Consider the following 57,671-nt stretch of genomic DNA (forward strand, 5'->3'; position numbering starts at 1 on the left):
GGTCAGAACAACACCTCTCGGTTTTCGTAAAAACAAAGTTGTTCCAAGACTTTCTTCAAGCTTTTTTATTGTCATACTTACAGCGGGCTGAGAAATATAAAGTTGCTCGGCAGATTGAGAGATACTGCCGCACTCGGCAACACAAAGAAATACCTTGTATTTGGAAAGATTATCGTAGTTATACATTTGACACCTCGTATAAGTTATTTTTATGTATAATATAAATTATATATATTTGAATTATATCACTTGTTGTGCTATAATTCAATAGTAATAAAAGTAAAATAAACATTTCGGAAAGGAAGGTTTTTGTTATGGGAATGACTATGACGCAAAAAATTCTTGCGAATGCCGCAGGAAAGGAAAGTGTTAAAGCCGGAGAACTTATTATGGCGAATTTAAACTTAGTTCTTGGCAACGACATAACAACTCCTGTTGCAATAGGAGAATTTGATAAGATAGGACTTGACGGAGTATTTGATAAAGCAAAAGTTGCTCTTGTTCCTGACCACTTTACACCGAATAAGGATATTAAGTCTGCTCAGCAGGCATTAAAGGTCAGAACTTTTGCAAAGGAGCAGGATATTGTAAACTATTTTGAAGTCGGCGAAGTCGGTATCGAGCACGCACTTCTTCCTGAAAAAGGCTTGGTAGTTGCAGGTGACGTTGTTATCGGAGCAGACTCACATACTTGTACATACGGTGCATTGGGTGCTTTTTCAACAGGTGTCGGCTCAACAGATATGGCAGCCGGTATGGCAACAGGTAAGGCTTGGTTCAAAGTTCCCGAGGCTATTAAAATTAACCTGACAGGTAAGCTTAACAAATACACAAGCGGTAAGGACCTTATTTTACATATAATCGGTATGATTGGTGTTGACGGTGCACTTTACAAGTCAATGGAATTTACAGGTGAGGGTATGCACACTCTTACTATGGACGACCGTTTCTCAATCGCAAATATGGCTATTGAAGCAGGTGCTAAAAACGGTATATTTGAAGTTGACGATTTGACTGTTGAATATATGAAAGACCATTCTGATAAAGAATATACAGTATTTAAAGCTGATGATGACGCTGAATATGTACAGACAATAGACATCGACCTTGCAACAGTTCCTCATACGGTTGCATTCCCTCACTTGCCTGAAAATGCAAGAACACCGGAAAACTGGGGCAATGTTGAAATTGACCAGGTTGTAATAGGTTCATGTACAAACGGACGTATTTCGGATTTACGTCATGCGGCTGAAATTCTAAAGGGTAAGCACGTTAAAAAGGGTATAAGAGTTATCGTATTCCCTGCAACACAGGCAATTTACCTTGAAGCATTAAAAGACGGTACATTATCGACACTTGTTGAGGCAGGCTGTGTAATTTCGGCACCTACATGCGGACCGTGTCTTGGCGGTCATATGGGTATTTTGGCAGAAGGCGAAAGATGTGTTTCTACAACAAACAGAAACTTTATCGGACGTATGGGACACGTTGACAGTGAAGTTTATCTTGCGAGTCCTGAAGTTGCGGCCGCAAGTGCTGTAACGGGTAAGATAACAGCACCTGAAGAAGTAATGTAAAAAATAAACTTCACAACTTAAAATTGATTTTGAGTTGAGTTTGGAACGGAGGATTAATATGAAAGCAAACGGAAAAGTTATTAAATACGGAGATAACATTGATACAGACGTAATAATTCCGGCAAGATACCTTAACACAACAGACCATAAGGAACTTGCGTCACACTGTATGGAAGATATAGATAAAGAATTTGTAAATAAAGTTAAAGACGGCGACATTATGGTCGGCGGTGCAAACTTCGGCTGCGGTTCATCAAGAGAACACGCACCTATCGCTATAAAAGCAAGCGGTATTTCATGCGTAATCGCAAAGGATTTTGCAAGAATTTTCTATCGTAACGCTATTAATATCGGACTTCCTATTCTTGAATGTGCCGAGGCGTCAGAGGATATAGACGAGGGCAATGAAGTAGAAGTTGATTTCGATACAGGTGTTATCACAAACAAGACAAAGAATAAGACTTATCAAGCAGTTGCATTTCCTGAATTTATGCAGGGCATTATCAATGCAGGCGGTTTGGTTGAGTACATAAAGAAAGGAATGTAATAAAATGGCTGAATTTAATATTGCACTTATACCGGGTGACGGAATTGGTCCTGAAATCGTATCGGGTGCTGTTACAGTTCTTGACGCGGTAAGCAAAAAGTACGGACACAAATTTAATTATCAGGAAGTATATATGGGCGGTTGTGCCATAGATAAGTACGGCGTACCGCTTCCGCAGGAAACAGTTGATATTTGTAAAAAATCAGACAGTGTGCTTTTAGGTGCAGTCGGCGGTCCGAAGTGGGATTCACAACCGTCTGAAAACAGACCTGAAAAAGGACTTTTGGGTATAAGAAAGGCTCTTGAATTATATTCAAATCTTCGTCCGTCAATCCTAAAGCCGCAGCTGAAGGACGCGTCACCGCTTAAAGACGAAAAGCTTGAAAAAGGACTTAACGTAATGGTTGTCCGCGAACTTACAGGCGGTATTTACTTCGGTGAAAGAAAGAAAGCAGAGGACGGCTCATGGGCGTCGGATACAGAAAAGTATTCAGTTGAAGAAATCAAGAGAATAGGTAAAATTGCATTTGAAACAGCTATGCTTAGAGATAAGAGAGTTGTATCTGTTGATAAGGCCAACGTACTTGAATCTTCAAGACTTTGGAGAAAGACTATGATTGAGCTTTCGGCAGACTATCCCGAAGTTGAGCTTACTCATATGTATGTTGATAATGCAGCTATGCAGCTTGCAATTAATCCGGCACAATTTGACGTAATCGTTACATCAAATATATTCGGAGATATTCTTTCAGACCTTTCAAGTGCTATTGCAGGTTCAATCGGTATGTTGCCGTCAGCGTCACTTGGCGCAACAAAATGCGGTATGTACGAACCGATTCACGGCAGTGCTCCTGATATTGCAGGTATGGATATTGCAAACCCTATTGCAACCATTGTTTCAGCCGCTATGATGCTTGAAATGTCATTCGGTCTTGTAGAAGAAGCAAAGGCAATAAATGACGCAGTAGATAAGGTACTTGACCAAAATTACAGAACAACCGATATTATGTCAGACGGTATGAAAAAGGTTGGCTGTAAGGAAATGGCTAAACTTATTGCGGAAAATATATAATATGCTAACAAAAACACTCATAAAGAGTGTTTTTGTTGCTTTATGGCAAAGTTCTTTAATGATGTTGACTTGATATGAAGTTTGTGGTAGAATATAGTATCAGATAGGACTACACAAAATTAATTACATCATTGGAGGCATCATTATGAACATTTCAACAAATCTAAAAGCTATTGATATGATAAAAGGTGAGATTTTATCGGAGATAGCACATCTTTACAGAACTCTTGCGGACTATGACGAAATAGGCGATTATGAGAGTGTTACAAATGAAATAGCAACGGTTATTGCTATGGATTACATACTTGCAAGACGGTTGGGAATCGGTTATGCAAGCATAGATAAAAAAATTTCCGAACTTCTCGGCATAGGTGAAGAAAACGGACACGAACTTGAGATAGAGTTTTCGGATATGTCGGAACTAAAGAAATATTTAAAGAGCCGCTAAGGCTTACAGTGCATCAATGCACTTTGGAGGGACTTATGAGAAAACATTACGGACAAGTTGTTAAAACTTGCATTAAGATAGCATTTGCATCAGCACTGCTTTTGATCATAAGCGGTGTACTCAGTTATGCGATTAAAGGCAAGGTTATAGCAATATTAGAGATAATTGCGGGGATAATAGCATTTTGTGCGGTTATTTTTATAAGAAATAAAAGAAATGAGAGTGTTAATAATTTTCTTGAAATTATGGCAAAAAGCTCAAATTCGATTTCGGCAAATATTATGGACTCTTTTCCTATACCTATCGTTGTTGTGCATATAGACGGTTCCATATGCTGGTACAACGGCAAATTTTCGGAATTGTTTTTTAATAAGGACCTTTTTGACACAAAACTCGAAAATTCAATATCCGATATAAAGTGGGGAGAAATTTTAAAATCAGCCTCACACTATGAAAAACGTATACGAATTGACGATAAGCGATATTTGCTTATTGCAAATACAATCAGAAACAGAAATATAAGTATTTCCGAAGATGAGGACAAGGTATCCGTATATATTTATCTTATTGACAGAACTGTTGAATATGAATTAAAAAGAAAATACGTTAACGAAAAAACAGATGTTGCGATTATCAATATTGATAATTATGACGATGTATTGCAACGTGTCAATGACAACGAGCAACAACAGATTTTGGCACAAATAAGAAAATGTATCAATGAATGGGTAGACGAATCGAATGCACTTTTAAAAGTAACCGACCGCGACAGATTTTATATGTTCTTTGAACATCGCTATCTTGCACAGTATGTCAGTAAAAAGTTTGATATATTGTATAAGGTGAGAAAAGTCGGTGAAGATATGAAACTTCCGGTAAGTATCAGTATCGGTATCGGCGTAGGCGGAAGTCTGTCGGAAAATGATATGTACGCAAGAAATGCACTTGATATGGCACTAGGACGCGGAGGCGACCAAGTCAGCATAAAGGACGATACACAGTATAAATTTTACGGCAGTAAGGCTCGTGATTACGAAAAGAGTACAAGAGTTAAAACAAGAGCTATTGCTGTTGCATTAAAAGACTTTATAAAAAATTCCGACAAAGTAATATTTATGGGACATTCCGGTGCGGACTATGACTGCTTCGGTGCGGCGGTAGGCTTGCAGAGAGCAGTCAGAACGCTCGGCAAAAAGCCGTATATTGTCTATGACAACAATTCACCGGCCATAAAAAAAATGTATGACGACCTTCGTGCAATGAGTGAGTACAGAGGTATGTTTATAAGCAATGACGACGCAGTCGAAAACGTTACATCAGATACATTGATAGTTGTGCTTGATACGCACAGACCGTCAATGTTGCCATGCCCGAAACTTATCGAAAAGGCAAGTAAGGTTGTGCTTATCGACCACCACAGACGTTCGACTGATTTTATTAATCCTTGTTCGCTTATTTATCACGAACCGTATGCGTCGTCAACTTGTGAAATGGCTACTGAATTATTGGAATATATGAATTTGGGAAGTTCACTTACAACCGTTGAGGCGGAGTGTTTGTATACGGGTATCTTGATGGATACAAAGAACTTTATAGTAAAAACAGGTGTCAGAACATTTGAGGCGGCTTCATATTTAAGACGTTTGGGACTGAATACGGCAGACGTTAAAAAGCTGTTTAACGTGAATAAAGAGGACTATGACCACAGAGCCGATATTGTAAAGACATCGAAAATTATAGTATCGCAGATTGCAGTCGCAAAGTGTTACACAAAGTATCCCAATATAAGAGTGATAGCGTCACAGGCGGCTGATGAAATGCTTAATATAGGTGATATTCGTGCGTCGATAGTTGTATATGCACAGGACGGCGGCGTGGGTATAAGCGCCCGTTCGCTCGGTGATATTAATGTACAGCTTATTATGGAGTATCTCGGCGGCGGCGGACACAGTACCGTTGCCGGTGCACAAGTAAAAGACAAAAATGTAGATATGGTAATTGAGGACGTTGAAAAGGCTGTCTTTGATTACGTTGCAAATAATGAAAGTTAATTGGAGGAAGGACAATGCAAGTTATATTGACAAGAGATGTAAAAGGACAAGGTAAAAAAGGTCAGATGGTAAATGTATCTGACGGTTATGCAAGAAACTATCTTTTGCCGAGAGGTCTTGCCGAACCGGCTACAAAGTCGAATATAAACGTAATGAAGGGTAAGCAGGAATCTCTTGAATACAAGAAAAAAGTTGAGCTTGAAGAGGCAAATGCAATCGCAGAGAAAATGAAAGAAATCAAGGTTGTGCTAAAGGCTAAAGCAGGCGAAAACGGTAAACTTTTTGGATCTGTAACATCAAAAGATGTAGCAGAGGCGCTTACTTCACAACACCACATCAAACTTGACAAAAAGAAATTTGTTATGCCTGACGGCATAAAGACATTGGGAACAACGACTGTTGACGTAAAAATTTATACAGGCGTTGTCGGTAAGTTAAACGTAGTTGTAGAACAGATATAACTTTGGGGAGGTAATGGATTTATGGCAGAAATGTCGAATCCTGTTGACGTAATGGGCAGAGAACTGCCATATAGTCAAGAGGCGGAATTGGCTGTAATAGGCAGTGCTCTTACTAATTCGCACAGTGTTGCGGAGTCGGTTGAAATACTTAGACCGTCAGATTTTTACTTCCCACAGAATAAGGAAATATTCAGTGTAATTCTTGATTTATTTAACGAAAATGCGGCTATAGATTTTATTACCGTTTCAAATAAGTTGAGCCAAAGCGACAAACTTGAGGCTGTCGGAGGTATCGCTTATTTGAGAAATGCGGCAACAAATGTGCCGACAACAAGGCACATGACGTATTATTCGCAAATAATTAAGGAAAAGGCAGTTTTGAGAACACTTATTAAAAGTGCCAACGATATTTCCGATATGGCTTACGGTCAGAACGATAAAGTCGAAAGAATAGTCGACCAAGCCGAACAGCTTATTTTTGACGTTACATCATCAAACAACAAGAGCGATATACTTCCTATAAGTGAGATATTCATGGGCAGTTATCAGGAACTTGTTGAAAACTCTTTAAATCAAAGCGGTATAACGGGTTTGCCTACAGGTTTTGATGAACTTAACAGACGTACGGGCGGTTTTCATGGCGGCGAACTTATTCTTATCGCCGGACGTCCGGGTATGGGTAAGTCAAGTTTTGCGGTAAATATAGCGGAACACGTCAGTATTACCGATAAAAAAACCGTTGCGATATTCAACCTCGAAATGCCGAAAGAACAGATTGTAAACCGTATTATATGCAGCCAGGCACTTGTTAATTCAAATAAAATCAGAACAGGTGATATAACAGGCGAAGATTGGGAAAAAATCGGTGCAATAGTAAACAGAGTTGCAACTGCACCGATGTATATAGACGATACTGCGTCAATAACGGTATCGGAAATCCGTGCAAAATGCAGACGATTAAAGCAGACAAAAAATCTTGAACTTATCGTAATCGACTATTTGCAGTTAATGCAGTCGAGCGGAAGAACAGAGAGCAGACAAAATGAAATTGCCGAAATTTCGCGTTCGTTAAAAATTCTTGCAAAGGAACTTAATATTCCTGTCATTGCACTTTCACAGCTTTCGCGTGCGGCTGAATCGAGAAGCGATAAGCGTCCCATGCTTTCGGACTTGCGTGAATCGGGTGCTATCGAGCAGGACGCCGATATGGTTATGTTTTTGTATCGTGACGAATATTATAATCCCGATACCGAGGATAAAAATTTGGCTGAATGTATTGTCGCAAAAAACAGAAGCGGTGAAACCGGTATGTTTAAACTTGGTTGGAAAGGTGAATATACTAAGTTTTCTAATGTTGAATTTGCATTGAAGGAAGAATAATGGTTTTAGATATTATTAAAAAGACCTTGCGTGAATATAATTTATTGAATAACGGCGACAGCGTGCTGGTCGGTCTTTCGGGCGGTGCGGATTCGGTGTGTCTTACTCACGCACTTTGGTCGCTGAAAGATGAATTTGACATAAAATTATATACGGCTCATATTAATCACGGCATAAGAGGCGAGGAGGCAAAGAGAGATGAACTTTTTGCCGAAAACTTTTCAAAAAAATTGGGTATTGAATGTTTTGTGTTAAATGCAGATATACCCCAAATTGCAAAAGATACAAATGTGTCAGAAGAAACAGCCGGCAGAAATGTGAGATATAATTTCTTTAATAAATTGTGCGAAAAATACGATATAAACAAAGTTGCAACGGCGCATAACAGAAATGACAATGCCGAAACTTTGATTATGAATTTTATGCGTGGCAGTACGACAAACGGACTTTGCGGAATACCGTATGTCCGCGGAAATATAATTCGTCCGATATTGAATGTTTCACGAGATGAAATCGAAAAATATTGCAGTGATAACGGACTTGAATATATGACAGACAGTACAAATTTGACAGAAGATTACACACGCAATAAAATACGTCACACATTACTTCCGTATATTCAAAAGGAATTTAACACGAGTTTTATTAAAACCGTTACGGAAAATGCTTGCTTGATAAAAGATGACAGTGATTATCTTGACGGTATTGCGGAAGATTTTTATAAAAAGCACATCAGAAATTGTGCTGTTAATATTGAAGATTTGAATAAGACGGATATTGCGATAAAAAGACGTGTTTTAAGATTGATGTTAAGAGATATTTATAACAGTCTTAACGATATTTCGTCAACATATGTTGCGGATATATTGTCGCTTGCCGATAAATCAAGCGGCAGACAAATAAATTTGCCGTACGGTATTGTTGCAAAAAACGAGTACGGCAAAATAATACTTGAACACAAAAAAGAAGAAACACAGCCGTTTGAAGTCAGTATTAATATCGGTGAAACAGTTTTTATTTCGGAACTTGACAAAAAAATTTCGGTATCTGAAACGGATATGCGAAATAAAGACGGTGCAATATATCTTTCGTGTGACAAGACTGATAAAATCATTGTACGCAACAGGCGAAACGGTGATAAATTTCAGCCTATGGGTATGAACGGTACGAAGAAATTAAAGGAATATTTTATAGATAAAAAAATTCCTAAAGATAAACGAAACAGTGTGCCGATAATTGAGATAAACGGCGAAATTGCTGCAGTCGGCAACAGAATAGACAAACGTTTTGCTTTCAAGGATAAAGGTATAAAAATAGAATTTTACGATAATTAAGGAGGTAGTCAGTTGCAGAAAAGATTTAAAGGACTCGGAGTATGGGTGGCAATGCTTGTAGTTGCGTATCTGATTTATATGTTCGCAGTCGGATTCGGTGCATCGCAGACCAAAATGGTTTACTCTGATTTGGTCAACAGTATAAAGTCCGAACAGGTAAGTTCGATGCTTGTGTCGGGAAATACCGTAACGGTGACACTTACAAACGGTGACAAAGCAAAGGTGAAAATTCCGTCACTTGACACGTTGCAGGCAGATGTCGGAAAAGAAATGAACGACCAAATGGATAAAGGCACTTTAAAGCAAGAGGCTTATGAAACCAAGATTTCATGGACGGCGGTTACAAATATAATTTTGATAATTGTATTTATATGTGTGTTCTTTTTCGGATTTTTGCGAAAAGGCGGTTCGGGTGCAACCAATTTTACAAAGAGCAGAGCAAGACTTAATGAGAACACCAAGAACGTGACATTTAAAGATGTTGCGGGAGCTGATGAGGAAAAAGCCGAACTTGCGGAAATAGTCGAGTTTTTGAAAAATCCTCAAAAGTTTGTAAGCCTTGGTGCGAGAATACCTAAGGGTGTACTTCTTGTCGGCTCGCCGGGTACGGGTAAAACACTTCTTGCAAAGGCGGTTGCCGGCGAGGCGAAAGTTCCGTTTTTCTCTATAAGCGGTTCGGATTTCGTTGAACTTTATGTCGGCGTAGGTGCATCGCGAGTGAGAGATTTGTTTGAACAGGCAAAGAAAAACAGACCGTGTATTGTGTTTATAGATGAAATAGACGCAGTCGGCAGAAAAAGAGGTGCCGGTATGGGCGGCGGTCACGATGAAAGAGAACAGACTTTAAATCAGTTGCTTGTTGAAATGGACGGATTTGGCGAAAATGAAGGCGTTATAATGATGGCGGCTACAAACCGTCCGGATATACTTGATCCCGCACTTTTAAGACCGGGACGTTTTGACCGACAGATTGTTGTTGATGTTCCTGACGTAAAGGGCAGAGAGGCTATTCTAAAAGTTCATTCTGCTAAAAAGCCTTTGGCAAATGACGTTGACTTGGAAGAGATCGCAAAAGCAACAGCAGGTTATTCGGGTGCAGACCTTGAAAACTTAATGAATGAGTCCGCTATTTTTGCGGCAAGACGAAACCATCTTGAAATAACAAGAAAAGATATTGAGGACGCAAACTTAAAAGTAATGATGGGAACGGAAAAACGTTCGAGAATTATTACCGAAAAAGAAAAGAAACTTACGGCATTTCACGAGGCAGGCCATGCAGTTTTGGCAAAACTTGTCGATAAAACATCGCATATTCATAAGGTGTCAATAATACCGCGTGGCAGAGCAGGCGGATATACGATGTATGTGCCTGATGAAGATAAAATGTACACATCAAAAAATGAAATGTTGGACAGAATAATTGTAATGCTTGGCGGCAGAGTAGCCGAAGAACTTACAATGGACGACATCAGCACAGGCGCGTCAAGTGACATTCAACGTGCAACTGACATAGCACGTCAAATGGTTACAAAATACGGTATGTCAGAGGCAATCGGCCCTGTATCGTATGATGACGGCGGCGAAGTGTTTATCGGACGTGATTTTGCACACTCAAAAGCATATTCCGAAAAAACAGCCGCAGATATTGACGCGGAAGTAAAGCATATAATGACTTTACAATACCGGAAAACTGAACAAATTCTTACTGAAAATATGGCTGTACTTACACGAGTGGCTGAAAAACTTCTTGAAAAGGAAACTATTGACGGTCAAGAATTTGAAGAATGTTTTAATATATAAAAAGGAGGAAACAATAATGGCACAAGTAACAAAAAAGACTCTAATCGGTGAGGCTTTAAGCATAGATGAAGAAATCGCTCCAATACTAATGGGTATCGGAATGCACTGCCTTGGCTGCCCGGCATCACAGGGTGAATCACTTGAGGAAGCTTGCATGGTTCACGGCGTTGATGCTGACGAACTTGTAAAGAAGATTAATGACTTCTTGGCTTCAAAGTAATAATTTAAAGCAGATAACCGTAGCTTATGCTACGGTTATTTTTTTATAAAAGTGAACATATATATGATTTAGATTGAATTATACGACAAAATGTGAGAAAATTATTATATGCGAACTATTATCAATGTGTATCAAAAAAAATGTACCGTCAATGATAAAACATTTATCATTGTATGAAATGTTTAAATAAAGTGTCGGTTTTTGTGCAGAGTATACTATAACATAATACGTTCAATTGCTATAATAAATTCAACAAATAAACAAAGAGAAAGCGATGGCAAAGGCGTTATATTCCCTCTAACATTGATGATTTTATCATTGTGTATTAAAAAAGTCAATATATCTAAAAAATAAATTCTATTGTTCAATATATTGAATGATTTATATAAAAAAATATTGTAAGATATACATATAAAATATATTTCGGATGTAAATAAAATGTCAAAGAAATTTTTAAGTATTATTGTGGCGGCAGAAATGTTATTTGAAGTATATGAAATATTGCAGAACGGTACAAATTGAATGGATCGCAGATCAAGATTAAGCTTCAGCGTCGGCAGACGAAAAAACATTGACTTCTTTATAAAAAGCAATAATTTCATATTTTACAGCAATAATGCTTAATGATTTTTTGGATTTGGCGGTGTATAATCTAATCATAAATAAAACGATATGCGAAGGAGCAATTATTATGGATAAGGTTATATTAAAGCAAGAAAAAGTTACAATACCTACATATGAAATTTCTGATTACGACAAAAATCCTATGTTTCTTGAAAAACGTGTATATCAAGGTTCAAGCGGACGAGTTTATCCGCACCCTGTATGCGAGGGTGTTTCGGACGTTAAGACTGATAAAGAATACAACGCAATTTTCTTGGAAAACGATTATATTCTTGTAATGATTTTACCTGAAATCGGCGGTAAAATTCAAAGATTATACGATAAAACAAACGGATATGATGCTGTTTATTATAATGAAGTTGTAAAACCAGCGCTTGTAGGCTTGGCAGGTCCATGGATTTCGGGAGGTATTGAGTTTAACTGGCCGCAACATCACAGACCGTCCACATTTGATCCTGTTGACTATAAAATCGAAGAAAACAATGACGGTTCGATTACGGTATGGGTAGGCGAAACAGAAAAGATGTTCCATACGAAAGGTATGGCGGGATTTACTGTATACCCAGACAAGGCATATCTTGAAATAAAAGGTCAGGTATACAATCCGACAGACAGACCTCAAACATTTTTATGGTGGGCAAATCCTGCCGTTGCGGTAAATGACTATACACAATCAATATTCCCGCCGGATGTTCACGCGGTAATGGATCACGGCAAACGTGATGTATCAAAGTTTCCTATTGCCGACGGAGTTTATTATAAGGTTGATTATGCACCGGGTACGGATATTTCAAGATACAAAAATATTCCTGTACCGACTTCGTATATGGCATATCATTCGGATTATAATTTTATAGGCAATTACGATTATTCCAAAAATGCGGGACTTCTTCATATAGCCGACCATCACGTTTCACCCGGTAAAAAGCAATGGACTTGGGGTAACGGTGATTTCGGAAAAGCGTGGGACAGAAATCTTACAGACGAAAACGGTCCGTATATTGAACTTATGACAGGTATGTTTACAGACAATCAGCCCGACTTTACGTTCTTAAAACCGTATGAAGAAAAGACTTTCGTTCAATACTTTATGCCATACAAAAATGTCGGTGCGGTTAAAAATGCTTCAACAGAAGTTGTTATGAATCTTGAATTAGATAACGATACGGCTAATATAACTGTATATTCGCCGATACAACTTGACGATGTAACAATCAAATTTGTTTATGACGGAAATAAGATGTTTGAAGAAAAAGCAAACATATCACCGACCGATATATTTACAAAGAGTGTTCCTATGCCTAACATTGATGAAACAAAGCTTACACTTGCCGTATATAAAGACGGAAACGAATTATTAAGCTACACTCCTATGGGCGAAAATAACGAGGAAACACCTAATCCGGCAGAGGCATTGCCTGAGCCGCAATTTGTGGAAACAACCGAAAAACTGTTCCTTGCGGCTACACATTTAGAGCAATATCGCCATGCTACATATTCGCCTGAAGATTATTACCTTGAGGGATTGAAGCGAGATGAAACAGATATTCGTCTTAACAACGGATACGGAAAGTATTTGTATAATAAGGGCAGATTCGCGGAAAGTGAAAAATATTTCAGACAGGCTATTAAATCATCAACTTGGAAAAATCCTAATCCATATGATTGTGAACCGTATTATAATTTAGGATTATCATTAAAGAAACAGGGTAAAATCAATACTGCATTTGACGCGTTTTATAAAGCTGTTTGGGACGGAAATATGCAGGATAAAGCATTTTATCAATTAGCCTGTATTGCATCGGGCAGAGGTGATTATAATGATGCGTTGGAATATATAGAAAAGTCGCTTGTAAAGGGAATGCATAATTTAAAGGCAAGAACTTTAAAATCGGCGTTGCTCAGAAAACTCGGAAAAAATACAGAGGCAACAGAATTTGCAAAAGAAACACGCAATATAGACGCATTAGATCACAGTGCATATTATGAACTTTACAAACTAAACGGTAACGGCTTAGACGAAATGCAAGCTGTTATGCGTGGTGACAATCATAACTATATTGAACTTGCACTTAGCTATATGTCAGCATATTTGACAGATGACGCAATCGAAATATTAAAACTTGCACCGAATGACAATGAGCCTATGGTACATTACTATCTGTATGCACTGACAAATGACAAATCAGAACTTGATACGGCTGAAAATTCTGAAAGCCTGTATTGTTTCCCGAACAGACTTGAAGATATAGCTGTATTGGAAAAGGCAATATATAACGGCGGTAATTATGCTGCTTATTATCTTGGCTGTTTGTTCTATGACAGAGGCAGATGGGAAGAATCAAAAGAATTATGGGAAAAGTGTGCGGATAATATAAAACTTCCGACAGTGTATAGAAACCTTTCGCTTGTTTATTACAATAAATTAAAAGACGGTGTCTTAGCGGTAAAAGCAATGGAAAAAGCATTCAGTATTGATAAGAGTGACGCAAGAATATTCTTTGAACTTGATCAACTGTACAAAACACTTAATTTCTCTCTTGAAAAGAGATTGGCAAATATGAATGAAAATTCCGACTTACTTGAAAAGCGTGACGATTTATATACGGAATATATCACGTTGCTTAATATGAACGGCGAATATGATAACGCATACAATCGTATTATGAACCATAACTTCCACCCTTGGGAGGGCGGTGAAGGTAAGATACCTGCTCAGTACAGAATTGCGCTTATTAATAAGGCTAAAGCAGAAAAAAATACAGAAAAAGCAATAGAATATCTTGAAAAAGCTCTCGTTTATCCGTATAATTTAGGTGAGGGCAAGTTAATCGGTAATATGGATAACGATATATATTATATGCTTGGTAACTTGTATGAAGATAAGGAAAAGTCCGAACAGGCATACAGACTTGCAGCAAGGGGTGAATTTAATCTTTCTTCGGCGATGTATTATAACGACCAACCGCCACAGATGATGTATTATTCTGCAAAAGCGATTGAGGCACTTGGAGATAAAGACGAGGCTAAAAAGAGATTTAACGCATTTATTGAGTATGCAAATAATCATATGAATGATGAAATGAAAATTGATTACTTTGCTGTATCATTACCGGATTTCTTGATATTCGAAGGTGACTTAAATAAAAACAATAAGGTACATTGTAATCTTATGGCGGCGCTTGGATATTTGGGTATAGGTGATAATGATAATGCCCAAAAGTATGCAAAACAAGGACTTGAATTAAATCAATGCCACACAGAACTCAGAGATATAGTAAAATAGGTGATACAATGAAAACAATAGATTTAAGCGGAAAATGGAATTATAAAACAGATATTGACGATAGTCAGACAATAGACAGCATAAAATTTGAAAATAATAATTTTAATCTTCCGGGTTCAACTTGTGATAATAGGATAGGCAAAAAAACAGAATACTTTGACAAAATATCAAAAGAGGCTGTACGTGCACCGAGAGAGCGATATGAATATATCGCTCCTCTTTGGCTGCAAAAAACGGTCAACATTCCGAATGATACAGACGGTAAAACTGTCAGACTGTTTATGGAGCGAGTTAATATATCATCTGAATTATGGATAGACGGTGTGAAAACAGACAGACAAATAATTGAGCTGTCCACACCTCACATATACAATTTAACAGGAAAAATAACACCGGGCGGACATACGTTTACGCTGAAAATAGACAACAGAAATTTGCTAAACCTTGATACAATGGCAAGCGGATACAGTGTCGATACGCAAGGATATTGGAACGGTGTTATCGGACGTATTGAACTGCAATATGAAGAAAAAGAACATATTGACAGCATTCAAGTATATACAGATGACAAAGGCATAACGCTTAAAGTTGTTGAAACATCGGATGTACATTCTCCGTTTAAAACGGAGAAAGCGACTGTTACCGTAAATGTTACTTCACCAAAAGGAGATTTACTTGGAGAAAAAATATTTGAAACGAAGGTGTTTAATTCAAAACAAGTTGATTATTTCAGATACGATATTTCCGAAATAGATTATTGGGACGAATTTAATCCTAATTTATATACGGCAACAGTTAAATATGAATGTAACGGTCATACCGATATAAAATCCGTAAAGTTCGGTATGCGAACGATAAAAACGGAAAATAAAAAGATTTTGCTTAACAACAGACAAATTTCTTTGCGCGGTACAATAGATTGTGCTATATATCCGCTTACAGGTTATCCGCCTATGGATATTGAGGTGTGGCGAAAAAATTTCAAGACTATCAAAAGCTATGGTTTAAATCACGTTCGTTTTCACGCATGGTGTCCGCCTGAATGTGCCTTTAATGCGGCTGACGAAATAGGAATGTACATATCTATCGAAATGCCGCTATGGCTTAATCACGATGTATGTGCACTTGAAACGGGTGAAGACCCGATACACCGTCAATATTTTATGCAGGAGGCTATTAATATCTCAAAAACATACGGCAATCACCCTTCGTTTATAATGTTTTCAAACGGTAATGAAAATATGGGCGATTTTGATATGCTTAACGACATAACCACTTGCATAAAGGCTTATGACAACAGAAGAATTTATACGCTTACGACGAATTTCGACCACCCGATTATGCCGTGTGAAGATTATTTGTGTGCATATGAGGCAGGCGGTCACAATGTCAGAATACAGAACTGTCAGGATAAGGCGGCTGAAAATACATCGCTTGATTATTCCTCTGCGGTAAAAGATGTGCCTGTACCGATAATTTCGTTTGAAGTGGGGCAGTATTGTGTATATCCTGATGTTGACTTAATTGAAAAATATACAGGCAATATTCTGCCGGTAAACCTTGACGCGATTAAAAAATTTATGATTGAAAAGAATGTGTATCATAAATTGAATGATTATATTAAAGCGTCGGGCGACTTAGCTGTTAAGCTTTATAAAGAAGATATTGAGGCGGCACTTAGGACAAAAGATTTCGGCGGTTTTGAACTTTTGTCGCTATCGGATTACACAGGACAAAGTACAGCCACTGTCGGCATACTTGATGTGTTTTATGAAAGTAAAGGCTTGATTTCACACGATGAATTTAAAAATTTTGCAGGTGAGGCAGTACCGTTATTTAAGGCAAAGAGAATATTTAAAAATACAGATACATTGGAGGCGGAATTGGACTTATATGATTTTGGCGAAAAGAAAATCAACAACCCTGTTTATAATTTGACGGTACAAAACGGTAAGCAAGTATTTTATAAAACGTCAACAACAGAAAGTAAGGTAAGCATACCGCTAAACAGTATAACAAAATCAACAATGCTTAGTGTTATACTTGAAGTGAACGGTTACAAAAATACTTGGAGAATATTTGTTTTTGCCGAAAATAAGATTGAAAACAATGTTCGTATGATTAAATCGGAAGAAGAACTTGATGATATAATCAAAAACGGCGGAAAAGCTATTGTGACGAAAGAGTGTTTTAAAAATCCGATACATGGAAGTTTTATACCTGTATTTTGGTCGCCGGTACATTTCCCGTCACAAAAACCGTGCGGTGCAATAATTGATAATAATCATAGAATATTTGATGATTTTCCGACAGAAAAATATCCCGATTATCAGTGGAAAAGACTGCTTGATAACTCGATCGGTACAGATATATCGAAGTTTGCAGGTGAAGTAAAACCTATAATTGAAACAGTACCGAATTTCTTTGATAATACTGCGTCATCACCGCTGTTTGAAACAGAAATAGGCAAAGCAAAGCTATTGTTCTGCGGTTTTGACTTAGACGGAGATTATCCCGAATGTAAACAGCTTTTAAGCAGTATAACGCAATATGTAAATTCAGATAAATTTTAAAATAAGCCGAAAAGGTTAATTTTAGAGTCGGAGCTGGATTCCTTTAGGAGTCCGACTCCGACTTTTTTTAAATTAGATTATTACCTAAAAACTTGCTTATACCATTTAAGGCTGATTGTGAGTATTTTCTGCTTATAGGTATTTCAAGGTCTTGAATATTGACTTTTGTTTTGGTGAATTGAGTTATGTATGTAAGATTTACAATGTAACTTTGATGTATGCGTATAAAGTTGGTGTTAAGAATTTCTTTTTCGATGTCCTTTAGAGGTTCGTTTAAGGTTTGCTTTGGCGCATTGACATAATGTACGATAGTTTTCTTTAAAATCCCTTCAAAATAGGAAACATCATTTAGATTTATAGCAGTAGTTCCGCTGCCGAGCTTTGTATAAAGAGTCTGCTTATTTATTTCACTGCAACACACTGACAAGGCTTGTTTTAACTGTTCATTCGATATTGGTTTTACCAAAAAGTATAAATGATTGACGGAATAGACGTCTTGAAAAAAGTCTTGCTCAACAGATATAAATATAATTTTTATATTAGGGTATTTTTCAGTGATTGCTGACGCTATATCTATTCCGTTATCTTTTCCGAGCATTATATCAATAACAGCGATATTGTAGCTTGAAACCGATTCTAAAAAAGTGTTTATATCATAATAACAGTCGGTATTATAGCTGTTATCAATTTTTTCTATTTGTTCTTTAAAATCATCACAGAAAGTTTTATCATCATCGATTATCGCGATATTAATCATTTATGTACTTCCTCCTTGTCATTAATCGGAATTGTTACAATGGCGGTAAAATTGTACTCATCATGTTCGTAAACGAAATTACCGCCAAGAAGATTGGATAAATCTTTAATTATATGTAATCCGTACCCGTGATTGTGATTAGGGTCGTCTTTTTTACGAATAACTTGTGGCATACTGTTGCGGCAGGTGATAACTAAATTGCCGAGTTGTATGCTGCTTTTTAATTCAATATAAGGATTTGTCGTACAGTATTTAGACGCCTCTAAAGCATTATTTAATAGGTTGGAGAAGATACTGCATAAGTAAACATTGTCGAGCTGAGCCTCTTTAATACCGCCGACTAAGAAATCGGTTCGTATATGATTGGCTGTAGCCATATTGTATTTTTCAGCCAATATAATATCAATCGCCGGAACATCGCAATATGTTTTTGCCGAAAGTGAATCCCAATTTTTTAATAACTTACTTGTATATTCGGTTAATTCTTCTTTGTCTGCTTTTTGTGACAGACCGTTAATAACGTTAATGTGGTCTTTTAAATCGTGACGCAATTTTTTATAGTTTACATAGTTGTTTCTCAGTTGGTCGTATTGTGAGCTTAAAAGATTGTACTGATTAACAACAAATTCTTGCTTTGCTTGCTCTTTACTGATACGAATACTGTAACGTATAACAAGAACTGTAAGCGAAATTGAAATAATCATATAAACAATTAAGACCAATACAAATTTCAATATACTTATTTTTGCATAATAAATGTAAAGTAAGAACGTCAGTATAAATATTTGAACAATTATTATTGAAAGTATATATACAATAGTAAGGTCACTTATTTTTGGCTTTTTATGTTGTATCCATTTTGAGATTGAAAACAGTATCAACATTTCAACTGTAAATAAAAGCAAAGGTTCGACTGCGTTTGGAATACTTGAAAGTCCGGCAAGTGTTTGACCGCCGAAAGCCGAATCAAAGTTTGGCATTAGTATTGTTCGCAGTGAAAGATATACGAGCGACAATAAAATATCCGATACATATGGAATAAAAGTGAATAATATTTTTTTTAAAGGCTTGTCATCGCTGAGTATGAATATACAAGTCATAAGTATAGCTATCCCTGTAAAGAACATAGGCATTTGAGGCATATGTATTATGTTTGTGATTATAGTAGCTATAATCATTACTGCCGAAACAATTACACGAAAATTTGTTTTGCCGTATCTTGCGGAGAGTACGCTTGCATAAAACAGAGCTATTAATATACTGAAACTGAAATCCATTAAACCGTCAACAAGACTTACTTGCCATTGTGCCATAATAACATCCCTCTTTTCTGAATTGATACATATATTTTATCATAAAATGTATTATTTTGTCTATATAATATGTTAATTATGGTAAAAAAGACGTTAAAAATGTCACTTTGTTGAAAGTTATTTTAAAATTATGCTAATATGTTTTTAGGATAAAAATCCTAAATAAAAAAACTGAAGTCCTATATAAAGACTTCAGTTTCTGACAGGTCGATGATTAAATATACGCAAATTATTCATTATCATCAGACTTTAAGTTGTCAAGGGCATAATTGCAGCATTGAATTACAAGCTGGTTAAAAGATATTCCTTTTGATGCTGCAATTTTACCCATTCTTTCGATAAGTTCATCAGGCATTCTTATGGTGCGATTAGATGACTTCTCTGGTTGATGAATTTCAAATTCTCCCATAACTAATTCACCTCCGTGTGTTGAATTTTTTATAATATAATTTTAAACCATTTTAAATAGAAAATATACAAGCAAAATATAAAGTAATAATTAATTTAAAAATAAGTTGCAAAATGACTATAAATAGAAAATTAAAATATTTGTATTAAAATTATACAATAATACTCATATATACAATTAAAAAGTAGTTGCATATTTAAACTAAAAGTGCTATAATGAAACTGTAATTATAAAAAATATATACAAGAATAATAAATTGTATATATTGATACTGCATTTAGTCTGTCATCCATAAAGCTTTGTAGATATTGAATAATATGTAAACAACTGTATTTTTATAACTACATAATAGGTGAAAAATTGGAAAGGTGAATGAAAATGACGAGCAAGATAAGATTATATATTAATGAGCAGATAAAAGATTTATATTTGAATGCGGAGAATGCACATATAACAATAGGCTCATCAGATGAAGATACATTGAAAATTACATATCCTGATATTATCGCAAGTCATTTATCTTTTGATTTTTTCAATAACAGATGGACATATTTTGACGCTTTAAAAAAAGAAAGAGGTATTGCAAAGGATGGAGATGTTTTTATATTAAGCGTAAAACATCATATAGCCGCTATGTTTTGTGTAGAAGAACATGTTCCTCAGAAAGTAAAGTTAAAATCAGGAACAACTGTATCTATAGGTCGTAGCTTTAGTGCAACATTTCACTTATCGGATCGAAGTGTAAGCAGTAAGCACGCCATGGTAATAACTGATGAAATTGGCAGTACAATTAAAGATTTACATAGCTTAAACGGTACTTTTTTAAACAACAAGAAAATATCCGAAAGTATGCTTAAAGATGGCGATATAATTTCAATAGGTAAATTTAATATACTGTTTAAAAATAATACATTGGAATTGTGTGAAAACCAAGAAATAATAGACAATGATGAAATACAGTATCCGATTTTCAGCTTGTCACCAAGATTAAGACATAAAATGCCTTCGGAAATTATAGAAATCCAAGAACCGCCGAATATTGGAGATATGCCAATGGTTAATTGGTTGTCATTTTTGCCTATGCTTGTAACTCGTAGTGCATATTCGGCAGTTTTTCCGTTGACATCTGTCTTTTCTACTTTTTTGCAAAAGAAAAAATATAGAAAATCTCGTGAAGTAAGACAGGAAAAGTACGAAAAATATTTAGCAGATGTTAAAGCAAGGATTGAGAAAAACAGAGATGACCAATTTATATCTCTTGAAGAATCAAATCATGAAACAAGGGTGTGCTATGATATAGCAACAAAGCGTGAACGTACAATGTGGGAACGTAATCCGGAAGACGACGACTTCTTAAAAGTGAGAATCGGAAAGGGAGATATAACTACCAGTTTCAAAATTAAATTTCCGGATAATGTTCTGAAAATGTATGATGATGAATTAGAAGAACAAGGCGAAAATCTTGGTCAGGGTAATCAAGTTATAGAGGGTGCTCCTATTTTATGTGACATAGCAAATAATTTAAGTGTTGGTATAATAGGCAATCGTGAGAATGCAGTAAATATTGCAAGAAATATGATAGTACAAATTGCAACAACACATCCATATACAGACGTCAGACTTGTCACTATGTTTTCAAAGAAGGAACAAAAACAATGGGATTTTATAAAATGGTTGCCACATTCGTTTGACGAAAAACGAGAATCAAGATATATGGCAAATGATGTATTTAATGCGGCAGCTTTGGATAAAAAGGTTGATGAAGAATTAAAAGGAAGAAAACCTCAAAAAGACCAAAGTGAAAAAAAGAATGAGAATATTCCTTTTTATTTATTTGTAATTTCAGATCCCGAATTAGTTGAAGACTCGGAAATTGAAAAATATTTGAACGAGAATAAAGTCGGAATGGGCATAGGCGTAATATACGTCTACAATAAGTTAGAAGAGTTACCTAAGAGTTGTAATCTGATTATAGAAACAACATCGGAAGAAAATGTATTTTTTGATAAATCAAATATAGGTGAAAAGCAAAAATTTGAAATTGATAAGTTTACAATAGAAAAAGCAAATAAATTTGCAAGAAGCTTAGCGCCTGTACGACTGGCTGAGAAAAAGTCTGATGAAAAAATGCCTACATGCATTACTTTCCTAGAGGGTTATGGTGTACAAAAAGCTGAGGATTTACCCATATGGAAAAATTGGAATAATACAAATCCTGCAAAAGCAGTGGCAGTGCCTATAGGTATAAAATCTAATGGAGAAAAGTTTGTTTTTAATATTATGTATGGCTCTGACTTTTTAAGATACCACGGACCTTTTGGAATTGTTGCAGGTACAAACGGTTCGGGTAAATCTGAAATGATGCAGTCGTGGATTTTATCTTTAGCTACAAAATTTTCACCGCAGGAACTGTCTTTTATAATAATAGACTATAAAGGTACAGGCATGTTGTTGCCATTTCAAAATTTGCCACATCTTGCAGGCAAAATTTCAAATTTGGATGGTAATGTTAAGCGTAATATTATTGCACTAAACAAGGAAATGAAAAGACGTCAGGCAATATTTAATAAAGTGGGAATTATTCCTCAGGATATAAAAGAATATTATAAACGTGGTTTTCATAAAACGTATCAACCGTTGCCGATTACAATACTTGTTGTTGATGAATTTGCGGAAATAAAGAAAAATCTTCCTGAGTTTGTACCGGTATTGGAAAGTTTGTTTGCAGTAGGTCGTTCTTTGGGAATATTTGCGGTGGTATCCACTCAAAAACCGAGTGGTGTTGTTACAGATAAAATGTATGCAAACAGTAAATTCAGATGGTGTTGCAGAGTTGCGAGCAGTGCAGACAGTAAGGAAATGCTACGCCATGCTGACGCGGCAAAAATTTCAAATGCAGGGCGTGCATATGTTCAAGTCGGTGAAGACGACATATATGAACAGGTACAATCTTTTTGGAGTGGCGCACCATATGAACCAAACAGAGAAGAAGGAATGAATGCGGAAATTCCTATTTCGTTAGTAGATATAACAGGAAAGCGTAATCAATACGAAACGTTAAACTCAGAGAAAAAAGAAAGCAAAATAAAAGAAATTGACGCAGTAGTAGACTATATAGAAAAGGTTGCTATTGAACATAACGTTGAAAAAGCTCCGAAGATATGGCAAGAACGGTTGAAAAACAGAATATATTTGGACAACATATTGAAAGAAAATAACAAAGAACAAGAATTAGTGTTATCTGTCGGATTGGTAGATGATCCATATGAGCAAATGCAATATCCGCTTGATATTAATTTCTCAGCAGACGGACATTGCTTAGTATGGGGTGCACCGGGTACAGGTAAAACAACATTTTTACAGACGGTTATTATGTCTGCCGCTAAAACCTACACTCCAATGGATATAAATATTTATGCAATGGACTTTGGTAGCTGGAGCTTGAATTTGTTTGGTAGTCTTCCTCATGTAGGGGGCGTTGCAAACGATAATGATGAGGAGAAAATTTACAAACTGGTAAATATGCTGAAAAAAGAAATTGATACGAGAAAAAGAAATTTCGCAATGAACGGAATTATTAATATAAAGATATATGAACAGACAACCGGTGAAAAATTACCGTTTATTCTACTTCTTATAGATAATTTCAATGCATTATTTTCAATATATCCGGATTTAGACGAATTTTTTATAAAGTTATCAAGAGAGGGCGCGGCTTACGGAATATATATGATAGGAACAGTCAGCGGTATTTCAGGTGTGAGCTATAAAATAATAAACAACATTAAAAATAATATTTCACTACAGCTGAAAGATAAATCGGAATATTCGGCTGTTGTAGGTAAAACGGACGGACTGGAACCTGAAAACAACGAGGGACGTGGTTTAATAAGAGGAACACCGTTTGCATTGGAATTTCAGACGGCACTTCCGGTTGTGGGACAAGATGATAATGAAGTTCTAAAAAATATAAAAAGTGAAGTCAGTATTCTTTGTGAAAACAATAAAGACGGCAGCGCTAAGCCAATACCGGTTATGCCTGACGTTATATCGTATAATTCGATAATGAGTAATGATATAGTGTTGGGATTATCAACGGAAACGATTGAGCCTGTAACTGTTGATATAAAAAAATCACCTCATTGTATACTTATTTCAGGAGAAAAGAAATCGGGTAGCAGTAATATTCTCAATGTAATTTTAAAGCAATTTGTCGATAAAGCGAACGCAAAGCTTATTTTATATGATAGTGGACGACAAACACTTTCTACACTGGCGAGAATATCGGAAAAATATATAGAATCTGCTGTAGAATTAGATGAATACATAGAAAAACTTGCTGAGAAATTGAATTTACGAAAAAACAGCGAAGATTTATCTGAATTTGACACGATAGTCATAGGAATAGACGGCTATAAAGATATGTATGACGCTATTGATGATAAAACAGCAACGAGATTATCGGCTATTGTGAGAATGGGTAAAGGATTAAAGGTATTTGTTGTTGTTGCAGAGGAATCGGCCAAATTATACAGTTTAAGCTCTGTAGATCCAATATTGAAAATGATAATATCTGACGGTATCGGCATTCTTACAGGCGGAACATTAAAACAACACGGTGCTTTTAAAATCGAGGCGGAATATTCAGAGTTAAATGAACAGTTGAGTGAATTTGAAGCATACAAAGTGGAAAATGAGGAGAAAGTCAGATTTAAAACTATGTATGAATTTTAAATTTAGAAAATTAAATCAAAAAAAGAAAAGGAGGATTGTATTGATAAATCAATACAGGTAAAGCAAATGGAAAGTTTTAAAATTACCGCAAAAGAGTTTTTGCTTTTATGCACGGCAACCGACGCAGACGAAGTATATGGCGTAGATGACGCGTACGAGAACCTTACCGAAGACAATGTAGAAAAAGAAGTAAGAAATGCGCAAAAATCATTGGAAGAAAAAAATTACATACAGTCTGATTTTGACGGCAATTCCGAAATCAGAGATGATTTAATGGAATTGATAAGCTGTTGTGTTGAATGTAATAATGTTATATCTGTAGACCACGCTCAAGGAAACAAGGGTCAAACAAATGTAGTGTATTATATACAGGATGAAAAAGTAGTTAAATCGGAAAAGAAAGATGATATTTATATTATTGGATGGCTGAAAAAGGAAATGCTGTATTCCGATATAAAAGGGTTAGTTAAAATATTACCTATGGAAAGAAATAATAATATAGATAAATTTCATATTCCTCAAAATGAAGTGGAACGAGCAAAAGAAAGTCTTGCAAAAAAAGACAAAAAAGCCGCTGTTGAATGTTTCAAACAGCATTGTAACACTACGACAGCAGAACTTGTTGCGAATGCTCTGGATATTAATGATTTTTATTCGATTACGGAAGTTGAATTTAAAGATAAGCTTGATTCTGTTCATAATATGATGGTATTCGTGACAGACACGTCATTAATAAAAATTACACCGACTGTTATAGATTTAATAGATGAAACAGAATTTGATAATACAACTGTAGCTGAAATAAATGATACACTTGATAATTATGTGAAGATTGTAGGAACTATTGTAGGTGAGGATGGTTTAAATGGTTAATTCAGCGATTATAACTGTTAAGGAATTTTCGGGTTATGAAATTGGAGATTTTGAGTTGCCAATAAAAATGCCTGTTGAAGATTTATCAAAGAAGTTTGTTGATGTTTTGAAAGCTATAGACAGTGAACGTTATGAAGGTATATCAGATATAAAAATAAGATATAACAATAGAATTTTACAAAATAATCAGACTCTATATTCTCAAGGTATTTGGGATGGAAGTATTATAACAATATCATTTTAGGAGGTGTGTAGATTGTCAAGCGGACTTATTAGTATAGATTATGCTGCTGCAATAATGAAAGCAAAAAAACTTGAAAATATCGCGAATGAATGTTCAAATATAATCAAAGATATTGACAAACAGCTTTCTTCATTGGATGAAATGTGGAAAGGAGCGGCAAGCGATGCATTTAAGCAAAAGTTGCAGGAATATAAACAGGAAAATCAAAAAACTCAGGCGGAAATAAAAAAGACGGCAAATGCAATAAAAGAAGTTGCAAGAGCAATTAAAGCAGCTGATGAAGCAGCTGCCGCAAGTACCTTGAAAATGTAGTTTAGTGAGGTGAGAAAACAATGGCATTGATAAAACTTACACTTTCAGAAATGAGTAATGTGAAAAGCCAAATAAGCAGTTTAGCAGAACGGACTGAATCAAACGGAACGGCCGTAGCGAGAATTGCATCAAATTTGGATATGGAAGTGAAAGCAAGACAAAATATTGAAGAACAACTTCAAAAAATTAAAAATGATTTAAACAAACAATCACAAAAGTTGACTGCATACTCAAACGTGCTTAATGACGTTATGAATCAATTTGTCAGCGCAGATTCAAAAAAGAAAACAAATATAGATGCAGTGTCATTTGAAAAAAATACAACAGTTGTAGCTGCCGGTATGGTCGGAGCTATGTTAAAAAACACCTTAAATGGTTGGGTGTCAAAAGAACAGCTTGATAAAGTTAATAAAAATGCAGGAAAAAATACAACAACCAAGAAAACAGATGTTTCCAATTTAAAAAAATTTGTAAATTGGAGCAAGAATAAAGCAAAGAAAGCCGCGAAGTCACTAAAGAAAAAATACGGCAATGTAGTTCAAAAAGGTAAAAATTGTGTATCAAATGTTGGCAAGAAAATAAACAAAGTAAAAAACTGGTATGTAGAAAACAAAGAAAAAATAAATGCATACGGAAAAGCGGCATGGAAAATAGGAAAAGGGGTTATAAAAATTGCAGGAGCCGTCGCAGTGTTAGCAGGAACAGCCGGTGGTTCAGCTCCGTTGGCAATAATGGATATTATTACAGCAGGAAATGATATTATAAATGGTGCAAGTGATATAGTATACGCATCTAACGAACAATATGATATGGTTGGAAAGACAAATTTCTTAAAAGATAAGCTTGTTGAAAATGGTGGAATTATAGGAGAACAGTTAGGAAATAAAGAATTGGGTGAACAATTCGGAGATATAGTGTATAAAGGGGTTGATTTAGTTACTTTCTTGGATGGTGCAGATAAAATGTTAAAATCATTAGGAAAGGCAAATATGATAGCTACCGGAAAAGTAGGAAGTGCATTTATTTTTGGAAAAACTTCATTTGATGATATAAAAGATAAATCATTTATGAAAATTATGTATGATGCTGCTAAAAGTATATATAAAACAGGAGAAAAAGCATATTCGCTTGGTAAAAGTCTTGTATAATTTAAAATAAAAAATATATAAAAATAGGAGGAATATAATTATGAATAATAAATTATTACCAATAGGAAGCGTTGTTACATTGGAAGGTGCAGAGAAAAAGTTAATGATAGTTGGAGAATCGCTGGTACAAGAAGATGATGATACAATATATGACTACATAGGAGTACCATTTCCAGAAGGATATATCGATAGCGAAAATATGTTTCTGTTTATGGCTAAGGATATTGAAATTGTTAATTTTGTCGGATATGTCAATGCAGAATCCCAGGCATTTAGAATTAAATATGCAGAATATTTAAAAGAAAACGGTTTACAAGAAGATTAATTTAGATAGAATGGATGTGAACTAAATGGCTGATTATATTTTGATAACTCCGGAGCAGTTAAAGGAGAGAGCATCAAAGGTACGAGAGTACAGACAGCAGCACGTTGATACTATGAGCAGATTTAACAATTTAGTATTGAATCTCAGTGAAAGTTGGCAAGGTGAGGCACAACAAGCATTTGTTGCAAAATATCAAGGTATGAAAGATAAATTTAATAAATTTGATGAGGCTTTGGAAAAATATGCGGTTGATATGGATGAAACAGCAGATATTATGCAAGAAACAGACCAATCATTAGCCTCAAAAATCAACGGTCTTACATAAGTAATAGATGCACACAGACGCATTTATAATAAAATTTACAAAGGAGGTCATTTTAATGGCAAGAATTCAAGTAACACCTGAAGTGTTAAACGAAAAATCAAACGAGGTTAGAAAGTATAAGGAAGAGCATGTAAGCACTATTCAAAAGCTTACTGCTATGGTAAATGGCTTGACTGAAATTTGGCAAGGTGAAGCTCAAACAGCTTTTCAAGCAAAATTTGACGGAATGAAGAGTACATTTACTCAGTTTGAACAAATTCTTGAAGAGTATGCATTAAATCTTAGCGATGCTGCAAAGACATATGCAGAAGCAGAAGCAGCTGCTACTCAAAGATCTCGTGGCTAAAAATTATATCAATTCATTACGGCAGCACGATTTTATTATTGTGCTGCCGTAATATTAGGAATAAGGAGTATTTTATGCTTAAACTTGATTGCTGTTTTATTACAGATAGTGGAAAAATAAGAACGAATAATGAGGACAATTTTTTTATTTGCGGAACTTATAAGAGAACACCGGAGGAACTTCGATACAGAAAAAAAGATTTTGTTTATAGAGGTGGAATTTTTGCTGTCTGTGATGGTATGGGTGGCGAAGAATTCGGCGAAAAAGCGTCGCTTATATCAGTAGAGGAATTAAATAATTTTAAAGAAAAGGATTTTAATGAATATCACGAAAAATATTTTGATATGGTGAATTCAAGAATTTGTGATTTGAGATTTGAAAATAATGGTGTAAAGTCCGGAACGACGATTGCACTTATATATATAAAAGATGAAAAAGCTATCAGCTATAACATTGGCGACAGCAGAACGTATCTTATGCGTAATAAAAAATTGACACAGCTGTCGGAAGATCACACGCAAGTTGCACAAATGTTGAAAATGGGTATGATTAAGGAAGAAGATGTGCAGTCATACAGCAATCGTCATATATTGACTCAACATTTGGGAATACCAAACGATGAATTGGTTATATCTCCGTATATATCTGATGTTATAGATATTAAAAGAGGAGATATATTTTTGATTTGCAGTGATGGTCTTACGGACATGATTCGTAATGATGATATTAAGAATATATTAAATAGCAAAATGTCTGCTGAACAGATGGCAGAAACATTAGTAAATTCCGCTTTACAGATGGGTGGTAAAGATAATATAACAGTAGGCGTTATAAAAAATGCAGAGCCAAAAGAAACTGTTTGGAAGAAAGTAAAAAAGCATTTTGTTTAAAGTATTGTTGACAATAGTAGGGTGATGGTAATGGAAGAAAGTTATTACAAGAAATATGAGCCGATAGACGGAAAATGGTACATAAAAGAATTACTCGGTGAGGGCAGTTACGGAAAAGTCTTTAGAATTGAACGTGAAGATATCAGTGGTAAAAAAAGTGCCGCCTTAAAAGCTATTACAATTCCTCAATCAAAAACAGAAATATCGACAATGAGAGCAAGCTTGCGTGATGAACAAAGTGTTAAGGAGTATTATAAAGATATAGCAGGAAAGCTGTTAAACGAATTTAATTTAATGGCGAAGTTAAAAGGTAACAGTAACATTGTATCTTATGAAGATCATAATATAGAGCCTCACGAGGACGGAATCGGTTATGATATTTTGATAAGAATGGAACTTCTTACACCGTTATCTGAATATTTTGAAAATGGGATTGACGAGAAAGATGTTATACGGCTTGGAATAGATATATGTAAAGCGTTAGAAATATGTCAGCAATATGAAATTGTGCATAGAGATATAAAGCCCGAAAACATATTCGTATCACAGAGCGGTTCTTTTAAATTAGGTGACTTTGGTGTGGCGAAAACGATGAAAAGTATCGAAACTGTTATGACAAAGGCAGGAATGTATACATATATGGCGCCGGAACTGTATAAGGGTGAAAAAAGTGGTGCAAGTGTTGATATATATTCGTTGGGAATGGTTATGTATCAATTACTGAATTATAATCGTGAACCATTTTTGCCGACTCCTCCGGAGCGTTTTACGTTTGAACAAAAAGAAAATGCGTTAATGCGAAGAATGAAAGGAGATGGCTTGCCTAATCCGTGTCAGGCAAGTGAGGATTTGTCGAAGGTTATACTAAAAGCATGTAGCTTTAATCCTAATGAACGATATAAATCACCGTCAGAAATGTATGATGCGTTAAATCGTATACAGGACAAAGAAAAACATATAATAGAAGATACTGCGAATTCTTATGATAATTATAATTTAATCGAAAATGATGAATTTGATAAAAATGAAGAAACGGTTGGACTTTTTGATTATTACTTAAATTCAAATACAGAATCAACATCTAATGTTCAAAATAATGTTGTATATGATAATGTTCCTGAAAAGTCAAACATAACCAATAATACAAACAAAAGTTGTAAAGAAATAGTCAGTGAAATATGCGGAACGTATAAAATGCGAACATTTGGTAAAGACAAGGATGAATTAAAGAAAATAAAAAAAGTAACGAAAAATCATGGAGAAAACAGAAAATATGATTTAAACGAAATTTCTCAAAACTATAGAATGAAATCGTTAGATGATATGGATAAATTTTAATATTTAGGGGGTCAGTATGGACATAAATTATTACAAAAAATATGAACCGATAGACGGAAAATGGTTAATAACAAAGAAATTAGGCAACGGTGCATTTGGCACTGTTTTTGAGATTGCCCGAAAGAACATACCTGATATTAAATCAGCACTCAAAATAATATCAATTCCTCAATCATCGGAGGAATTACAAAGATTAAAAGAAGAGAATTACGATATAGATAATAAAAGCATTACTTCGTTTTATAGTGGGTTAGTTGATGATTGTATAAAGGAATTTCAATTAATGTCTAAACTTCGTGGAAACAGTAATATTGTAAGTTATGAAGATCATAATGTGATTGAAAAGCAAGACGGTGAATTTGGTTGGGATATTTTTATCCGAATGGAATTACTTATACCGATAGTACAATATTTTACTGATAATGCACCGACACAGCAAGATATTATAAAGCTCGGGATAGACATATGTAAGGCATTGGAGGTTTGCGGTAAATATAACATTATACATCGTGATATAAAGCCAAGTAATATTTTTGTTTCGGATATAGGTGAATTTAAACTCGGTGATTTTGGTGTTGCGAGAGTGTTGGATAAAACCAATATCGGACTGTCAAGAAAAGGAACATATACATATATGGCACCTGAGATATACAGAGGTGAAGAATATGATTCGAGTGTGGATATATATTCTTTGGGAATTGTGATGTATAAATTTTTAAATAACAATCTTGAACCGTTCAGGAAAGAAAGAACATATCAGGACTTAGAAAATGCACTGAAAGAACGAATGAGTAATGCTGGTATTCCAAAGCCGATAAATTGTGATGAAAAATTGGCAAGAATAATATTAAAGGCGTGTGCTTATGATTTAAAAGACAGATACAGCAGTCCGAAACAAATGCGAGAAGAATTGGAAAATCTTCTGTATACATCTGAAGAAAATGATTATGATAGTTATGATGAAACAGTAGGGTTATTTGATTTTGGTATTAAAAAGGAAAGTGTACAACAATCGGAAGAAAAAATCATAAATAAAACAGAAAAAACACAAAATATCATAGATATATATAAGGAATTTTGGACAGGATATTTTGATTTTAAGGGTTGTATAAGTAGAATAAATTATTGGAAGATCGTATTGATTAACTTTATAATCTTAAATATTGTAAATATACTATCAGATATATTACCTGTTTTAAATATACTATTATTTATAATGTGTTTGGCTATATTAATTCCCAATATTGCACTTACCACGCGCAGACTGCATGATGTCGGAAAAAGCGGTCATTGGCAATGGTTGTATTTAACACTCTTTGGCAGTATAGCAGTTTTTGTATTTTTATGTCAGAAATCACAAATGAATAATAAATATAGAAACAAAGGAGCGGAATAAATGGAAGTAAATTATTATAAAAGGTATGAGCCGATAGATGGAAAGTGGTACATAAAAGAATTGTTAGGCGAGGGTAGCTACGGAAAGGTATTTCGCATCGAACGAGAGGACATAAGCGGTAAATATATCTCCGTATTAAAAATAATAAGTGTACCGAATTCTAAAACAGAAGTGGATTCATTGAAAGAAAGCTTGGGTGATGAGCAAAGCGTGTCAGATTATTATGGTGAAATAACCAAGAAATTAATGCAGGAATTTCAGCTTATGTCATCATTAAAAGGAAATAGCAATATAGTTTCGTATGAAGACCACGATATAAAACAGCACGAAGACGGAATCGGATACGACATTTTGATTAGAATGGAATTTTCACACGGTGTAACAGTGGTAGCAGCTGCAGGAAATGATAATGTTGATATATCAAAGAAATTCTTTTCACCGGCTTGTATAAATGGAGTAGTAACTGTTGCCGCGGTAGCAGACAATAATCAAAAAGCAAAATTTAGTAATTATGGAAACGGAATAATTGATATTGCGGCAACGGGAGTTAAAATAGGTGGTGCGGCAAGAGGTGGTAGTACTGTTACGATGAACGGAACATCAATGGCGTCACCACATATTGCAGGCGTGTTGGCGCTTATCAGAAGTGCTAATCCAAATTATTCATCAACAGATGCTATAAATGCGATGAAATCTTCAGCAAGCAATCTCGGTAGTAGTGCATATTACGGTGCAGGAATACCGAATTTAGAAAATTTGGTTTCAAAGACACCTGTTGAAAATAATATAACAGTAAATACACTTGAGGCAAAAAAGATTTCACAAACAAATGCAACTGTATACGGAAAAATTTCATATTTAGGTACACGCCCAAGTGAAGTCGGAATTTATTTTGGCAATGATTCAAACAATTTGAATAAAGTAGCAAGTGATAAGATAAACCACAATAAAAATCCGTTTGATATGTGGTATGATTTGAATAGTGAGGCAGGACAATATCTATCAGCGGGTAGAACTTATTATTATCAGTGTTATGCAATACAGAACGGAAAAGAAGTCAGAGGTTCAATTAGCTCATTTACAACAGAATCAGATAATTCCGGTTTGTCAATATCAACAGGCGGGGCGGATTCGGTTACATCAAATAATGCAACCGTCAGAGGTACAGCGGCATATTCGGGTACACGTCCGAGTGAAGTCGGATTATATTTCGGAACATCGCCGAATAATATGAACAAGGTTGCAAGAGATACTATCAGCCACAACAAAAATCCGTTTGATATATGGTATGACTTAAACAGTGAGGCGGGACAATATTTGAACGCCGGAACTACATATTATTACAAAGTATACGGAATACAAAACGGTAATGAAACGTGTGGAGATGTAAAATCATTTACAACCGCAAGCAACGCAACAGAAAGAACATATACGGCATATGTATTCAATACAGACGGTTCACTTGCAATTAACAGCAGACCAAGTAAAGATTATCCTATAGGAGCAATTCCTGAAGGTGCAAGTTGTACAGTGTATCCGGACAGAATGTCCGGAAATTGGTGTTGGGTAGAGTATAACGGAATCAGCGGATATTCGTATAAAGACTATATTATATTACAATAATAAATATTAAGAGTGAAAGCCGCTGCTAAAATGTAAACAGTGGCTTTTGTTGTTAAAAAACATAGAGTGATAATTGTAAATTTATTGTTAGTATGATATACTGAATATAAAATAATCTTGGGAGTGATGTTAATTGAAAAGAAGAATAAGCATAATATTAATTGCGATGATAGGTCTGATAATCTCAAGTAATTTAAGCGTAATGGCATATGAATTGCCGCACGCATTTTGGGGCTTGGACGCTGGTTATTCAAATGCAACAAGCAGCAAAAATTATGATGAAACGATAAATTACGGAGTACAAATTATCAATTTAATATCATCAGAGCCAAAGAATGAGCAGACAATAAATATTTTAGGCTCAAGAACATATGATGTTGCATTTGCCTATTTTATGAACGGTGATTATACAAATGCGGCGAAGTATTTTGAAATGTATATTCCATACGGTAAGCAATTAGGGTGGACTGACGGCGTAATTATTGCAGAAAATTGCGTTAAGCAATTTACAAATACATTTGACGTATATCAAGCTACGGAACAATCGCAAAAGGTGTATGGTGCGAAAAATGAGCCGAACGGTGTTTTATACGGACAAGTGGCAGATCAGGCAAAAAGTAATGAATCAATGACATTGCTGTATTTGGAATACGGTGATGAAAGTACATTCGGTTGGACGCGTGCGATGCTTGATAAAGCAGAAACACAAAACAAAGCGGTAGAAATTGCTCTAAACTTTCCACAGGAAGGCACAACGGCAAGAAATATAAACAGTTCGGATTCTTTTTTATCGAATTTACGCTCTATGCTGTCAAGTTACAAAAACGTGCCGATTTATTTGAGAATAGGTGCTGAATTTAATGTTTGGGGTGATAAATGTACACCCGATGAATTTGTATCTGCATTCAAAGCTGTTGCAAACAGTGTGAGCGGATTGTCTAACGTTGCTACTGTTTGGAGTATGGCGCACACATCTTCATGGAAAACAAACGATTGGCCTTATACGGCTGATGACTTCTATCCCGGTGACGAATATGTTGATTGGGTAGGCGTGAATTGTTATGCAAGTAAGTATTTCCAAGGCAGAGTATGGCAGGGAGAAAGCAGGTATAATGAAGTTTACTTTAAAACAGGATACAGTTCCGATCCTGTTGTGATGATAAAGGATGCTGTTGAAAAATACGGCGGTCGAAAACCTATAATGATTTCTGAATGTGGAAGTGCATACAGAACTAACGGTGATATAAATGAGACCGACAGTGAATGGGCGGCAAAATATTTAAAACAAATATATACATTCATTCCTATGGTATATCCTCAAGTAAAGCTTATAGCGTATTTTAACGCTAAAATGAATTATGAGGTGAATTACTATAATCTCGACGGAGACAGCGAACTTCAAAACGCATATAATGATGTAACAGAGTCACCGTGGTTTATACAAAATAATAATACAAACAGCGCCGGACAATTCTTAAAAAAGGCGGGCAGTACAATAACGATGAACGGAGATACAACACTGTACGCATATCCGCATATATACGGATCGGATTGGGTAAATGTTGAATATTATCTTGACGGTGAACTCGTTAAATCAACAAACGAAATAGCTTATACCGTACAACTAAGCGACATAAAGGGGACGCATGATTTAAGAGTGGTTGCAAACGGAAATAATGGGGTTTCTATGACTCGTGAATATCAGCTTGTCAGCTATGCACCGGCAGAAAAAGCAGAGGATTTTTCTGATACATCTTATCTTAATAACGGTCAGAAAAATGCAGTAAATTACACTATAAGCAATGATATTATGACAGGCTATGAAAATAATACATTCAGACCTGACGCAACCATAACCAGAGCAGAATTTGCTGCGGTTATATGCAGAATGATGGGGTATAATGTTGGTGAGAATAGCACATTTACAGATACAAAATATCATTGGAGCAGTAAATATGTAAATGCGTGCGTAAAAGCAGATATAATACATGGTATCGGTGATAATAAATTTGCACCGGATAATCATATTACCGTGGAACAGGCGGTTAAAATATTGACAAGTGCATACGGATATGCAAACAGTAAAACTCAATATCCCGACGGCTTTATGTCCGCTGCTCAAAAGTATAATTTGTTTGATAATGTAACATCAAGCAGATTAGGCACAGATGTTAAACGCATTGATGTTGCAGTTATGCTTTATAACGCGGCTAAAAATTAATAATGCTACCTAAAAAACTCATTACGATGCAAATACATTGTAATGAGTTTTTTTGATGCTAAATATGTCAAAAAATACGTTAATTATGCAGAAGTGTTGAAAGCACGTCATTTACATGATAATCTGAAAGTATAAAATAAATTTTATAAAATATAGTTATAATTGCAATTAAAATATAGTTGCAATTATAATGTAAATGTGTTATAATGGAAATGTAATCAATAATGCAAATATTTAATATATGTAATATTTATTTAATGCAAATTAAGTAAGGGGATATGGTATATGAAAATAAGATATAAATACTCATTAATTTCAGATGTCGGAAATTTAAGGAAAAATAATGAGGATAACTTTTTTGTATTTGGTGAAGAAAATCGAAATCCAAAGAATAACATATATTCATGTAATGGTGAATTTGTGAATGAAAAAGCGTTTTTTTGCGTATGTGACGGTATGGGTGGACACAGTGCCGGTGAAGTTGCATCATATATAGCAACTCATCAAGTGCAAAAAAATTATAACTCAATAACAGATAAAATAAAATTCGAAAAAGATGTATCCAATGTTATGAAGTCGTTTATATCTTCGATCAATGATAGCATTTATAATACTACAGAAGAAAAACCGGAGCTTAAATCTATGGGAACTACTTTGACGGGAATATATTTTCTTAAAGATGGTGCATATGCGATAAATATAGGTGACAGTCGAGTATATGAATTAGAAAATGAAAAGTTACAGCAACTTACCATAGATCATACCGACGCTGATAATAAACACGCATTAACACGATTTTTGGGTATGTCATATCAATACGGAAATGTCTATCCGGATGTATCAGCCAAAAAAATAAATTTAGGATTAAAGAAAAGATTTTTATTGTGTTCAGACGGATTAACCGATATGGTAGATGATTCGATGATAAGGGACATTCTGATAGAAGAAAAAAATAATATAAATGCGGCGAATAAACTTGTTGAAACTGCAAAGAAAAACGGTGGCCGTGATAACATTACGGTTTTGATTGTTGATGCAGAACCTGTTAATAAATTTAATGCTGTATTAAAGAATAAGTTGACTATTTGTATAATAATTGCAGCGGTATTAGTTGGTGCAGGTTTGGGTTGCTTTAACGTATACAGAAGTCAAACATCCGGAATATCGCTAAACGATTTAAGCAATGATATAAAAAATGCAAAAGATTTGTCTGAAGCATGTGAAAAGATGAATCAGTATATTGACAATGCAATTAATAATGCCAAAAGTTATGATGATTATACAAATACCGTTGATGAATCTGATAATAATGTAGCAGGAAAAAATAAAGAATTCAAAGACGCTATTCAAGCTCTTAATGTTTCAATAGAAGATGTAAAGAAAAAGTATGATGATATTGTCAACAACAGTGAAAGCGATGAGCAGACTAAGAAGAATGATATAACAAATTTAATAAACAGTAATGATATTCAGAAAAATATAGATTTATGCGAAGGAAAGAAAGCAGAGCTGAATAATGCATTAGATGATTGGCATAAACGCAATGAAGAAGCAAATCGACATAGCCAAAGTCAAAGTCAAAGTAATAACGGTAATAAAGGCGACAGTCAAGCACCTGTTAAAAATTCAACAACATCATCAGGATCATCAAGTTCTAATTCAAGTGGATCGGTTAAGCAAAGTACTTCCGGCAGCCGCTCAAACGGTTCAACTTCAAATAATAATACATCAACTCACAAAAATAATACGTCGAGCGAAAACGGTGCGTCAAGTGACATTGGCACATCTGTAAGTGAAAGTGAAGATACTTCCGGCGATAGTCAAACAGAACAAAGTATTGGAAAGTCTTCATATGACGGACTAGGTGGCGAATAATACAATATTAAAAATTAAGGGGTTTGTATTTTATGGAGATTAATAAAAAATTGAAAATCTTTTCTGTAACTATAGCAATACTGGCGATTATACTATCAGTTATTACTACAGTGTATAAGCCTGAAATTCGCTCACAAGGAAAAACACCGGAAGAGATTGCGATAGAATTAGAAGAACAACAGAAATTGGACACAGTAATGGCTGATATTAGAAAAACTTTGCAGGTTAATGATATATGTGATTCATATATAAAATTATGTTCAGATACATTGGATGTTAATGATGCGATTAAGGCAAAAAAAGCAGAATTGCTTTCAGAGGCTCAGAACTTAAAAACAAAGGCAAAAGAATTTGGAAGTGAGGCAGAGGGCATATACAATTCACCGGCACTCTCTGTTGCTAATCGCGAAGAACAGTTAATCCAAAATAGTAAATATCAAGCAATAAAGCAAAGTAAAAACAAATGTGAAAAATTGAAGAGTGAGTTAGAGACTTTGGTAAAGCAATATAATGAAGAGCAAGAGAAAATAAAACAAACTGCAGCAGAGGCAGAAAAGAATAAAAAAGCGAATGAAGAGAGTAAACAGACAAAAAGCAACAGCGAGAGTCAAAGCAGTTCATCATCAAGTAGCAAATCTTCAAGAAGTAGTTCATCAAGCGGTAGTTCATATTCTAATAATTATAGTTCATCGGGGAGCAATTCGTATTCTGGCAGAAGTTCTTCTTATAGTGATGATTCATATTCAAACAGCAATTCTTCTTATTCAGAAGCAAGTTCATCAAGTGAATCATCAGGCGGAGGATATACAGGTGCTGACCTTGGAAGTGAACGATAAAATATGGAGGAGATATAATGCAAACAAATATAAAAATTGTAGATACAACAATTCATGAAAATTTAGGGGTTGAAATAGACAGAGAAATCGGACGTGGAAAATACGGTATTGTATATAATGGAGTTAGAGTTGACACCGGAAAGGATTGTGCGGTAAAAGTTATTTCATTGCCTAATCCGGAATTGGAAGAAAAATTGAGGGACATTTACGGAGATGATGAAAATGCAATAGAAAATTTATCTCGTGAAATGGCGTCTCGATTTGAAAATGAAATAAAATCAATGAGTAGACTGGGTAATTTGAATATTTTAGGTAGTCAAAACATCGTAAAAATGTATAATCATATGTTGGTACAGTCCGGTATATATTCGCATATTATAATTTTAATGGAATTGGCTTTGCCATTAAAGCGTTTCTTATCACATGAAGATTTTTCGTTAAAAAAGGTAATGCAAATTGCATATGAAACTGCATATGGTTTGAAAGCTTGCCATACAGAAGGAATTATACACAGAGATATAAAAGAAGATAATTTGTTTATAGGTGCCGACGGTAAAATTAAAATTGGTGATTTCGGCGTGGCAAATATCGATAGTGGCGGACTTAGTAAGAAAACAGAGGGAGTAGGAACTCCGCACTATATGGCTCCGGAAATAAAAAATAACGAAAGCTATGATGAAACTGTTGACATATATTCTTTAGGTATTGTTTTGTATATGTTGTTAAATGAAAATAAGCCTCCATTCTATTCTTCGGAAGTAGATGAAAGAACAGCATATAATATGCGAATGATGGGTAAACAGCTACCACCGCCTAAATATGCAACAAATAAAATTGCAAATATAGTATTAAAATGTTGTCAATTTAACCCTAACAACAGATATAGAAATATAGATATGCTTATAAAGGATTTAGAGGATGCCGAAAACGAGATGAGTGCAGAAGAACTTGATACTATAATTCCTTATCCTAAAAGAAGTTTTAAAGATGATGAATGGTGGGAAGAAAAGTTTGATAATAACCAAACTATGACTATACATCATATAGAAATACCACAAAAGAATATACTTCGTGATACAGTTGGAGCATTTAAAGATTTGTTGCAAAAATTTGGCAATAACACAAAGGAAAGTCAGTTTATTGAGGGTGTATATACAGGAAGAGGCATAGCAGAGCGCGATATGAACGAAGAAGAACGTAAGGTAAAGTATATGAAACGTCTGTTGATTATTTTGCTGTGTGTTTTAGTAGTTTTAGGAACAACTCTGGTATTTTTATATCCTAAAACAGCAACTTTTTATCCTAATGAGTCGGATGATTATAAATTATACGCAAAATATTTATTCTTACCTGCAAGAAAATTAACTGATAACTCTGCATCGTATGTGAATTTAGACGGAAATGAGGTATTCTTTAGTGACAGAAAAGATGGCAAAAAGTTATATAAAGTTAATATATGGACAGGCAAAGAAACAGCTTTATGTGATAAAGAATGTCATTATGACGTTGTAATAGGAGATTACATATATTTTACGGATAATTCACCTACAGGTGATTTATACAGAATTAATAAAAACGGTGAGGGATTGCAATGCCTTATTCAAGAAAATTGCGGTGAATTAAAAAATAAAAACGGCAGTCTCGAAGTGTGGTTGGCAAACCTTTCAAGGTTTGAAGAAATTGACGTAAACAGTATTTCTAAAAAATAAATAGATAAATTGGAGGGGAATATCTTGAAAAAAGTAATTAGTATTATATTGTCACTTTTAATTTCTACAATTATAGCAAGTTTTAGTGCTTGTGCGGATGAAAATAATGTATCGTTTACAGATGAAAAAAGTTCTGAAAGCATTGTTGAAGAAACTATAATACCTACAGAAGCAACAGAAGAAAATGCAACAGAAGAAAATGCAACAGAAGAAAATGCACCAGAAGTTGAAGTTACTCCGTTACCTACAGCGGAATCGATAGTTGCGCAGGAAGAAGATTTTTTCTGGTGTATGAAAAACGAATCAGAATTTGCTTACATAGAAAAGAACGATAAAATAGAATATTTACCTATGATTGCAAGTAATGCGGTTGCAGTAGCTCCGCAAATATATGACGGTATCACATATCTGCCTTTTAGATATGTTTTTGAGGAAATATTAGGTTTTTCGGATGCCACAGGAAAGAAAGAAACACTTGATAATAAAGAATATATGTGGAGCAATACATCGTCTTTTAATATATCTTTTAATGTAAACGGTATTACAAGGACAATTACTGCGGGTGAAATTATCGATTATAATGACAGTGAATTTGATGCACTAAAAGTAAGTGACAGCGGAGTATCCTATTTTCCTTTGAGATATTTTGAAAAAGAAAAACTATGTAGCTTGTCTTGGGATAATAATACTTCAAGTATAATAATTTCAAGTACAAAAGAATACGGAGAAAAATATTTTTCAAAGATAAATTCGAGAAAATTTACAAACAATTATATAACATATTCAGATGCTGTACTTAATGATGATAATGAAAATACGGTAATATCGTTAAGCGGTAAAGTTAATGAGAAGGTTCATTCTGCAAGTAACAATTATAATTTGACTTTTTATAGCGATGCAAATCAAAAAGTGCATTATATTGATATGTCAGACGATAATAACCTCAGTCATAACTTAGATGTTTATGATGTTGACGGGAATAAAGTAGATGTTAAAATTGATAAAATGACCGTTTATCAAAATATGCTTTATGGTTTGGCTATAGGTGAAGAAAATGAGGTATCAGGATATCTTTTTTCAGCAAACTTATCTACAGAAATCTTTGAAGGCGATAATGGGGTATACACATACAAAATTAAGGCTGACAATTTTCGGAAGATTACAGAATCTAATGGCATTATGATGTTTGATATTGAAAAAAATATACGAAGTTTAAATATATACTATGTTGATTCCAATGCGGAATATACACTTTATAAGCTTAATTTGCAAACAGGTGAAGTACAGACAATAGATGTTGACGGAAGTCCTTTGAAGAATATTGATTATTTTTCAATAGGGAAAAACAGTATAGCGTATAACGATTGGGAAAAAGGAACTGTTAAAATAGCAAGCTTTGACGGTAATAACATAAGCAACGTTATTGATTCAGAAAATGTAGAAAAGATAAGGTTTATTAGTTATGACGATATTAATGATTGTTTTTATTATGTAACTATTGTTCCTGATATTCAAAATGAAATAAAAAAAATAAGTCTTTCAAATACTGTACCGGAAACATTATATTGTGCTGATAAAATACGTAGTTTATCTGTGTTTGAAGGATCTATTTATGCAAAAGTGAATGATGAATTTCAAAAATGTAATTAATGGAGGGTAAAAAATGAAAAAAATTTTAGTTTTTGTATTGGGTATTGCAAGTTTGTTTATTATCTTTTGTACAAACACATTTGCTGTGAATAATCAATTATTTTTATGTATGAAAGCAAATAGCTCAATGGCATACCGTGCAATCAATGATGAATTACTTGATTATGTTCAAATGAGAGATTCGAGTGGTGCCATTGCTACAGCTAAAATTATAGATGGCAGTACATATCTTCCTTTTAGATATATTGCGGAGAATGCCGGATTGGCAGATGCTGTTGATTCAAATATGGGTAATAATACATTCAAATATGAAAGCATAGGAACCGGAAGTATAACGATAGTCACTAAGAAAGGTCGTTTTAGCCAAAATATAAATGTGCCTTTCACTTTTAAATTGGATAATGGCGAAGAAATAGAATATAAAATAATGAATATTGACGGTAGTCTGTATTTCCCTATGAGATATATGGCATATCTTGTAGGAGGTGAAGTGGATTGGTCACAATCAACAGGCAATATATATTTTATGAGCAATGAGAATGTGGCTAAGGATTTTCTAACGGGTAAAGAAGGAAATAAAGTCATTAAATATAGTAAAATGGCATATTTGAATTATAGTGAGTATGATAATACTTTGGGATATTCTGATATTTATTTGGAATCGGATGGTAAGACTGTTTCATCTGTAATAGAAGAAATTGATAATGGACATTCTTATTACAGTGTAACACGTTCAAGAAGAAACATATATTTTGTAGATGAAAATTATAAGGCTTGCTGTAAAAAAGAGGTAGAAAAAACTCTTTCAACTATAACTTTTTATAATACCAAAAATGAACGCATAGATCCTACGGTTCTAAATATTATCTCACATCAAAATACTTTGTATGGAATTGAGAGAACCGGAAGTAGTAATAGTGGTGTTGGACGTGTTTTTAAGTCTGATTTGGATGGCGAAAATTATCACTATATAAGTAATAGCAGCAATGCATATAATATCGTACTAAGAGAATATCAGGGACAATCATACATATTCTATGTTGATGCGACTGAAGATTCAGGCGATAATAAGGAGATACACAGAATAAATCTTTCAACAGGTGAAGACGATATTATTTATATAAATGATTATAATGGCAATTCTCTTATTAACAGAATAAATATTATGAGTTTAAACGATAATACTGTTGTTATTTCTGAATATAACAATCCTTGCATTGATATTATAACTTTAGATAATTCAATATATACAAACAATTATGTTACAGGCTCTTTGACAGGAAAAATCACAAGTCTAAATAAATTAACTGATATTGTAAAAGTATCAAGCTTGAATTATGATACTGATAATAACTTGATTTATTTTATAAATAATACAGGTAAAGGATATGGTTTATATTGTTGCGATCCTCTAACTTCTAAAGTTTACAGCATCAGTACATCGCAAGATGTAAAACGAAGAATATCAATAATTAAGATGTCAGATTCTACATACAGAGTTTATCATTATACAGACGCAACAAAGAATTTATATAAATATGATCTTGTTTCTGTTTCTGATAACGGAAATATAAAAATTGGTTCTAACATCAATATTGAGAGAAATTAGGAGGCATAAAATGGCTTTAAGTGGAAGTATGAATGGAATGTCTTCCTTGAGAACATCTACAGACAGAAATATATTAGATAATAATTTTGGCAATGAAGCATACAGTCCGGAATATGATGCCTATATGTGTACAAATATCGGCAAGCAATATACCAATTATGATAATTATTATATGAACGGTCTTTATACAAGTATGAATGTTGCTAAAGACAGCTATCATATAAAAGGCCGAGGGAATAATGCTATCTTTGCGGTGTGTCGTGGTGTTGGTGATAATGAGGAGGCATTTAATGCATCCAGAAAGGTTTTTGAATATTTAGATAAAAGCAGAGATGAAATATTGAATAGAAAAACTATATCATCAATAAAGAAAGCGTTAAGAAAATTTGCTGAAGACTGTCATTCAATATTTTTTAAAGATGCTATAAGCAAAAAATATAAAATCTCTCTTCTTATAGTTGTATATAATCCTGCAGGAACTATATTTATGAATTGCGGAGAGTGCACATTATTGAAAATAGATAAGAATAATAATTGTAAAATTGTATCCGATGTAAGTGATTGTATTGGCACAAAAGATAGTTTTAAAATTGCAATAAAAACAGTTCCGAAATTCCTTAGCAGTCATCTTTTGATGACTACCGAGAAAGAGTCGAATCAAAAAACTAATAATAAATTTGCTTTGACGGGCGAAAAAAATTCTAAAGGCAGAACAATAAGTATGATGGAAAAATTAATAAAGAAAAATTCTCAGAAAAATCATACTTGTATAACAATTGATGAAGATGCGTCAAAAACTATTATGCCGTCAACAAAGGTAGTAGCTATGATTAGTGCTGTTGTTACTGCAATCAGTATAATTAATATGTTAATTCAAAATTTCATGAATGTGTGAAAATGAGAGGAATGTAAGCTGATGGAAAATGATAATTTAAAAGATACTTATTTCAATAATACTGTTGAAACCGAAAACATATTTGATATGTTTAAACAAGGAGATAATGAAACACAAGATTCTGATTTGGAAACTGTACAAGATTTATATCAGACTATGGCTTTGCAAATGGAATATACGGAGTCATTAAAAGATAAAAAAGACAGTAGAAAACTTGAAACTGTACAATTTGTAGAAATTGATAAAGAACAGAGTAACAGAATGACTCAAAAACTTATTGATATATATGGAATTGATTCAATTCAAGTAAAAAAGTGGACAGAACAATTACAAAAAATAGAATATTATAAAGAACTTCAACAAAAGGCTATTAAAAAGCATAAAAGACAAACTGTTGCAATGGGTGTTTTAGGTGGCATAGGAGTTTGTATAATAATAGCCATTGTTATATTTGTATTTAATACGACTAGTTATTACATAAACCAAGGTGACTACAATTATGTATATAAAAAAGCAATGTTTTCAGCACCAGAAAAATATCTTGAAGAATCTGTTTTGGCAATGACAAAAGATAAATCAGATTTATATTATATTGCAAAAGAAGATAATAAATTATATGATATTTCATTAAAAAATGATGAGAAACGTAATATAACGGAAGATAAAGTATCGGAATTTAAAATTATCGGAGATTATATCTATTATATCAATACATCAGATAAAAATTGCTTATATAGATTAAATAAGAGCAGTACCGAAACTCAAAAGATATATGAAAAAGGATGTAAAAATTTAAGTATTGAATCTAAAAATCTTTTATTTATAGACAGTGAAACAGGGATCAAAAAAATTCTTAATACTAAAGACTTGAGCATTTCAGAATAAAATGCAGTTAAAAAGCAACTTTTATGACAAAAGTTGCTTTTTATTATATCGTATAAAGCGGATTACCGGCTTTATAGTTGAATTTGGCTTTATATTCACTGATAGAGTAGCCGGTATATTTTTTGAACATACTGTTTAAATATTGAGGTGTGAAATCAAATTCTTCATAGGTTTGATATATCGGTCTGTCGATATTTTCGAGTTCATCACGGATTTTATCGACACGTTGCCTGTTTGAAAACTGAGTGAAAGTCATATTAAAGTGTTTCTTAAACAATCGGCAAAGGTGTTGCGGGGTGATACCGAATTTATCGGCTACTTCGTTAAGCGAAAGCTTTGAATATATTTTTGAATTTATGTAGTTGGTAACGTTATTTATAACCACATTGGAATGAAAACCGTCGGCTTTATTTTTATCAACTGAATACAATCTGAACATATTAACTAAAATCAGTGTTATTGTACTGCGGATTGAAAACAAATATCCGGGTTGTGAATAGTTAAAATTATCTATCATTTGTATCATAAAATTTCGTATTGTTTTTGACGGTGTGTCGTGTACTTGTATATATGAGCGTTTTCCCTCAAAAAAATCTGAAAGCAACGGAAAATTGCCTGAATACTGTTTTAAGCTGTATTGTAATGCGTTTTTGGAAAACGCGCAACAATATGCAATGGTTAGTTCATCTTTATGGGTACAGGTGAATGAATTGACTACATTCGGCGATATTAGCACGACATCGCCTTCTTCTAATTTTCTGCTTGTATTATCAATGTTGTGTATGGCGTTAGAATGAGCAATATATACAAGCAAAAAATAGTCGGCACTGTCGGGAACTGTTTTAATAGGGAAATATGTGTTTACAACAAATACATCACCTAATTTTTTTAACGTTTTTTCATCAAAATATAATCTCGGATTCATAGCGTACCTCCTGCATATTCAGTATAGCATTAACAGTTATTAAAGTCAATGTGAAAATGTTAATATACATTCAAATGATGTTAATATAGTTAATTGAATTTTAAAAAAATATACTATATAATATTACTAAAGAAACCCGGGATATATAAAGATTAATTTGTTGAAAATTTATTTTTTGGAGGGGAAAATGAAGTTCAAGAAAGTGATTTTAACGGCAGCGGCTACGGCATTTATATTGCAGGCAAGTGTATATGCGGCTGATTTAACAGCATCATATTCAATGAATGATATGACAGGATTAACCTATATGGGTACGGTGTCGAATATACTCGGTCAAAAAATAATGCGGTAGAATTTAACGGCGGAAGTGCGACTTTAAGTCAAATTCCGTTAAGCGATAATTTTACTGTATCAGCATGGATAAAACCGAGCGGAATAACTTCGTGGGAAAGAGTATTTGACTTTGGCTCTGACCAAAAGAATTATATATTTCTTACCGTAAACAACGGTAACGGTTATCCGCGTTTGGCGGTGAAATACAATAATCAAATAGAGCAAAATATTACATCTTCGGTATCGTTTAATAAAAATGTTTGGTCATACGTAACTGTTACAATGAAAGATAATAAGGCGACAATGTATATAAACGGTGAGAGTGTTGCAAGCGGTAATATTACGGTGTCTATGAGTTCGCTTGCGTCTTCGGCTGCAAATTATATTGCTAAATCTCAATATACTTCAGATCCTAATTATACTGGTTGTATTGATGAAATGGAAATATACAATGACGCATTAACACAAGACGAAATTATAACACGAATGCAGGCTACTGCGGCAGAAGTTAAATCTATAGAAACAACAGATTTAACAGTAAAAGTCGGTGACAAAATTAAGCTGCCGTCAGAAGTAGATGTATCGTACACAAACGGAATGACAAGCAAAACGATAGTTGACTGGGGAGAAGTGAGCAGTTATACCGAAAAGGGAACGTATAAAGTAACAGGTACTACGAAAATAGCAGGAAAAAGCTACGATGTTATCGCGAATATAACTGTTGAAACGGATTCTTTGGACGATAATTATTCTGTAATCCGTAATATGAATATTGTTAAAAATTCGGGTTCATCATTTGTTGAAGCGGAGTATGTTGTAACATCTGAACTAACCGATACTTTGGTTTTAAAAATGCAAATTTACAGTGGTGATACACTTCTGTCGGAAGATACAAAAGATTTTGTGCCGTCCGACAATACTGTAAAAATGAAGAAAGATATTAGAGATTATAAGGGCAATTTGACTGTAAAAACAGACGTTTATAACAAATCAACAGGAAAGGCAATTTCAAGCGTAATGGAAAGAAAAATAGATAATACAGGTAACTTTGCCGGAGGCGACAGAGTTAATTTAGAGAAAGACAGTTTGTTTGAGAAAAGCGAACAGGTAGGACTTAAATATGTACTGTCAATAGATGTTGACAGACTTCTTGCACCGTCATATGAAATGCACGGATTAACCGCCCCGAATAATGCACAACGTTACGGCGGTTGGGAAAGAAAAGGTGCAAGCAACTGGGGAAGTTCAAAAGATACATTCACACTTGCAGGGCATTCGTTGGGACATTGGATGAGTGCAGCTGCGGTATTATATCGTGATACAGGCAATGAAGAAGTTTTGACTAAACTTAATTATGCGGTAACTAAACTCGATGAACTTCAAAAGACTTCAAATTCACCATATATAGGCGGATGTAGCGAAGATTGTTTTACAAAACTGTTTAGCGGTAATACCAAGTGGGCTGATAACTATTGGGTGCCATGGTACGGAATACACAAAATATATCAAGGCTTGCTTGACGCGTATGACTATACAGAAAATGACACTGCTTATGAAGTATTGAAAAAATTTGCAGATTGGGCAGTTGACGGTACATCAAATCTTACTGACGCACAAATGCAGTCAATGCTTGACGTTGAATACGGCGGTATGAATGAAATTCTTGCGAGAATGTATGAAATTACAGGTGATGAAAAATATTTGGATACGGCAAGAAGATTTACTCACGATTCGATTTTAAATCCGCTTATACAAGGTAAGGACAGTTTGACAGGACTTCACGCAAATACTCAAATACCGAAAATAATCGGTGCGGCAGAAATATACGAACAAAATCCGGAGAAATATGCCGATTATAAAAAGGCTTGCGAAAATTTCTGGAATTACGTTGTAAACAATCGTTCATACGCAATAGGCGGTAACTCGATTGCCGAACATTTCGAGGCAGAGGGTGCAGAGACACTTGGAGTTAAGACTTGCGAAAGCTGTAATACATATAATATGATGCGTCTGTCTGAGCATTTATTCGCTTGGAAACATGACAGTGCATATATGGATTGGTATGAAAAGGCTTTGTACAACCATATTCTCGGTCAGCAAGAGCCTGAAACAGGTGCAAAAATGTACTTTGTATCGCTTTTGCAAGGACACCACAGAGTATATGAGCAAAAGGATAAATCTTGGTGGTGTTGTACGGGTACAGGTATGGAGAACCCGGGAAGATACACAAGATGTGCGTATTATGAAGACGGTGACGATTTATATGTAAATCTTTATATGCCGGGTACATATGAATGGGAAGAAAAAGGTCTTACATTCACTGTTGAAACAACATATCCTTATTCCGACAAGGTACAAATTAAAGTCGCAGGAACAGGAAGTGCAAATATCAACCTACGAGCTCCGTCATGGCTTGAAAGTGATATGACAGTAAAAGCAGGCAATAAGACGTATACATCAAAGGGCGGAGAATATCTTGCTATATCTAACGAATGGAAAGACGGCGACATTATAGATATTACAATTCCAATGTCTGTTACAGTATACAATTCAAGAATTGACGGACAGATAGCATATCAATACGGCCCTATTGTCTTAGCGGCTGAACTTGGAAATGTTGACGGAGTAAGCGGTGTAAATGAATATATTTCAAACGAAACAAAGATTGACAGTGTAACTACTGATGTTCCGTATATTGTCGGCAATTCAAACAATTTAGATAAATATGTAGATACAGTTGATACAAGTAAGCTGACATTTAAAATTAAAGCTGAAAATTCATCAACAGGTAAGGCTATTGAATTAAAACCGTTCTATGAAATTCACCACAGTTTCTATACTGTATATTTCAACGTAGGAAACGGTGTGAATGAATATGATAAACGTCTGAACAGTGCAACGATTGACAGAGTTGAACCGGACGGTCAGCAGGACGAACTCGGACACGGTTTGGCAAGTAAAAATTCAAATAACGGCAGTTTTACAAGCGGTACAAAAACATATTACTGGCGTGACGCATACGGTAGTGACAACGCATATTTCCAATATTCTTTGGAAGTGGATAAGAGCAATAAAAATTATCTGTTTGTAAGATATTGGGGCAGCGACGGACCGTTTATAAAAAATAATGTAAATTATACGCGTGATTTCTATATCTATATTGATGATAATAAATTTGCCGAACAAACGCTTAACAACGAAAAGATGAATAACGCATATGATGTATTCTATGAAATTCCGGAAGAATATACAAATGGTAAAGACAGTGTTACAGTTAAATTTGTACCAAAGAACAGTACAACTTGTGCAGGCGGTGTTATTGAGGCAAGAATCACTAATGATGATTTAAAATGTGTAAAGATAACTGCTGATTATAACGATAATGGAACATTAAAAAATATGGATACAGAAAAAATCAGCATTGAGGACATAAAGCAAACCGAAAACACGTCATCACACAAAGAGTTTTATTGGGAATCGACGGACAATATGAAACCGATAATTACTGAGGAATAGAAAAAAATTTTCCCTGCAATTTGTTTTGCAGAGAATTTTTATTTCCCAAAACTTTTAGCATAAAATCGGAATTTGTCTAAAAATATTCGCTTTACTAAAAATAATCTATATGCTATAATAAATCAAAATTCAAGAGAAAGTATGATTAATATGGAAATTGTAAAATATAAACCCGAATACAAAAACGATTTTATCCGTCTGAGCAAGAATTGGATAACAAAATACTTTGCACTTGAAAGTGATGATTTTGAAGTTTTTGAAAATATATATAAACTTATCAAAAACGGTGCAATGATTTATTTTGCTATTGAAAACGGTGTAGTTTACGCAACTTGTATGGCACAGCCTATGACAAATAATGAGTGGGAAATATGTAAACTTGCCGCAGACGAAAGATATGATGGACACGGTGCGGGAAGTGCTGTTTTTAAAGCGTGTATGGATTATGCCTTGGAAAACGGTGCCAATAAACTTACAATCCTGTCAAACAGTATTTTAAAACCGGCATTGCATATATATGAAAAATACGGCTTTTATGAAATTCCTGTCGATAATACACATCATTATAAACGTGTGGATATTCAATTTGAATATGCGGCAAAATGATTTAATACCCTTTGTGTGAAAGCATAAAGGGTATTTTTGTGTTCTGTATTGTATGCTATGTGAATATAATAATCAGAGGGGGTGCTTGTCTTGATTAAAATAACAAACTATTTAAGAGTTAATGTACTGACAATCGCCTTGTTTGTGTTTTGCATTATATTTAATAAAGCGGATATGCTTTGCGTCACATATGCGGTTATGATTTTGCACGAATTGGCACATTGCCTTGCGGCTGTGTGTATAGGGCTTAAAATATCGCATATTGACTTTTATCCGTTCGGTGTCAATTTGAAATTAAAAAATAAACTTGTATATTCACTTGCAGATGAAATGATATTATATTTCAGCGGACCGTTTTGTAATATTTTATTTGCACTTATCGCAATGATTGTGTACAGCTGTTATCCGAATGAAAGTGTAAAGTTTTTTTATATAAGCAATACTATGCTGTTTTGTATGAATATGATTCCGTCAGTACCTTTGGACGGCGGTATTTTGCTCAAAAAGATTATAGCATACAGACTCGGATATAACAGTGCAAATAAGATTATGACTGTAATATCAGCAGTGTTTTCTGCTATGATTATGGGACTTGGTATATATGTGATGTACATTACAAAATTCAATTTTTCAGTATTGCTGTTTTCTGCTTTGATGATAGGCAATATATTTACTCAAAGTGAAAAATATAATGTGGATTTAACTAAAACATTGATGTTCAACAATAAAAAGAAAAAATCGGTAAGACATATTGTGGTTGAAAATGAGTGTAATTATTGTGACATAGTGGATGAATTTATTCCGAAAGACTATAATATGGTTTACGTTGTAAGTGACGACGGCAAAGTACAGGACATTATAACCGAAACGCAGGTAATAGATAAACTGACAACGGAACAAGTACTTTAAATATTACATTATTATAACATTGTGGAATTTTTAAATGATTTGTGATATAATACACAGTGAATATTTATGAATAAAATTATTATTTACATAAGAAAGGCAAGGTTTTATGGCAACAAAGAAGTCAACTGCTAAAAAGGGCAGTTCAAAAAAAAGTTCTAAAACTACGGCAAAAGCTACTGTAAAAAAGAATAATCAGACAAAAAACTATATGCCTACATACATTATCTCATCAATGCTCATTACATTGTTATTAGCTGTTTTTATGTACATTGATACAGGTAATGGCGGAGTAATAAATAATGCGGTGAAAAATCTGTTCCGCGGATTGTTCGGCATATGCGGTTATTTTGTGCCTGTAATTTGTGCGGGTGTATCGGCATACCTTATTAAAACTAAGGACATAAAGCGTTTTTGGAGTAAGGTTATACTGTCATTTTTGGCACTTATTAATGTCAGTGCGATTGTAAATCTTTCGTCGATTAATACTGATATAAGCTATGCTTTTTCGGCAGGTCAGCAGTATATATGCGGAGGTTTATTAGGTGCGTGTGTTTCTGTATTTATGGAACAAATGGTGCAGAAAGTTGCGTCTTACATAATTTTATCAATTACACTTATTGTATTGGCAAGCTTTATAACTAATGTATCTTTTTTTGCGGAATTTTTCAAATGGGCAAGAAATGTTATGTTTGGTGCGAAAAATAAGTATTCGGAATTAAAAGAAGAATATGACAGACGAATGGAAGAAAGAATGCTTGCAGAAGAATATGAAGATGAGTATACAGATGATGTGTATGAAGATGAATATTACGAAGAAGAAACAAGTGCTCTTGACGCGGCAAATTCATTTGTAAATGACACAAAGAATAACACAAAAAAATCAGTAACTAAACCAACTGCTAAAAAATCATCAAAAACAAAAGAAAAGCCTATAAAAGAAGAACCGGCAGAAGAACCTTTTTCAAACGGTATAGATGAGGCATTCGGTAAAATGGATGATATAGTTGAAGAACCGATAGAAGAAGTCGGGGAGAAAAAGGAAGAACAACCCGAAAAGGCTAAGAATATGTCCGAAAGTGAAAAAGAGGGATACAACGAGGAATTTAACAAGGCTATAGAAAGACCTATTCCGAAATATGTAATACCGCCTTTGGATTTATTGAGCAAACCTAAGGCAACTTCGGGTGATAAACGTGAAGAAATGAGAAGAACGGCGGAAAAACTTATTTCCGTTCTTGACAATTTCGGCGTGAAAGCAAAACTGTTGCAAGTAACACAAGGTCCGACTGTAACAAGATATGAAATTCAACCGGACACAGGTGTTAAACTTTCTAAAATAGTAGGACTTGCAGACGATATAGCACTTAACCTTGCTGTGTCAACTGTTCTTGTTGCACCTGTTCCGGGTAAGGCGGCTGTCGGTGTTGAAATACCTAACAACAAGGTTACTCCTGTTTCAATACGCGAAATGCTTGAATCGGATGCATTCAAAAATGCAAAGTCAAAATTGACAGTCGGTTTGGGTAAGGATATAGGCGGCAATGTAGTTATAGGCGATATTGCAAAAATGCCACACGTTCTTATTGCAGGTCAGACAGGTTCGGGTAAAAGTGTTTGCGTAAACAGTATTATTATGAGTATTTTGTACAAGTCGTCACCTGAGGAAGTTAAGCTTATTATGATTGACCCTAAGGTTGTTGAACTTGGCGTTTACAACGGTATACCGCATTTGCTTGTACCTGTTGTTACAGAGCCAAAAAAGGCGGCAGGTGCACTTAATTGGGCGGTAAGCGAAATGATGCGCCGCTATGATTTGTTTAAAAATACAGGTGTGAGAAAACTTGAGTCTTATAACAAACTTATGGAAAGTACAGGCGGTGAGAAAATACCGCAGCTTGTTGTTATAATAGACGAGTTGGCGGATTTGATGATGGTTGCGGCAAAGGAAGTTGAGGATTATGTTTGTCGTTTGGCACAACTTGCCCGTGCTGCAGGAATACATTTGATTATCGCAACACAAAGACCGTCTGTTGATGTCATTACAGGTCTTATCAAAGCAAATATACCGTCAAGAATTGCTTTTGCGGTATCGAGCCAAGTGGACAGCCGTACAATACTTGATAAGGGCGGTGCAGAAAAGTTGCTTGGTATGGGTGATATGTTGTATCATCCCGCAGGTGCAAGAGCCGCAACAAGAGTTCAAGGTGCATTTGTTTCAGACCCTGAAATTGAGTCGGTACTTGAATTTATAAAAGAAAATGTAGGCGAAACTCATTACAGTGAGGATTTGGAAGAAGAAATAGAACGTCACGCAACAGGCGAAAACGGTGTTACACCTGATGTTGAAGATGACGGTGACGCACTTCTTCCGGAGGCTATTGAACTTGCTATGAGTTTAGGCAAAATATCAACATCTATGGTACAGCGCCGTTTGGGCGTGGGTTATTCAAGAGCCGGACGTATCATAGATCAAATGGAGGCAAGAGGGATAATATCAGGTGCAAACGGCTCAAAACCAAGAGATGTGCTTGTGAGCCATGCCGATTTATCACGACCGGAGAATGAAGAATATGAAGAAGGTTGATTTTCTTCCTGTTTCAAAGGAAGATATGGATAAAAGAGGTTGGAAACAACTTGACTTTTTATATATTGTCGGAGATGCGTATGTAGACCATCCGAGTTTTGGACATGCCATAATATCACGCGTGCTTGAAAGCCACGGATATAAGGTAGGTATAGTTGCCTTGCCTGATTGGCATAAAATAGACGATTTTGTACGAATGGGACGACCTAAACTCGGAGTACTTGTATCGGCAGGAAATATTGACAGTATGGTAAATCACTATACTGCCGCAAAAAAACGCAGACATGACGATATGTATGCACCCGGCGGAAAGGGCGGTATGCGTCCCGACAGAGCCACACTTGTGTATTGTAACAGAATTAAAGAGGCTTTCGGCTCTGATATGCCGATACTTATCGGCGGAGTTGAGTCAAGTCTTAGAAGATTTGCTCATTATGATTATTGGGATGATAAGATTAGACGTTCGATTTTGTTTGACTCTCGTGCAAGTATTTTGATGTACGGTATGGGTGAGAAACAAATTGTACGAATAGCCGATAAACTTAGGGACGGTGTGCCTGTAAACGAAATTACGGATATACCGGGAACGTGCTATATATCATCTGAATATGATGAACAAAATTCTGTTCTTATTCCGAGTTATGAAGAATGTATAGAAAGTAAAAGTAAATATGCTGTATCGTGCAGACTGCAGTATTATGAGCAGAATCCGTATATAGGAAAAACACTCGTGCAAAAGCACGGTGACAAATATCTTATACAAAATCCGCCTATGCCGCCGCTTGAAACGGACGAGCTTGACGAAGTGTATGCACTTCCGTATATGAAAAATTATCATCCGATGTATGAAAAAGACGGCGGTATTCCCGCAATACAGGAAGTTAAATTTTCGCTTGCCGCAAACAGAGGTTGTTTCGGAAGTTGTAACTTTTGCGCTTTGGCTTTTCATCAAGGCAGAATTGTCACTTCAAGAAGTGATGAATCTCTTATAAAAGAAGCGGAAGAAATGACAAAAATGTCTGATTTTAAGGGCTATATACACGATGTCGGAGGTCCGACCGCTAATTTCAGAGGACCTGCCTGTAAAAAACAACTGACACTCGGTGCTTGTAAAAATAAGCAGTGCTTATTTCCGGAACCTTGCAAGAATATGGATATTTCACATAAGAAGTACCTTAATTTGCTTAGAAAACTTCGTGCTATAAAGGGCGTTAAAAAGGTGTTTATTCGTTCGGGAATACGTTTTGACTATCTTATAAACGACAAGGACGATACGTTTTTCTATGAATTGTGTAAATATCATGTAAGCGGTCAGCTTAAAGTTGCACCGGAACATATCAGTGACAATGTTTTGAAATATATGGGTAAGCCCGAAAACAGCGTGTTTAATAAGTTCTCGGATAAGTTTTATAAGATAAATGAGAAAATAGGCAAAAAACAGTATCTGGTGCCGTATCTTATGTCAAGTCACCCCGGAAGTACAATTCGTGACGCGGTACGTTTGGCGGAATATTTGCATGAACACAATATAAATCCGCAACAAGTACAAGACTTTTATCCTACACCGGGAACAATTTCAACTTGTATGTTTTATACAGGAATAGACCCATTTACAATGAAAAAAGTTTATGTGCCGAAAACTCCGCATGAAAAATCGGTACAACGTGCATTGTTGCAATACAGAAATCCCGAAAATTACAAACTTGTTTACGAAGCACTTACTAAGATAGGAAGAACAGACTTAATAGGCTATCAGAACAGATGTCTTATCAGACCGCCAAAGGGCGATATACTATCTAATAATCAAAAGAAAAATAGGAGGAATGACAATGGCAAAGCTATTAATGGGAAAGGAAGTTTCGGCAAGAATAAAGGCAGAACTCAAGACAGAAGTAGAAAATCTGAAAAAAGAGGGAATAAATCCGGGGTTAGCCGTAATCATCGTAGGTGAAGACCCTGCAAGTCAGGTATATGTAAGAAATAAAGAGCGTGCTTGTGAAGAATGCGGAATATATTCGGAGAAGTACGCACTTACGGCAGAAACAACTCAAGAAGAACTATTAAAGCTTATAGATGAACTTAATAATAAGAGCAGTATTTCGGGTATTTTGGTACAATTACCTGTTCCTAAACATATTGATGAAAAGACGATTATTAACGCAATAGCACCAAATAAAGACGTTGACGCATTTCATCCCGTAAACGTAGGTAAAATTATGGTAGGCAATTATGATTTTGTACCTTGTACACCTGCCGGTGTAATGGAGCTTATAAAAGAAAGCGGTATAGATGTAAGCGGTAAAGAATGTGTTATAGTCGGCAGAAGTAATATTGTCGGCAAACCGCAAGCAATGCTGCTTTTACATCAAAACGGTACAGTTACAATATGCCATTCAAAGACAAAGAATCTTGCTGAAAAAACAAAAAATGCAGATATTCTTGTAGCGGCAGTCGGTATACCTAACTTTATTAAAGGTGATATGATAAAAGAAGGTGCTGTTGTAATTGATGTTGGTATAAACAGACTTGAAAATAAGAAACTATGCGGTGATGTTGAATTTGAAAGTGCCGAAAAGGTTGCGGGTGCAATAACTCCTGTTCCGGGCGGTGTAGGTCCTATGACTATCGCTATGCTTATGAAAAATACAGTTAAAGCCGCAATATTAAATAAATCAAAATAATGACACAACAAAGCAGGCAAGCCGTAAAATAGGCTTGCCTGTGATTTTATTGTTCTTTTTTGTACACATCAGTACCGACATCGACTGTTGATTCAACGTGTATTCCGTAGCTGTCACCGAATATAATTTTAATTCTTTGATTTACATTTGAAAGGCCTCTATACAAATGGTTGGTTCTACGGTGAAAACTTGCTTGAAGAACTTGATACCGAAGGTGAATACTACATTGACCGTGACACAGGCAAACTTTACTATTACGCACCGTCAGATTTTACAAGCGGTAATTATGAAATCGGCTTGTCTATGCTGAAAACTCCGATTTTCAACTTTAACGGTGCTGAATATGTCAATGTAAGTAACATTACAATGAAAGGCGGACGTGGATATGCGGTACTTGGTACAAGTGCGGGATATTCAATACCGAGTTTTAAAGATTGGATGATTTCGAGAGGTGCCGATTTAAACGGTGCAAACTTCACGAAGGGTTCTGGTTCGTCGGTTTATATAGCTGACATAGATAAATATACCGACTCACAAGTATTCCCGGGACACGTTTGGGACGGTTTTGTCGATGACGGTAACGGTGTAAATCATATTGATGTGAAGAATTGTAATATCTTTAATTTCGGCTCGGGCGCTATTGTTATAAACGGTACAGACGTTCATTTGGATAATAACCATATTAAAAATATCGGCGGTACTGCGTTGTATCTTCGCGGCGGTGATTTGGAGACATTAACGCCAAGCAATAACGAAATATTGAATAATAATATTCACCATGTAGGATATTTGCAGAAATCATATGTTCCTGCGATTGGAATGCACGGTGTCGGTATTCACGTTGCGTACAATGATTTGTATGACGCTCCGCACTGTATATTTAACTATCACGGTAATGACCATGTAATTGAATATAATAAAATTCACGATGCGGTTAAAGAATGTTTGGATATGGACGCTATTTATACCAGAAACGAATATGTACCGCAATGGCGAGGCAGTGTTATAAAGAACAACTATATTTACAATAT

45 protein-coding genes (2 of these 45 only partly in view) are annotated in these 57,671 nt (G+C 34.9%); 40 read left to right on the forward strand and 5 right to left on the reverse strand.

Annotation, left to right across the window (positions count from 1 at the left end; all coding sequences use genetic code 11):
- Nucleotides 1-186: the start of a LysR family transcriptional regulator gene (locus tag LKE05_RS02535; RefSeq protein WP_308455816.1), read on the reverse strand. 690 nt of this gene lie to the left of the window's left edge; 186 of the gene's 876 nt are visible here — the first part of the coding sequence; its start codon is at nucleotides 184-186; the stop codon falls past the left edge of the window.
- 128 nt (nucleotides 187-314) lie between these two features.
- On the opposite strand from LKE05_RS02535, the gene leuC reads away from it, so the two are divergent.
- From leuC to LKE05_RS02595, 12 genes are all read left to right on the forward strand, one after another.
- On the forward strand, nucleotides 315-1,577 hold the full coding sequence (gene leuC / locus LKE05_RS02540) for a 3-isopropylmalate dehydratase large subunit (protein ID WP_308455817.1): 1,263 nt from the start codon (nucleotides 315-317) through the stop codon (nucleotides 1,575-1,577).
- A 58-nt stretch (nucleotides 1,578-1,635) separates the two neighbouring features.
- The gene (leuD, locus tag LKE05_RS02545) at nucleotides 1,636-2,124 is read left to right on the forward strand and encodes a 3-isopropylmalate dehydratase small subunit (protein WP_117968116.1); all 489 of its coding nucleotides are present in this window, start codon (nucleotides 1,636-1,638) and stop codon (nucleotides 2,122-2,124) included.
- 4 nt (nucleotides 2,125-2,128) lie between these two features.
- A complete protein-coding gene (gene leuB / locus LKE05_RS02550; protein WP_022229247.1) occupies nucleotides 2,129-3,196 on the forward strand; it encodes a 3-isopropylmalate dehydrogenase in 1,068 nt (355 codons plus the stop codon).
- 145 nt (nucleotides 3,197-3,341) lie between these two features.
- On the forward strand, nucleotides 3,342-3,644 hold the full coding sequence (locus LKE05_RS02555; protein ID WP_022229248.1) for a MazG-like family protein: 303 nt from the start codon (nucleotides 3,342-3,344) through the stop codon (nucleotides 3,642-3,644).
- 35 nt (nucleotides 3,645-3,679) lie between these two features.
- A complete protein-coding gene (locus LKE05_RS02560; protein WP_118446269.1) occupies nucleotides 3,680-5,695 on the forward strand; it encodes a DHH family phosphoesterase in 2,016 nt (671 codons plus the stop codon).
- 14 nt (nucleotides 5,696-5,709) lie between these two features.
- Nucleotides 5,710-6,156 (forward strand): 50S ribosomal protein L9, encoded by a 447-nt coding sequence (gene rplI, locus LKE05_RS02565; RefSeq protein WP_022229250.1) that lies wholly within the window; start codon nucleotides 5,710-5,712, stop codon nucleotides 6,154-6,156.
- A 21-nt stretch (nucleotides 6,157-6,177) separates the two neighbouring features.
- Nucleotides 6,178-7,536, forward strand: a complete 1,359-nt coding sequence (gene dnaB / locus LKE05_RS02570; protein ID WP_308455818.1) for a replicative DNA helicase — start codon at nucleotides 6,178-6,180, stop codon at nucleotides 7,534-7,536.
- The gene (gene tilS / locus LKE05_RS02575; protein ID WP_308455819.1) at nucleotides 7,536-8,870 is read left to right on the forward strand and encodes a tRNA lysidine(34) synthetase TilS; all 1,335 of its coding nucleotides are present in this window, start codon (nucleotides 7,536-7,538) and stop codon (nucleotides 8,868-8,870) included. The genes dnaB and tilS overlap by 1 nt, the downstream gene beginning before the upstream one ends.
- Nucleotides 8,871-8,921: 51 nt before the next feature.
- Complete coding sequence (gene ftsH / locus LKE05_RS02580) at nucleotides 8,922-10,670, forward strand: ATP-dependent zinc metalloprotease FtsH (RefSeq protein ID WP_118446271.1); 1,749 nt, start codon at nucleotides 8,922-8,924, stop codon at nucleotides 10,668-10,670.
- Nucleotides 10,671-10,686: 16 nt separating this feature from the next.
- Nucleotides 10,687-10,890 carry a DUF1858 domain-containing protein gene (locus tag LKE05_RS02585; protein WP_022229254.1) on the forward strand — a complete coding sequence of 68 codons (204 nt, stop codon included), beginning with the start codon at nucleotides 10,687-10,689 and terminating at the stop codon, nucleotides 10,888-10,890.
- Between the two features lie 616 nt (nucleotides 10,891-11,506).
- Nucleotides 11,507-14,800 (forward strand): DUF5107 domain-containing protein, encoded by a 3,294-nt coding sequence (locus LKE05_RS02590; protein ID WP_308455820.1) that lies wholly within the window; start codon nucleotides 11,507-11,509, stop codon nucleotides 14,798-14,800.
- Between the two features lie 8 nt (nucleotides 14,801-14,808).
- Nucleotides 14,809-17,373 (forward strand): DUF8487 domain-containing protein, encoded by a 2,565-nt coding sequence (locus LKE05_RS02595; protein WP_308455821.1) that lies wholly within the window; start codon nucleotides 14,809-14,811, stop codon nucleotides 17,371-17,373.
- Between the two features lie 67 nt (nucleotides 17,374-17,440).
- Here the strand turns inward: LKE05_RS02595 and LKE05_RS02600 are convergent, their stop codons facing one another.
- From LKE05_RS02600 to LKE05_RS02610, 3 genes are all read right to left on the reverse strand, one after another.
- Entirely contained in the window at nucleotides 17,441-18,130 is a 690-nt protein-coding gene (locus LKE05_RS02600) for a LytR/AlgR family response regulator transcription factor (RefSeq protein ID WP_308455822.1), read from the reverse strand.
- On the reverse strand, nucleotides 18,127-19,443 hold the full coding sequence (locus LKE05_RS02605) for a sensor histidine kinase (RefSeq protein WP_308455823.1): 1,317 nt from the start codon (nucleotides 19,441-19,443) through the stop codon (nucleotides 18,127-18,129). Before LKE05_RS02605 ends, LKE05_RS02600 begins: the two co-directional genes overlap by 4 nt.
- Before the next feature lie 229 nt (nucleotides 19,444-19,672).
- Nucleotides 19,673-19,852, reverse strand: a complete 180-nt coding sequence (locus LKE05_RS02610; protein WP_022230208.1) for a hypothetical protein — start codon at nucleotides 19,850-19,852, stop codon at nucleotides 19,673-19,675.
- A 378-nt stretch (nucleotides 19,853-20,230) separates the two neighbouring features.
- On the opposite strand from LKE05_RS02610, the gene essC reads away from it, so the two are divergent.
- From essC to LKE05_RS02710, 20 genes are all read left to right on the forward strand, one after another.
- The gene (gene essC / locus LKE05_RS02615) at nucleotides 20,231-24,586 is read left to right on the forward strand and encodes a type VII secretion protein EssC (protein ID WP_308455824.1); all 4,356 of its coding nucleotides are present in this window, start codon (nucleotides 20,231-20,233) and stop codon (nucleotides 24,584-24,586) included.
- A gap of 66 nt (nucleotides 24,587-24,652) precedes the next feature.
- Nucleotides 24,653-25,459, forward strand: coding sequence for a hypothetical protein (locus LKE05_RS02620; protein ID WP_308455825.1), 807 nt, complete (start codon nucleotides 24,653-24,655; stop codon nucleotides 25,457-25,459).
- A complete protein-coding gene (locus LKE05_RS02625) occupies nucleotides 25,452-25,703 on the forward strand; it encodes an EsaB/YukD family protein (protein ID WP_308455826.1) in 252 nt (83 codons plus the stop codon). The genes LKE05_RS02620 and LKE05_RS02625 overlap by 8 nt, the downstream gene beginning before the upstream one ends.
- Nucleotides 25,704-25,715: 12 nt before the next feature.
- Nucleotides 25,716-26,015 carry a WXG100 family type VII secretion target gene (locus LKE05_RS02630; RefSeq protein ID WP_308455827.1) on the forward strand — a complete coding sequence of 100 codons (300 nt, stop codon included), beginning with the start codon at nucleotides 25,716-25,718 and terminating at the stop codon, nucleotides 26,013-26,015.
- A 20-nt stretch (nucleotides 26,016-26,035) separates the two neighbouring features.
- Nucleotides 26,036-27,163 (forward strand): hypothetical protein, encoded by a 1,128-nt coding sequence (locus LKE05_RS02635; RefSeq protein WP_308455828.1) that lies wholly within the window; start codon nucleotides 26,036-26,038, stop codon nucleotides 27,161-27,163.
- Nucleotides 27,164-27,203: 40 nt separating this feature from the next.
- On the forward strand, nucleotides 27,204-27,488 hold the full coding sequence (locus LKE05_RS02640) for a DUF4176 domain-containing protein (RefSeq protein WP_308455829.1): 285 nt from the start codon (nucleotides 27,204-27,206) through the stop codon (nucleotides 27,486-27,488).
- 25 nt (nucleotides 27,489-27,513) lie between these two features.
- Nucleotides 27,514-27,813, forward strand: coding sequence for a WXG100 family type VII secretion target (locus tag LKE05_RS02645; RefSeq protein ID WP_308455830.1), 300 nt, complete (start codon nucleotides 27,514-27,516; stop codon nucleotides 27,811-27,813).
- Nucleotides 27,814-27,868: 55 nt separating this feature from the next.
- On the forward strand, nucleotides 27,869-28,159 hold the full coding sequence (locus LKE05_RS02650; protein WP_308455831.1) for a WXG100 family type VII secretion target: 291 nt from the start codon (nucleotides 27,869-27,871) through the stop codon (nucleotides 28,157-28,159).
- A 74-nt stretch (nucleotides 28,160-28,233) separates the two neighbouring features.
- Nucleotides 28,234-29,049, forward strand: a complete 816-nt coding sequence (locus LKE05_RS02655) for a PP2C family protein-serine/threonine phosphatase (RefSeq protein WP_308455832.1) — start codon at nucleotides 28,234-28,236, stop codon at nucleotides 29,047-29,049.
- 30 nt (nucleotides 29,050-29,079) lie between these two features.
- Complete coding sequence (locus LKE05_RS02660; RefSeq protein ID WP_308455833.1) at nucleotides 29,080-30,387, forward strand: serine/threonine protein kinase; 1,308 nt, start codon at nucleotides 29,080-29,082, stop codon at nucleotides 30,385-30,387.
- Nucleotides 30,388-30,403: 16 nt separating this feature from the next.
- Nucleotides 30,404-31,783: a protein kinase domain-containing protein gene (locus LKE05_RS02665; protein ID WP_308455834.1), complete on the forward strand. Its 1,380-nt coding sequence runs from the start codon at nucleotides 30,404-30,406 to the stop codon at nucleotides 31,781-31,783.
- The gene (locus tag LKE05_RS02670) at nucleotides 31,784-33,406 is read left to right on the forward strand and encodes a S8 family serine peptidase (RefSeq protein WP_308455835.1); all 1,623 of its coding nucleotides are present in this window, start codon (nucleotides 31,784-31,786) and stop codon (nucleotides 33,404-33,406) included. It abuts the gene before it with no gap.
- A 133-nt stretch (nucleotides 33,407-33,539) separates the two neighbouring features.
- Nucleotides 33,540-35,627 (forward strand): S-layer homology domain-containing protein, encoded by a 2,088-nt coding sequence (locus LKE05_RS02675; RefSeq protein ID WP_308455836.1) that lies wholly within the window; start codon nucleotides 33,540-33,542, stop codon nucleotides 35,625-35,627.
- A gap of 285 nt (nucleotides 35,628-35,912) precedes the next feature.
- A complete protein-coding gene (locus LKE05_RS02680; protein ID WP_308455837.1) occupies nucleotides 35,913-37,502 on the forward strand; it encodes a protein phosphatase 2C domain-containing protein in 1,590 nt (529 codons plus the stop codon).
- A gap of 32 nt (nucleotides 37,503-37,534) precedes the next feature.
- On the forward strand, nucleotides 37,535-38,338 hold the full coding sequence (locus LKE05_RS02685; protein ID WP_308455838.1) for a hypothetical protein: 804 nt from the start codon (nucleotides 37,535-37,537) through the stop codon (nucleotides 38,336-38,338).
- A 17-nt stretch (nucleotides 38,339-38,355) separates the two neighbouring features.
- Entirely contained in the window at nucleotides 38,356-40,047 is a 1,692-nt protein-coding gene (locus LKE05_RS02690; protein ID WP_308455839.1) for a protein kinase domain-containing protein, read from the forward strand.
- A gap of 24 nt (nucleotides 40,048-40,071) precedes the next feature.
- Complete coding sequence (locus tag LKE05_RS02695; RefSeq protein WP_308455840.1) at nucleotides 40,072-41,697, forward strand: hypothetical protein; 1,626 nt, start codon at nucleotides 40,072-40,074, stop codon at nucleotides 41,695-41,697.
- 109 nt (nucleotides 41,698-41,806) lie between these two features.
- A complete protein-coding gene (locus LKE05_RS02700; RefSeq protein ID WP_308455841.1) occupies nucleotides 41,807-43,306 on the forward strand; it encodes a stalk domain-containing protein in 1,500 nt (499 codons plus the stop codon).
- 10 nt (nucleotides 43,307-43,316) lie between these two features.
- Nucleotides 43,317-44,201, forward strand: coding sequence for a hypothetical protein (locus LKE05_RS02705; protein ID WP_308455842.1), 885 nt, complete (start codon nucleotides 43,317-43,319; stop codon nucleotides 44,199-44,201).
- Between the two features lie 21 nt (nucleotides 44,202-44,222).
- Nucleotides 44,223-45,086: a DUF5050 domain-containing protein gene (locus tag LKE05_RS02710; protein WP_308455843.1), complete on the forward strand. Its 864-nt coding sequence runs from the start codon at nucleotides 44,223-44,225 to the stop codon at nucleotides 45,084-45,086.
- 43 nt (nucleotides 45,087-45,129) lie between these two features.
- On the opposite strand, the gene LKE05_RS02715 is transcribed toward LKE05_RS02710, so the two are convergent.
- Nucleotides 45,130-46,011 carry a helix-turn-helix domain-containing protein gene (locus tag LKE05_RS02715; protein ID WP_308455844.1) on the reverse strand — a complete coding sequence of 294 codons (882 nt, stop codon included), beginning with the start codon at nucleotides 46,009-46,011 and terminating at the stop codon, nucleotides 45,130-45,132.
- 187 nt (nucleotides 46,012-46,198) lie between these two features.
- Between LKE05_RS02715 and LKE05_RS02720 the strand changes: the two genes are divergently transcribed.
- The 8 genes from LKE05_RS02720 to LKE05_RS02755 form a co-directional block, all read left to right on the forward strand.
- Nucleotides 46,199-46,363, forward strand: coding sequence for a fimbrial protein (locus LKE05_RS02720; RefSeq protein ID WP_308455845.1), 165 nt, complete (start codon nucleotides 46,199-46,201; stop codon nucleotides 46,361-46,363).
- The gene (locus LKE05_RS02725) at nucleotides 46,309-49,860 is read left to right on the forward strand and encodes a beta-L-arabinofuranosidase domain-containing protein (protein WP_308455856.1); all 3,552 of its coding nucleotides are present in this window, start codon (nucleotides 46,309-46,311) and stop codon (nucleotides 49,858-49,860) included. The genes LKE05_RS02720 and LKE05_RS02725 overlap by 55 nt, the downstream gene beginning before the upstream one ends.
- A 141-nt stretch (nucleotides 49,861-50,001) precedes the next feature.
- A complete protein-coding gene (locus LKE05_RS02730; RefSeq protein WP_308455846.1) occupies nucleotides 50,002-50,466 on the forward strand; it encodes a GNAT family N-acetyltransferase in 465 nt (154 codons plus the stop codon).
- A 90-nt stretch (nucleotides 50,467-50,556) separates the two neighbouring features.
- Entirely contained in the window at nucleotides 50,557-51,375 is an 819-nt protein-coding gene (locus tag LKE05_RS02735) for a zinc metalloprotease (RefSeq protein WP_308455847.1), read from the forward strand.
- Nucleotides 51,376-51,481: 106 nt separating this feature from the next.
- Nucleotides 51,482-53,959 (forward strand): FtsK/SpoIIIE family DNA translocase, encoded by a 2,478-nt coding sequence (locus LKE05_RS02740; RefSeq protein ID WP_308455848.1) that lies wholly within the window; start codon nucleotides 51,482-51,484, stop codon nucleotides 53,957-53,959.
- Entirely contained in the window at nucleotides 53,946-55,910 is a 1,965-nt protein-coding gene (locus LKE05_RS02745; protein ID WP_349164043.1) for a YgiQ family radical SAM protein, read from the forward strand. Before LKE05_RS02740 ends, LKE05_RS02745 begins: the two co-directional genes overlap by 14 nt.
- A complete protein-coding gene (gene folD, locus LKE05_RS02750) occupies nucleotides 55,804-56,640 on the forward strand; it encodes a bifunctional methylenetetrahydrofolate dehydrogenase/methenyltetrahydrofolate cyclohydrolase FolD (protein WP_308455857.1) in 837 nt (278 codons plus the stop codon). The genes LKE05_RS02745 and folD overlap by 107 nt, the downstream gene beginning before the upstream one ends.
- A gap of 147 nt (nucleotides 56,641-56,787) precedes the next feature.
- On the forward strand, nucleotides 56,788-57,671 hold the 5' portion of the coding sequence (locus LKE05_RS02755; protein WP_022229406.1) for a right-handed parallel beta-helix repeat-containing protein. The gene runs 640 nt beyond the window's last position; only the first 884 of its 1,524 coding nucleotides appear in the window; its start codon is at nucleotides 56,788-56,790; its stop codon lies beyond the right edge, outside the window.

It is taken from the genome of Hominilimicola fabiformis (assembly GCF_020687385.1).
GTDB lineage: Bacteria > Bacillota > Clostridia > UBA1381 > UBA1381 > Hominilimicola > Hominilimicola fabiformis.

Excerpts from the sequence above, each read along its gene's own strand:
- leuC (WP_308455817.1), top strand. The coding sequence starts at position 315 with ATGGGAATGACTATGACGCAAAAAATTCTTGCGAATGCCGCAGGAAAG.
- leuD (WP_117968116.1), top strand. The coding sequence starts at position 1,636 with ATGAAAGCAAACGGAAAAGTTATTAAATACGGAGATAACATTGATACA.
- leuB (WP_022229247.1), top strand. The coding sequence starts at position 2,129 with ATGGCTGAATTTAATATTGCACTTATACCGGGTGACGGAATTGGTCCT.
- LKE05_RS02555 (WP_022229248.1), top strand. The coding sequence starts at position 3,342 with ATGAACATTTCAACAAATCTAAAAGCTATTGATATGATAAAAGGTGAG.
- LKE05_RS02560 (WP_118446269.1), top strand. The coding sequence starts at position 3,680 with ATGAGAAAACATTACGGACAAGTTGTTAAAACTTGCATTAAGATAGCA.
- rplI (WP_022229250.1), top strand. The coding sequence starts at position 5,710 with ATGCAAGTTATATTGACAAGAGATGTAAAAGGACAAGGTAAAAAAGGT.
- dnaB (WP_308455818.1), top strand. The coding sequence starts at position 6,178 with ATGGCAGAAATGTCGAATCCTGTTGACGTAATGGGCAGAGAACTGCCA.
- tilS (WP_308455819.1), top strand. The coding sequence starts at position 7,536 with ATGGTTTTAGATATTATTAAAAAGACCTTGCGTGAATATAATTTATTG.
- ftsH (WP_118446271.1), top strand. The coding sequence starts at position 8,922 with ATGCTTGTAGTTGCGTATCTGATTTATATGTTCGCAGTCGGATTCGGT.
- LKE05_RS02585 (WP_022229254.1), top strand. The coding sequence starts at position 10,687 with ATGGCACAAGTAACAAAAAAGACTCTAATCGGTGAGGCTTTAAGCATA.
- LKE05_RS02590 (WP_308455820.1), top strand. The coding sequence starts at position 11,507 with ATGCTTAATGATTTTTTGGATTTGGCGGTGTATAATCTAATCATAAAT.
- LKE05_RS02595 (WP_308455821.1), top strand. The coding sequence starts at position 14,809 with ATGAAAACAATAGATTTAAGCGGAAAATGGAATTATAAAACAGATATT.
- LKE05_RS02600 (WP_308455822.1), bottom strand. The coding sequence starts at position 18,130 with ATGATTAATATCGCGATAATCGATGATGATAAAACTTTCTGTGATGAT.
- LKE05_RS02605 (WP_308455823.1), bottom strand. The coding sequence starts at position 19,443 with ATGGCACAATGGCAAGTAAGTCTTGTTGACGGTTTAATGGATTTCAGT.
- LKE05_RS02610 (WP_022230208.1), bottom strand. The coding sequence starts at position 19,852 with ATGGGAGAATTTGAAATTCATCAACCAGAGAAGTCATCTAATCGCACC.
- essC (WP_308455824.1), top strand. The coding sequence starts at position 20,231 with ATGACGAGCAAGATAAGATTATATATTAATGAGCAGATAAAAGATTTA.
- LKE05_RS02620 (WP_308455825.1), top strand. The coding sequence starts at position 24,653 with ATGGAAAGTTTTAAAATTACCGCAAAAGAGTTTTTGCTTTTATGCACG.
- LKE05_RS02625 (WP_308455826.1), top strand. The coding sequence starts at position 25,452 with ATGGTTAATTCAGCGATTATAACTGTTAAGGAATTTTCGGGTTATGAA.
- LKE05_RS02635 (WP_308455828.1), top strand. The coding sequence starts at position 26,036 with ATGGCATTGATAAAACTTACACTTTCAGAAATGAGTAATGTGAAAAGC.
- LKE05_RS02640 (WP_308455829.1), top strand. The coding sequence starts at position 27,204 with ATGAATAATAAATTATTACCAATAGGAAGCGTTGTTACATTGGAAGGT.
- LKE05_RS02645 (WP_308455830.1), top strand. The coding sequence starts at position 27,514 with ATGGCTGATTATATTTTGATAACTCCGGAGCAGTTAAAGGAGAGAGCA.
- LKE05_RS02650 (WP_308455831.1), top strand. The coding sequence starts at position 27,869 with ATGGCAAGAATTCAAGTAACACCTGAAGTGTTAAACGAAAAATCAAAC.
- LKE05_RS02655 (WP_308455832.1), top strand. The coding sequence starts at position 28,234 with ATGCTTAAACTTGATTGCTGTTTTATTACAGATAGTGGAAAAATAAGA.
- LKE05_RS02660 (WP_308455833.1), top strand. The coding sequence starts at position 29,080 with ATGGAAGAAAGTTATTACAAGAAATATGAGCCGATAGACGGAAAATGG.
- LKE05_RS02665 (WP_308455834.1), top strand. The coding sequence starts at position 30,404 with ATGGACATAAATTATTACAAAAAATATGAACCGATAGACGGAAAATGG.
- LKE05_RS02670 (WP_308455835.1), top strand. The coding sequence starts at position 31,784 with ATGGAAGTAAATTATTATAAAAGGTATGAGCCGATAGATGGAAAGTGG.
- LKE05_RS02680 (WP_308455837.1), top strand. The coding sequence starts at position 35,913 with ATGAAAATAAGATATAAATACTCATTAATTTCAGATGTCGGAAATTTA.
- LKE05_RS02685 (WP_308455838.1), top strand. The coding sequence starts at position 37,535 with ATGGAGATTAATAAAAAATTGAAAATCTTTTCTGTAACTATAGCAATA.
- LKE05_RS02690 (WP_308455839.1), top strand. The coding sequence starts at position 38,356 with ATGCAAACAAATATAAAAATTGTAGATACAACAATTCATGAAAATTTA.
- LKE05_RS02700 (WP_308455841.1), top strand. The coding sequence starts at position 41,807 with ATGAAAGCAAATAGCTCAATGGCATACCGTGCAATCAATGATGAATTA.
- LKE05_RS02705 (WP_308455842.1), top strand. The coding sequence starts at position 43,317 with ATGGCTTTAAGTGGAAGTATGAATGGAATGTCTTCCTTGAGAACATCT.
- LKE05_RS02710 (WP_308455843.1), top strand. The coding sequence starts at position 44,223 with ATGGAAAATGATAATTTAAAAGATACTTATTTCAATAATACTGTTGAA.
- LKE05_RS02715 (WP_308455844.1), bottom strand. The coding sequence starts at position 46,011 with ATGAATCCGAGATTATATTTTGATGAAAAAACGTTAAAAAAATTAGGT.
- LKE05_RS02720 (WP_308455845.1), top strand. The coding sequence starts at position 46,199 with ATGAAGTTCAAGAAAGTGATTTTAACGGCAGCGGCTACGGCATTTATA.
- LKE05_RS02730 (WP_308455846.1), top strand. The coding sequence starts at position 50,002 with ATGATTAATATGGAAATTGTAAAATATAAACCCGAATACAAAAACGAT.
- LKE05_RS02740 (WP_308455848.1), top strand. The coding sequence starts at position 51,482 with ATGGCAACAAAGAAGTCAACTGCTAAAAAGGGCAGTTCAAAAAAAAGT.
- LKE05_RS02745 (WP_349164043.1), top strand. The coding sequence starts at position 53,946 with ATGAAGAAGGTTGATTTTCTTCCTGTTTCAAAGGAAGATATGGATAAA.
- folD (WP_308455857.1), top strand. The coding sequence starts at position 55,804 with ATGGGAAAGGAAGTTTCGGCAAGAATAAAGGCAGAACTCAAGACAGAA.